The 56,180-nt window shown below is 68.5% G+C and carries 52 protein-coding genes, 1 tRNA gene and 2 pseudogenes (2 of these 55 running past the window's edge); 29 read left to right on the top strand and 26 right to left on the bottom strand.

Features of this window, described 5'->3' with window-relative positions; genetic code table 11:
* Positions 1 to 744: the 5' portion of an App1 family protein phosphatidate phosphatase gene (locus ACZYZE_RS05480; protein WP_463906675.1), read on the bottom strand. Its footprint begins 327 nt before the window's first position; only the first 744 of its 1,071 coding nucleotides appear in the window; the start codon lies at positions 742 to 744; its stop codon lies beyond the left edge, outside the window.
* 78 nt (positions 745 to 822) lie between these two features.
* Here ACZYZE_RS05480 and ACZYZE_RS05475 point away from each other — a divergent pair, with 78 nt between their 5' ends.
* A complete protein-coding gene (locus ACZYZE_RS05475) occupies positions 823 to 2,613 on the top strand; it encodes a glycoside hydrolase family 15 protein (RefSeq protein WP_463906673.1) in 1,791 nt (596 codons plus the stop codon).
* Positions 2,614 to 2,740: 127 nt separating this feature from the next.
* Positions 2,741 to 3,040 (top strand): DUF1508 domain-containing protein, encoded by a 300-nt coding sequence (locus ACZYZE_RS05470; protein ID WP_459317378.1) that lies wholly within the window; start codon positions 2,741 to 2,743, stop codon positions 3,038 to 3,040.
* Positions 3,041 to 3,208: 168 nt separating this feature from the next.
* Here ACZYZE_RS05470 and ACZYZE_RS05465 read toward each other — a convergent pair.
* Both ACZYZE_RS05465 and nboR read right to left on the bottom strand, forming a co-directional pair.
* Positions 3,209 to 3,487 (bottom strand): annotated as a pseudogene (locus tag ACZYZE_RS05465) (IS21 family transposase); the annotation flags it as partial.
* 565 nt (positions 3,488 to 4,052) lie between these two features.
* Positions 4,053 to 4,655, bottom strand: a complete 603-nt coding sequence (nboR, locus tag ACZYZE_RS05460; protein WP_463906671.1) for a nicotine blue oxidoreductase — start codon at positions 4,653 to 4,655, stop codon at positions 4,053 to 4,055.
* Positions 4,656 to 4,815: 160 nt separating this feature from the next.
* On the opposite strand from nboR, the gene ACZYZE_RS05455 reads away from it, so the two are divergent.
* Positions 4,816 to 5,577, top strand: coding sequence for an SDR family oxidoreductase (locus ACZYZE_RS05455; RefSeq protein ID WP_459317380.1), 762 nt, complete (start codon positions 4,816 to 4,818; stop codon positions 5,575 to 5,577).
* Between the two features lie 21 nt (positions 5,578 to 5,598).
* Here ACZYZE_RS05455 and ACZYZE_RS05450 read toward each other — a convergent pair whose 3' ends face one another.
* From ACZYZE_RS05450 to ACZYZE_RS05440, 3 genes are all read right to left on the bottom strand, one after another.
* A complete protein-coding gene (locus ACZYZE_RS05450) occupies positions 5,599 to 6,009 on the bottom strand; it encodes a sterol carrier family protein (RefSeq protein ID WP_463906667.1) in 411 nt (136 codons plus the stop codon).
* 222 nt (positions 6,010 to 6,231) lie between these two features.
* Positions 6,232 to 7,248: an asparaginase gene (locus ACZYZE_RS05445; RefSeq protein ID WP_463906664.1), complete on the bottom strand. Its 1,017-nt coding sequence runs from the start codon at positions 7,246 to 7,248 to the stop codon at positions 6,232 to 6,234.
* A gap of 36 nt (positions 7,249 to 7,284) precedes the next feature.
* On the bottom strand, positions 7,285 to 8,877 hold the full coding sequence (locus ACZYZE_RS05440; protein ID WP_463906662.1) for a molybdopterin-dependent oxidoreductase: 1,593 nt from the start codon (positions 8,875 to 8,877) through the stop codon (positions 7,285 to 7,287).
* A 288-nt stretch (positions 8,878 to 9,165) separates the two neighbouring features.
* Here ACZYZE_RS05440 and purD point away from each other — a divergent pair, with 288 nt between their 5' ends.
* Both purD and ACZYZE_RS05430 read left to right on the top strand, forming a co-directional pair.
* The gene (purD, locus tag ACZYZE_RS05435) at positions 9,166 to 10,476 is read left to right on the top strand and encodes a phosphoribosylamine--glycine ligase (protein ID WP_463906661.1); all 1,311 of its coding nucleotides are present in this window, start codon (positions 9,166 to 9,168) and stop codon (positions 10,474 to 10,476) included.
* Between the two features lie 2 nt (positions 10,477 to 10,478).
* Positions 10,479 to 11,426: a phosphoribosylaminoimidazolesuccinocarboxamide synthase gene (locus ACZYZE_RS05430; protein ID WP_459317385.1), complete on the top strand. Its 948-nt coding sequence runs from the start codon at positions 10,479 to 10,481 to the stop codon at positions 11,424 to 11,426.
* 38 nt (positions 11,427 to 11,464) lie between these two features.
* On the opposite strand, the gene ACZYZE_RS05425 is transcribed toward ACZYZE_RS05430, so the two are convergent.
* Entirely contained in the window at positions 11,465 to 12,745 is a 1,281-nt protein-coding gene (locus ACZYZE_RS05425; RefSeq protein ID WP_459317386.1) for a helix-turn-helix domain-containing protein, read from the bottom strand.
* Positions 12,746 to 12,886: 141 nt separating this feature from the next.
* Here ACZYZE_RS05425 and ACZYZE_RS05420 point away from each other — a divergent pair, with 141 nt between their 5' ends.
* Positions 12,887 to 13,129, top strand: coding sequence for a hypothetical protein (locus ACZYZE_RS05420; RefSeq protein WP_459317387.1), 243 nt, complete (start codon positions 12,887 to 12,889; stop codon positions 13,127 to 13,129).
* Between the two features lie 143 nt (positions 13,130 to 13,272).
* Here ACZYZE_RS05420 and ACZYZE_RS05415 read toward each other — a convergent pair.
* From ACZYZE_RS05415 to ACZYZE_RS05395, 5 genes are all read right to left on the bottom strand, one after another.
* A tRNA-Pro gene (locus ACZYZE_RS05415) sits at positions 13,273 to 13,349 on the bottom strand.
* Positions 13,350 to 13,454: 105 nt separating this feature from the next.
* Positions 13,455 to 15,284 carry an ABC transporter ATP-binding protein gene (locus ACZYZE_RS05410; protein ID WP_459317388.1) on the bottom strand — a complete coding sequence of 610 codons (1,830 nt, stop codon included), beginning with the start codon at positions 15,282 to 15,284 and terminating at the stop codon, positions 13,455 to 13,457.
* Positions 15,281 to 17,125, bottom strand: a complete 1,845-nt coding sequence (locus ACZYZE_RS05405; protein ID WP_459317389.1) for an ABC transporter ATP-binding protein — start codon at positions 17,123 to 17,125, stop codon at positions 15,281 to 15,283. Before ACZYZE_RS05405 ends, ACZYZE_RS05410 begins: the two co-directional genes overlap by 4 nt.
* 322 nt (positions 17,126 to 17,447) lie before the next feature.
* A complete protein-coding gene (locus ACZYZE_RS05400; protein ID WP_459317390.1) occupies positions 17,448 to 18,395 on the bottom strand; it encodes a metallophosphoesterase in 948 nt (315 codons plus the stop codon).
* Between the two features lie 3 nt (positions 18,396 to 18,398).
* The gene (locus ACZYZE_RS05395; protein WP_463906658.1) at positions 18,399 to 20,660 is read right to left on the bottom strand and encodes a transglycosylase domain-containing protein; all 2,262 of its coding nucleotides are present in this window, start codon (positions 20,658 to 20,660) and stop codon (positions 18,399 to 18,401) included.
* Positions 20,661 to 20,697: 37 nt separating this feature from the next.
* Between ACZYZE_RS05395 and sp36 the strand changes: the two genes are divergently transcribed.
* The 3 genes from sp36 to ACZYZE_RS05380 are packed head-to-tail and all read left to right on the top strand — an operon-like array spanning position 20,698 to position 22,354.
* Entirely contained in the window at positions 20,698 to 20,853 is a 156-nt protein-coding gene (gene sp36, locus ACZYZE_RS05390; protein WP_144671455.1) for a Sp36 family protein, read from the top strand.
* A 2-nt stretch (positions 20,854 to 20,855) separates the two neighbouring features.
* The gene (locus ACZYZE_RS05385; protein WP_459317392.1) at positions 20,856 to 21,425 is read left to right on the top strand and encodes a RidA family protein; all 570 of its coding nucleotides are present in this window, start codon (positions 20,856 to 20,858) and stop codon (positions 21,423 to 21,425) included.
* Positions 21,426 to 21,442: 17 nt separating this feature from the next.
* Positions 21,443 to 22,354, top strand: coding sequence for an NUDIX hydrolase (locus ACZYZE_RS05380; protein WP_463906655.1), 912 nt, complete (start codon positions 21,443 to 21,445; stop codon positions 22,352 to 22,354).
* Positions 22,355 to 22,638: 284 nt separating this feature from the next.
* Here the strand turns inward: ACZYZE_RS05380 and ACZYZE_RS05375 are convergent, their stop codons facing one another.
* Positions 22,639 to 23,316 (bottom strand): Crp/Fnr family transcriptional regulator, encoded by a 678-nt coding sequence (locus ACZYZE_RS05375; protein ID WP_011693220.1) that lies wholly within the window; start codon positions 23,314 to 23,316, stop codon positions 22,639 to 22,641.
* Between the two features lie 227 nt (positions 23,317 to 23,543).
* On the opposite strand from ACZYZE_RS05375, the gene ACZYZE_RS05370 reads away from it, so the two are divergent.
* The gene (locus ACZYZE_RS05370; RefSeq protein WP_463906653.1) at positions 23,544 to 24,728 is read left to right on the top strand and encodes a MarP family serine protease; all 1,185 of its coding nucleotides are present in this window, start codon (positions 23,544 to 23,546) and stop codon (positions 24,726 to 24,728) included.
* Positions 24,729 to 24,746: 18 nt separating this feature from the next.
* Here ACZYZE_RS05370 and ACZYZE_RS05365 read toward each other — a convergent pair whose 3' ends face one another.
* The 4 genes and pseudogenes from ACZYZE_RS05365 to ACZYZE_RS05350 form a co-directional block, all read right to left on the bottom strand.
* Complete coding sequence (locus ACZYZE_RS05365; protein ID WP_463906651.1) at positions 24,747 to 25,817, bottom strand: DUF2332 domain-containing protein; 1,071 nt, start codon at positions 25,815 to 25,817, stop codon at positions 24,747 to 24,749.
* Between the two features lie 2 nt (positions 25,818 to 25,819).
* A complete protein-coding gene (gene aroQ / locus ACZYZE_RS05360) occupies positions 25,820 to 26,293 on the bottom strand; it encodes a type II 3-dehydroquinate dehydratase (RefSeq protein WP_459317515.1) in 474 nt (157 codons plus the stop codon).
* A 180-nt stretch (positions 26,294 to 26,473) separates the two neighbouring features.
* A pseudogene (locus ACZYZE_RS05355) lies at positions 26,474 to 26,785 on the bottom strand (SRPBCC family protein); the annotation flags it as partial.
* A gap of 4 nt (positions 26,786 to 26,789) precedes the next feature.
* Positions 26,790 to 28,022: an NAD(P)/FAD-dependent oxidoreductase gene (locus tag ACZYZE_RS05350; RefSeq protein WP_463906649.1), complete on the bottom strand. Its 1,233-nt coding sequence runs from the start codon at positions 28,020 to 28,022 to the stop codon at positions 26,790 to 26,792.
* An 84-nt stretch (positions 28,023 to 28,106) separates the two neighbouring features.
* Between ACZYZE_RS05350 and ACZYZE_RS05345 the strand changes: the two genes are divergently transcribed.
* Positions 28,107 to 29,165, top strand: coding sequence for an SMP-30/gluconolactonase/LRE family protein (locus tag ACZYZE_RS05345; RefSeq protein ID WP_463906648.1), 1,059 nt, complete (start codon positions 28,107 to 28,109; stop codon positions 29,163 to 29,165).
* A 126-nt stretch (positions 29,166 to 29,291) separates the two neighbouring features.
* On the opposite strand, the gene acs is transcribed toward ACZYZE_RS05345, so the two are convergent.
* Positions 29,292 to 31,322: an acetate--CoA ligase gene (gene acs, locus ACZYZE_RS05340; RefSeq protein WP_459317516.1), complete on the bottom strand. Its 2,031-nt coding sequence runs from the start codon at positions 31,320 to 31,322 to the stop codon at positions 29,292 to 29,294.
* A 215-nt stretch (positions 31,323 to 31,537) separates the two neighbouring features.
* Positions 31,538 to 31,732: a hypothetical protein gene (locus ACZYZE_RS05335; protein WP_459317398.1), complete on the bottom strand. Its 195-nt coding sequence runs from the start codon at positions 31,730 to 31,732 to the stop codon at positions 31,538 to 31,540.
* A gap of 68 nt (positions 31,733 to 31,800) precedes the next feature.
* Here ACZYZE_RS05335 and ACZYZE_RS05330 point away from each other — a divergent pair, with 68 nt between their 5' ends.
* The 4 genes from ACZYZE_RS05330 to ACZYZE_RS05315 all read left to right on the top strand — a co-directional run bounded on the left by ACZYZE_RS05330 (position 31,801) and on the right by ACZYZE_RS05315 (position 35,033).
* Entirely contained in the window at positions 31,801 to 31,950 is a 150-nt protein-coding gene (locus tag ACZYZE_RS05330) for a hypothetical protein (RefSeq protein WP_463906647.1), read from the top strand.
* 167 nt (positions 31,951 to 32,117) lie between these two features.
* The gene (locus ACZYZE_RS05325; RefSeq protein WP_463906644.1) at positions 32,118 to 33,533 is read left to right on the top strand and encodes a hypothetical protein; all 1,416 of its coding nucleotides are present in this window, start codon (positions 32,118 to 32,120) and stop codon (positions 33,531 to 33,533) included.
* A 10-nt stretch (positions 33,534 to 33,543) separates the two neighbouring features.
* Entirely contained in the window at positions 33,544 to 34,338 is a 795-nt protein-coding gene (gene nth / locus ACZYZE_RS05320; protein ID WP_463906643.1) for an endonuclease III, read from the top strand.
* Positions 34,335 to 35,033, top strand: a complete 699-nt coding sequence (locus ACZYZE_RS05315) for an NUDIX hydrolase (RefSeq protein WP_463906642.1) — start codon at positions 34,335 to 34,337, stop codon at positions 35,031 to 35,033. Before nth ends, ACZYZE_RS05315 begins: the two co-directional genes overlap by 4 nt.
* Before the next feature lie 42 nt (positions 35,034 to 35,075).
* Here the strand turns inward: ACZYZE_RS05315 and ACZYZE_RS05310 are convergent, their stop codons facing one another.
* Both ACZYZE_RS05310 and ACZYZE_RS05305 read right to left on the bottom strand, forming a co-directional pair.
* Positions 35,076 to 35,369: a YegP family protein gene (locus ACZYZE_RS05310; RefSeq protein ID WP_463906641.1), complete on the bottom strand. Its 294-nt coding sequence runs from the start codon at positions 35,367 to 35,369 to the stop codon at positions 35,076 to 35,078.
* A gap of 74 nt (positions 35,370 to 35,443) precedes the next feature.
* Positions 35,444 to 37,159, bottom strand: coding sequence for a bifunctional 3'-5' exonuclease/DNA polymerase (locus ACZYZE_RS05305; RefSeq protein ID WP_463906640.1), 1,716 nt, complete (start codon positions 37,157 to 37,159; stop codon positions 35,444 to 35,446).
* A gap of 140 nt (positions 37,160 to 37,299) precedes the next feature.
* Between ACZYZE_RS05305 and ssd the strand changes: the two genes are divergently transcribed.
* The 7 genes from ssd to ACZYZE_RS05270 all read left to right on the top strand — a co-directional run bounded on the left by ssd (position 37,300) and on the right by ACZYZE_RS05270 (position 42,706).
* Positions 37,300 to 38,409 carry a septum site-determining protein Ssd gene (gene ssd / locus ACZYZE_RS05300; RefSeq protein WP_463906639.1) on the top strand — a complete coding sequence of 370 codons (1,110 nt, stop codon included), beginning with the start codon at positions 37,300 to 37,302 and terminating at the stop codon, positions 38,407 to 38,409.
* A gap of 125 nt (positions 38,410 to 38,534) precedes the next feature.
* A complete protein-coding gene (locus ACZYZE_RS05295; protein ID WP_459317517.1) occupies positions 38,535 to 39,758 on the top strand; it encodes a TadA family conjugal transfer-associated ATPase in 1,224 nt (407 codons plus the stop codon).
* Positions 39,755 to 40,594 carry a type II secretion system F family protein gene (locus tag ACZYZE_RS05290; protein ID WP_463906637.1) on the top strand — a complete coding sequence of 280 codons (840 nt, stop codon included), beginning with the start codon at positions 39,755 to 39,757 and terminating at the stop codon, positions 40,592 to 40,594. Before ACZYZE_RS05295 ends, ACZYZE_RS05290 begins: the two co-directional genes overlap by 4 nt.
* The gene (locus ACZYZE_RS05285) at positions 40,591 to 41,199 is read left to right on the top strand and encodes a type II secretion system F family protein (protein WP_463906636.1); all 609 of its coding nucleotides are present in this window, start codon (positions 40,591 to 40,593) and stop codon (positions 41,197 to 41,199) included. Before ACZYZE_RS05290 ends, ACZYZE_RS05285 begins: the two co-directional genes overlap by 4 nt.
* Before the next feature lie 180 nt (positions 41,200 to 41,379).
* Positions 41,380 to 41,694, top strand: coding sequence for a DUF4244 domain-containing protein (locus ACZYZE_RS05280; protein WP_463906710.1), 315 nt, complete (start codon positions 41,380 to 41,382; stop codon positions 41,692 to 41,694).
* A 245-nt stretch (positions 41,695 to 41,939) separates the two neighbouring features.
* On the top strand, positions 41,940 to 42,335 hold the full coding sequence (locus ACZYZE_RS05275; protein ID WP_463906634.1) for a TadE family type IV pilus minor pilin: 396 nt from the start codon (positions 41,940 to 41,942) through the stop codon (positions 42,333 to 42,335).
* On the top strand, positions 42,332 to 42,706 hold the full coding sequence (locus ACZYZE_RS05270) for an Rv3654c family TadE-like protein (RefSeq protein WP_463906633.1): 375 nt from the start codon (positions 42,332 to 42,334) through the stop codon (positions 42,704 to 42,706). The genes ACZYZE_RS05275 and ACZYZE_RS05270 overlap by 4 nt, the downstream gene beginning before the upstream one ends.
* Before the next feature lie 55 nt (positions 42,707 to 42,761).
* Here the strand turns inward: ACZYZE_RS05270 and ACZYZE_RS05265 are convergent, their stop codons facing one another.
* The gene (locus ACZYZE_RS05265; protein ID WP_459317410.1) at positions 42,762 to 45,161 is read right to left on the bottom strand and encodes a DEAD/DEAH box helicase; all 2,400 of its coding nucleotides are present in this window, start codon (positions 45,159 to 45,161) and stop codon (positions 42,762 to 42,764) included.
* A gap of 50 nt (positions 45,162 to 45,211) precedes the next feature.
* Entirely contained in the window at positions 45,212 to 45,904 is a 693-nt protein-coding gene (locus ACZYZE_RS05260) for a GNAT family N-acetyltransferase (protein ID WP_459317411.1), read from the bottom strand.
* A gap of 140 nt (positions 45,905 to 46,044) precedes the next feature.
* On the opposite strand from ACZYZE_RS05260, the gene trhO reads away from it, so the two are divergent.
* Positions 46,045 to 46,938 carry an oxygen-dependent tRNA uridine(34) hydroxylase TrhO gene (trhO, locus tag ACZYZE_RS05255; RefSeq protein ID WP_463906631.1) on the top strand — a complete coding sequence of 298 codons (894 nt, stop codon included), beginning with the start codon at positions 46,045 to 46,047 and terminating at the stop codon, positions 46,936 to 46,938.
* Between the two features lie 64 nt (positions 46,939 to 47,002).
* Here the strand turns inward: trhO and ACZYZE_RS05250 are convergent, their stop codons facing one another.
* Both ACZYZE_RS05250 and ACZYZE_RS05245 read right to left on the bottom strand, forming a co-directional pair.
* Positions 47,003 to 47,548 (bottom strand): DUF6023 family protein, encoded by a 546-nt coding sequence (locus tag ACZYZE_RS05250; protein WP_463906629.1) that lies wholly within the window; start codon positions 47,546 to 47,548, stop codon positions 47,003 to 47,005.
* 204 nt (positions 47,549 to 47,752) lie between these two features.
* On the bottom strand, positions 47,753 to 48,214 hold the full coding sequence (locus ACZYZE_RS05245; protein WP_463906627.1) for a DUF6023 family protein: 462 nt from the start codon (positions 48,212 to 48,214) through the stop codon (positions 47,753 to 47,755).
* A gap of 294 nt (positions 48,215 to 48,508) precedes the next feature.
* Between ACZYZE_RS05245 and ACZYZE_RS05240 the strand changes: the two genes are divergently transcribed.
* Positions 48,509 to 49,279 (top strand): MerR family transcriptional regulator, encoded by a 771-nt coding sequence (locus ACZYZE_RS05240; protein WP_463906626.1) that lies wholly within the window; start codon positions 48,509 to 48,511, stop codon positions 49,277 to 49,279.
* A 9-nt stretch (positions 49,280 to 49,288) separates the two neighbouring features.
* Positions 49,289 to 50,944, top strand: coding sequence for a DUF7059 domain-containing protein (locus ACZYZE_RS05235; protein WP_463906625.1), 1,656 nt, complete (start codon positions 49,289 to 49,291; stop codon positions 50,942 to 50,944).
* Between the two features lie 104 nt (positions 50,945 to 51,048).
* On the opposite strand, the gene ACZYZE_RS05230 is transcribed toward ACZYZE_RS05235, so the two are convergent.
* Entirely contained in the window at positions 51,049 to 51,519 is a 471-nt protein-coding gene (locus tag ACZYZE_RS05230) for an MFS transporter (RefSeq protein ID WP_463906622.1), read from the bottom strand.
* A 100-nt stretch (positions 51,520 to 51,619) separates the two neighbouring features.
* Here ACZYZE_RS05230 and ACZYZE_RS05225 point away from each other — a divergent pair, with 100 nt between their 5' ends.
* The 4 genes from ACZYZE_RS05225 to ACZYZE_RS05210 all read left to right on the top strand — a co-directional run.
* Positions 51,620 to 52,333, top strand: a complete 714-nt coding sequence (locus ACZYZE_RS05225) for an ArsR/SmtB family transcription factor (protein ID WP_459317417.1) — start codon at positions 51,620 to 51,622, stop codon at positions 52,331 to 52,333.
* A gap of 161 nt (positions 52,334 to 52,494) precedes the next feature.
* A complete protein-coding gene (gene topA, locus ACZYZE_RS05220) occupies positions 52,495 to 55,233 on the top strand; it encodes a type I DNA topoisomerase (protein WP_459317418.1) in 2,739 nt (912 codons plus the stop codon).
* A 172-nt stretch (positions 55,234 to 55,405) separates the two neighbouring features.
* Positions 55,406 to 55,858, top strand: a complete 453-nt coding sequence (locus tag ACZYZE_RS05215) for an SseB family protein (protein WP_459317419.1) — start codon at positions 55,406 to 55,408, stop codon at positions 55,856 to 55,858.
* A 40-nt stretch (positions 55,859 to 55,898) separates the two neighbouring features.
* Positions 55,899 to 56,180 carry the 5' end (the start) of a Ppx/GppA phosphatase family protein gene (locus ACZYZE_RS05210; RefSeq protein ID WP_459317420.1) on the top strand. The gene runs 786 nt beyond the window's last position, so 282 of the gene's 1,068 nt are visible here — the first part of the coding sequence; it begins with the start codon at positions 55,899 to 55,901; its stop codon lies beyond the right edge, outside the window.

The raw sequence follows: 56,180 nt of genomic DNA, 5'->3' as shown, positions 1-56,180 counted from the left end.
GTCTGTGAGCAGCAGGGAGCCGGAGGGGTACATGTTGCGGCTCAGGAAACGCGCCAGCGTCGGCGCCGCGTTCCAGGGTCCGGTGGACACATAGATCACCGGTGCCTCCGGGTATTCCACCGTGAGCCGGTCCATCAGAACGGCCATGCCGGGCGTCGCCATCCGGGCCCGTTCGTTCAGGACGAAGGTGTTCCACAGCGCCAGAAAGGGCCGCGGGACGGCAGTCACCATGATCGTGTCGTCGATGTCGGAGACTATGCCGAGCGTGGTCTCGGGGGAGATGACGTAGATCCTGGCTTCAACCGGCTCGGTGCCCTCCGCCCGCAGGACAGCGGTGTGCCAGCCCGGCGTGAGCGGCACCTGGACGACGGTGTCCACGATCCCGCCGCGGTCCGCGTGCACGCGGGCGGTAACCCCGCCGATCTCGATCTCCACCTCGGCGAACTGGATCGGCACACTCGTGAAGGCACGCCAGCCGCGGATGTTCTGGTTGCCGTTCCTGGCGGCATGTTCCGCCCGGCTCCCGGGGTCCAGCCGGGTGGTGAGGACCACGCGGCCGAGCACCCGGACCCAGTCTGTGGCGCCGTACCCCTGGTACGCGATAGTCTGCGGGACGAAGTCCCATCGGCGGGCTGCCTTCAGACGGAGGCCATTGACTGTGTCCGAGACCCGGTGGGCCAGTCGGAAGGCGCGGTTGCCGGACACCGGCTGCTGCTGGGGGGACTGTTGCGAGGCCAATTCCATGCCTCAACTCTCCCACAGCGGCCCGGCGGCCTACCCACTTCCTAGTCCGGGGCTAACACGTGTGGCACTGTATGTCCCATGGCCTGTATCGAGGATTACGCAATGGTTGGCGATACGCACACCGCCGCCCTGATCAGCACCGAAGGCTCCATCGACTGGCTGTGCCTGCCGCGGTTCGACTCGCCGGCCTGCTTCAACGCGCTGCTGGATACGCCCAAGGCCGGCCGCTGGCTGCTGGCGCCGGAAGGCGGCGGAGAATGCACACGGCGGCACTACCGCAAGGGCACGCTCATCCTGGAAACCGAATGGGAGACGCCCGCCGGAAAGGTCAGGATCATCGACTTCATGCCGCCCCGCGACGGCGTGGCGGACCTTGTGCGGATTGTGGTGGGGGTCCGCGGCTCGGTCCGGATGCGGGGCGAGCTGGCCCTGCGCTTCGACTACGGCCACATCGTCCCCTGGGTACGGCACGACGAGTACGGGATCCACGCTGTCGCAGGGCCGGACGCCGCCTACCTCGTGACGAAGGCGCCTTTGCGGGGCGAGCGCCTGCAGACGATCAGCGAATTCACCATCAAGGCCGGGGAGCGCGTCCCGTTCGTGCTGACCTGGACACAAAGCCACCTGTACCGCCCGCGTGCGGTGGACCCGGAAGAAGTCCTCACGGCCACCGAGAAGTTCTGGCAGCACTGGTCCGCCAAGTGCAAGATCACCGGTCCCTACCGCGAAGCGGTCCAGCGCTCGCTGATCACGTTGAAAGCGCTGACCTTCGCGCCGACGGGCGGGATCGTGGCGGCCATAACGACATCCCTGCCGGAGGAACTGGGCGGCACACGGAACTGGGACTACCGCTTCTGCTGGCTCCGTGACGCCACGCTGACGCTCCAGGCGCTGCTGGCCGCGGGCTACACCGAAGAGGCCGCGTCCTGGCGGGACTGGCTGCTGCGGGCGGTGGCGGGGGACCCTGCGGACCTACAGATCATGTACGGCCTCCACGGCGAGCGACGGCTCCCGGAGCTGGAACTGCCCTGGCTGCAGGGCTATGAGAAGTCCGCTCCGGTGCGGACCGGCAACGGGGCCGCGGGGCAGTTTCAACTGGATGTCTGGGGTGAAGTGCTGGACTGTCTGTCGCTGACCCGGAATTCGCTCCTGAAGAGCACAGATGAATCCTGGGACGTCCAAGTGGCGCTGATGGAGCATCTCGAGACAGTGTGGAGCCGGCCGGACAACGGGCTCTGGGAGATGCGCGGACCGCGGCGGCATTTCACCCACTCCAAGGTAATGGCGTGGGTGGCGGCCGACCGCATGGTCAAGGGTGTCAGGGACTTCGGCCTGACCGGCCCGGCGGACCGTTGGGAGGAACTGCGTGACACCATCCATGCCGAGGTCATGGCCAAAGGTTTCGACGCCGAACGGAACACCTTCGTGCAGTCCTACGGCAGGCCGGAGCTCGACGCCAGCCTGCTGCTGATCCCGCGGGTGGGCTTCCTTGCGCCGGATGATCCGCGGGTGATCGGCACCATCGAGGCCGTCCAGCGCGAGCTCACCCACGACGGCTTCCTGCTGCGCTACCGGCCGGCCGAAAGCCACGACGGGCTGCCCGGCGAGGAGGGAGTCTTCCTCGCCTGTTCGTTTTGGCTGGTGGAAGCGCTGCTGGGCGTGGGCCGGCACCACGAGGCTAGGGAACTGTTCGAACGGCTTCTGGCGTTGCGCAACGACGTCGGGCTCCTGAGCGAGGAATGGAGTGTCGAGGACGGGCGGCAGCTGGGCAACGTGCCGCAGGCGTTCAGCCACTTCGCGCTCGTCATGAGCGCCATGGAACTGCATGAGGACGGTTTCCACCGCAGCGACATCCCGATGGGGCGCTGAGCCGGCATTTCCCGCAACGCACAAAGGATGTTCTGGCAGCCATCCCGGACTGGGTCTTTCGTCAGGACTTTAGATAAGTATACTTACTAATATCCCAATGTGGGGTATTGGATGCAAGGAGTGTGCAATGGCTGGATATTTCGAGCTCGTGGACGCGCCCGACGGCGGCTACCGGATCCGAATGCTGGACGGAGCGGGCAGCCTTATGGCCGTCTCAGTCACGTTTCCCACCAAGAGGGCCGCCGCGGCCGGGGTTGCCCGGGCCCGAGAGATTGCCGGGACCGGCCTGATCCGGGATCACACGGGCGCTGCCTCCATGGTTCCGGCGCCTAGGCTCACCCGCAGAACTGCCGACGGCACCAGCCACGGTGCCACGGTGGCCGGCGGATCGCTGGCCGCAGGAAAGCGGGCGCGGTCACATCACTGAGACCGCTTCCAGGAGCCGCGACGCCGTGCTCTTCGACGTCGACGGCACCCTGGTCGGGTCCATATCAGCCGGAACAGGACTCGTTGGGGCGCTAGTTGCCGGCTGCGCAACCAGCACATTCACAGGTGTTCTTTCACACGTGCTGACAGATACTCAAACCCAGCAGGATAGCGTGAGTGGCGGATTGTGAGCACCGGGATGACGGTCCGGACCGGAACCGTCCGCCGTGATGCTTGAGGCGTGTCTGCGGGCTTCGACGGCGACGACGTCGGCGCTGACAGCACCGACTCCCAGTGCCGCGGTGATCCATGGCAGGACATCGGATGCGGCCATGGATCGGTGGAGCAACAGGACTTCGATAAGTTCACGGGTTCCGTCGGCTTCGCCGTTGACCCGGCGGGAGGCAGCCCAGAACGCCTCATGAGCGCTGGTGGCCGCTCCATCCGCCACTATGTCCCAAGCCGGAAACCCTACCCGGGGTGGGGCCAAAACAAGCGACTAACCAGGGGCCACATCAACGTGCTATTCCCACTCCCCGGGTCACGACGTTCCAGCCCAGTTGCTCGGTTCCGGAACCCCTTTCAGCCCCAGGGAATCGCGGGATTCCGCGGGTGCCGGCGGGTGCTGGCTGGCGGGCGTGGAAGCAACTGGGCGGGAGCGTCGTGCCGGAGTCCGGGGACCCCCAAAGCTGCCATCTTTGGCGAACCGCTGGAGTCCTCAACTGAAGTTACGTCAGATAACAACAGGAAGATCCATGCTTGTGGAGCAATTCCGCGTGGTAGCGGTTAGTGAGCTCCGCATCTGCCGTCGATAGCAATGACTTTTGGTTTGACCTGGCCCACGGCCCGGGTGCCGAAGGCGGCACAACGGGGGATGTTTTTGACCGGTTGGTGCGGACCGTTTCGGCTTGTTTGCCTAACGCCGACGCAGTCGCCGCAGGAGTTCCAGGTCCAGGGCCTCATGATCGTCGGCGCCGAGGCAATGACGGGCATCGCGATGAGCGACGGACCGCTCAGCCCAGCAGGTGCAGCTGTCCCGGAGTGTCAAGATCCTCGCCGCCGGAGTGGAACTCCACCAGATCGATCAGATCGGGGTGGGCCTGCAGGAAGAGCCGGGCCCCGGCGTCGCCCGTCGCAGCCTCGGCGGCCTTGGTGCGCAGCGTGGCGTCCAGCAGCAGGGGGTGCCCGCGCCTCGGCCCGCCTGCTGGCTCCGGGTATCCTGCTGCGGTGACCCGCCCCGGCCTGTGTGCAGCCAGCAGGATCCGTACCGTGGCCGCCGTCACTCCGGGCTGGTCCACGAGCGCCACCAGCACGTGGTCCCCGGGCCGGGCTGCTTCCACGCCGAGCCGGAACGAGCCGCCCATCCCGCTCTGCCATCCCGGGTTCAAGGCCACGGAGTGCCGGCCCAGGTCCGTGGTGCCCAGTAGCCGCTCGGCTTCCGCGCCGAGCACGATCACCACCTCGCGGCAGCCGCCGTCGCACAGGACGTCGGCGATCACTTCCACGAGGGTCCGGCCGCGAAACGGCAGCAGCGCCTTGGGCCCGCGCCCCAGCCGCGTGCCGGCACCGGCGGCGAGGAGCACCGCCGTAGTGCCTGGCTCCCGGGACTCCGTCATGGCCACACCCTAGCGCCGCCCTGTCGCATGGAGCCACCAGCCCGCGGCCATGTTGCCGGGAGTTTGTGCGGAACGCTGCCGTGGGCTGTCATCTCGGCATAGGCTGGCAGGGCACCCACCGTCCCGAACCAGATACCCGCCGGCACCACAGGAGACCGCCATGACACGACTGCACCAGCTCGGCCGAGTCGCCGTGGTCACCGGGGCCGGCTCCGGGATCGGCCGGGCGGTGGCCCGGCTCATGCTCGCCGAAGGCTACCGGGTGGCGCTGGCCGGCCGCCGGGAGGAACAGTTGCTCGCGACCGCCGCGGGTCATGCCCAGGCGCTCGCGGTTCCGTGCGACGTCACGGCGCCCGACGACGTCGAGCGGCTGTTTGCCGCCACGCTCCAACGCTGGGACAGGGTGGACGTGCTCTTCAACAACGCCGGTGTGTTCGGCCCCGCCGCCTCCGTGGACGAGATCAGCCTCGCAGACTGGGACGCGACCGTGGCCGTGAACCTGACCGGCTCCATGCTGTGTGCCGCGGCAGCGGTCCGGGCCATGAAGGCGCAGTCGCCGCAGGGCGGGAGGATCATCAATAACGGCTCGATTGCCGCGCACGCGCCCCGGCCCCGGACGGTCGCGTACACGGTGACGAAACACGCCATGACCGGGCTGACCAAGAGCATCGAGTTGGACGGCCGCGGCTTCGGCATTACCTGCGGGCAGATCGACATCGGCAACACGGCCACCGAACTCATGGACACCATCGGGGTCGGGGAAGGGGCGCTCCAGGCCGACGGCGGCCGCCGCGTGGAGCCGACGTTCCCGGTGGAGGACGCCGCCCGTGCCGTGCTGCTGATGGCCGGCATGCCAGCCTCCGCCAGCGTGGGATCCGTGGTGATCACGGCCTCCGGGATGCCGTTCATCGGTCGCGGCTAACCCGGCGCGGGAAGCTGCCGCTTAGAGCGGCAGCAGTCCGGATAGGTCGGCGCGCAGCCCCGAGGCGGCCACCCTGCCGGCGCCGACGGCGTCGGCCCAGCCCAGCTGCCCGCTGACCATCGCCAGCCAGGTGGCGGCGTCGCACTCGATGACGTTGGGGGGTGTGCCGCGGGTGTGGCGTGGGCCCTCCACACACTGCGTCACGCCGAAGGGCGGAACCCGGACCTCCACTGAATTGCCGGGCGCCCGGGCGGTGACCTCCTCCAGCGAGTAGCGCACCGCCGTCGCGAGCGTGGTGCGCGGCAGGGGCGCGGCGGCTTCAGAGACCGCGCCGGTTCCGATGGCGCCCGACGACGGGGTGTTGGCTTCCAGCCAGGCTCCCAGCGCCGCGCGGCCCTCGTCAAGATCTATTCGCCGTCTCTGAACAACCACTAATCTTCCTCCCGGCCGGGGCAACAATAGCCGCCGCCCGCGGCCTATGCCAGACTATGCCACCCCGGTCACCACGGCAGGGAAAAGCTGGGCGGGTCCGGAGGTTCCAGCCACGCCAGACCAAGGCCGGACCTATCCAGGCTGCCTGATCCGGCCCGCGATTCCGGCGCTGGCCGGTTCGGGGATCTCAACTGAGGAACTTGACGGGCCGCTGACGGGCCGCTAGTCCAGCAGCGCCGAGACGGCGCGGCCGAGGCGGATCTTGCCGACTGGCCGGCCGCCGCCCAGGACGGGGTCGACGACCTTTTCCAGCACGCTGGCCACCTCGGGGATCTCGACGGCGCCGGCGGCCGCGAGCAGGGTCAGCCCCACAAGCGTCGTTGCGCGGATGTTGCCGTCGAGGATCTTGATGGCGACCGATGCCCCCGTGGGGGTCGCCATCACGAGGACGCCCTCGGCGCCGATCTTGGCGAGGACGCCGAGGTCGTCCATGACGATCGTGTTGCAGCCGCCCCGGCCCTGCACGGCCCACGGGTAGTCCAGCATCGAGGTGGCGATGGTGGCGGCGCGCGCGTTGGAATTATTGTCCCCGGGGGCCTTGGCCAGCTTGGAGAAGGCCCGGGCCAGCCCTGTCAGCGAGACGGCGGCCACGGGGGCGCCGCAGCCGTCGATGCCAAGGTGCGCGATGCTTTCGCCGCAGTACTCTTCGATCACCGCGCGGATGCGCTGCTGCAGCGGGTGGTTGGGTTCGAGGTAGCTGTGCGTATCCCAGCCGTTTTCGGTGCAGGCCCACAGGAAGGCGGCGTGCTTGCCGGAGCAGTTAAAAGCGAGCTTGGATTTTCCGCGCTCGGAGCGGACCAGCCAGTTCCGGGCGGTCTCGTCCTCAGGCCAGGCCGCGGGGCACTGCAACTGCTCTTCCTTGACCCCGGCCGCTTTGAGCATGCCCTCGACAACGTCCATGTGGTCCAGCGAGCCGACGTGGCTGCCGCAGGCGATCGCCACCTGGGCGCCGCGCAGGGGGACGCCGGACTGCATGGAGGCGAGGGCCTGCAGCGGCTTGAGCGTGGACCGGGCGTAGATGGGGGTGGTGATGTCGCCCAGCTCGGTGACCACAGTGCCGTCGCCGGCCAGAACCACAGCGGAGCCGATGTGGCGGGATTCGACGAAACCGCTGCGTTCAACCACTGCCAGTTCGACGGCGGACTCGACGGTGAAGGTGGCATGCGAATTCAGGGGCATTGAGCAAGTCTATGGTGCGCTGCGGGGATACCCCGGCTATTCCACGGTCACCATGACGGACTGCCAGCCGGACGCTCCGTCGGGCACCGGATCCGCCCGCTTGTCCGTCTGTACCTCGCCGGTTCCGTCGGTGGCGCGGGCCTTGATGTAGTGCGGGCCGGGGGTGGCTTCCCAGTCGAAGGACCACTGACGCCAGGTGACGACGGAGACCTCGTCGGAGAGGGTGGCCTCGGTCCAGGGGCCGCTGTCGATCTGAACCTCGACCTTGGTGATGCCGCGGGTCTGGGCCCAGGCGGTGCCGCCGATCGCGACCCGCCCGGCCGGAACTTTGGCGAAGGACTTGGGTACTTCCACCCGGGCCATGGTCTTGATGGGGCCGCGCTCGGACCAGCCGCGCTGCGTCCAGTAGGCCTTGCTGTCCGCGAACCGTGTGACTTCCAGGTCCACCACCCATTTGGTGGCGGAGACGAAGCCGTACAGCCCCGGGACCACCATCCTGACGGGGTATCCGTGCTCGAGCGGCAGGGCCTCACCGTTCATGCCGATGGCCAGCATCGCGTCGCGGTCGTCCTGGAGGACCTCCAGCGGGGTCGAGGCGCTGAAGCCGTCGATCGAAGTGGAGAGCACCATGTCGGCGCCGTCCTTGGGGCGGGCCATCTTGAGCACCTCGCGGATGGGCATGCCCAGCCATTTGGCATTGCCGGCCAGGTTCCCGCCGACCGGGTTGGACACGCAGGTCAGGCTGACGTGGGATTCGATCAGCTTCGCGTCGAGCAGGTCCTGGAAGCTGAGCCGGACTTCCTGTTCCACGAGGCCGTGGATGCGCAGTTCCCACTCCTGTGCATTGATTTCGGGCACGCTCAGGGCGGTGTCGATCCGGTAGAAGTCCTTGTTGGGGGTGAGCCAGGGCGTGACCCCGGGCGCCTTGGACTGGACGCCGGCGGGCACCGCGGGGGCCGGTGTCCCAGGCGCGGGGAGCTGGAGGGATTCCCGCGCCTGGGACACGCCGCTGCGGGCTGCGCTGAGCAGGCGCCCGCCGGTCGCGGCGATCGCCGATGCCGCGGCGGTGACCCCGGTCGCGGCGAAGAAGGCGCGGCGGCTGGTGGCGGGGCGTTCGGGTTCCTTGGCGGCGAGACCCGAGGCCATGTCCGGCCACTGCCGCATCCGCCACAGCCGCGAGATCAGGAGCCGCAGCACGATCAGCCCGGCCACGGTGCCGATCAGCGAGGGAATTGCGTCCAGCGGCCTGACACTGGCGCGGGTCACGACGCTGGCAACGATAACGGCTCCCATCAGCAGCACACCCGCGACACCGAGCGCCCACTTGCGGTAGGCCACAATGCCCAGCACACAGGCGAGCAGCAGGATGGTCACCGCCATGCCGGCGAAGAGCGCGGCCTTGTCATTGGTGCCGAAGGTGGCAATGGCGAAGTCCTTCATCCACGGCGGCGTGAAGTCGATGAAGGTCGAGCCGAGGGCGATCAGCGGGGTCGCACGGGCCGTGAAGAAGGCGCCGATAAGTTCGGCAACGGAAAGTACGACGGCGGCCGCGGCCACGCCGGCCAGGGCGGCCAGAGCGGTTGGGCCGGCGAGCCGCTTCTGGGGCTTCTGCGTGCTGTGCTTCTTCATACAGTGTCTTCGTAGCCGACCGCCCCGCGGATTGTCCGCCCGCTCCGGGGGGACATGCCCTCCCCTCGCGCCCGGGGCTGGACATAGTGGCGTTATGTCCGGTGGCCGCGGCCAGGACTGGGCATGTCCGGCGGTGCGCCCGGTCCTGTTCGGGGGACATGCCCTCCCCTCGCGCCCGGGGCTGGACATAGTGGCGTTATGTCCGGTGGCCGCGGCCAGGAGTGGGCATATCCGGCGGCGGGTCACAGCTTAGGAGCCTGCCGGGTCCACAAAGTACCCTTGGAAACTGTGAAGGTACTTGTCATCGGCCCCGGCGGCCGCGAACACGCCATTGTCCGATCCTTGCTTGCCGACCCGAACGTTTCCGAGGTCCATGCGGCCCCGGGCAACGCGGGCATCAGCAAACTGGTCCCCACACATGCGATCGACGCGAGCGACCCCGACGCCGTCGCCGCCCTGGCCGCCCGGCTGACGGTGGACCTCGTGGTGGTCGGCCCGGAGGCCCCGCTCGCCGCCGGCGTGTCCGACGCAGTCCGCGCCGCGGGCATCGCGGTGTTCGGCCCCAGCAAGGCCGCGGCCCAGCTTGAAGCCTCCAAAGCCTTCGCCAAGGAAGTCATGGCCGAGGCCGACGTTCCCACCGCGATGGCCCGCGTGGCGTCCAACGCAGAGGAAGCCGCCGATGCCCTCGACACCTTCGGGGCCCCCTATGTCGTCAAGGATGACGGGCTCGCCGCGGGCAAGGGCGTGGTGGTCACCAACAACCGCGACGAAGCCCTGGCCCACGCCCAGAGCTGCTTCGACGCCGGCGGTACCGTGGTGATCGAAGAATTCCTCGACGGCCCCGAGGTCTCCCTGTTCGTCCTCTGCGACGGCCGCAACACCGTGGCGCTCGCCCCGGCCCAGGACTTCAAGCGGATCTTCGACAACGACGAGGGCCCCAACACCGGCGGCATGGGCGCCTACACCCCGCTGGAATGGGCCCCCGAGGGCCTCGTCCAGGAAGTGATCGACCGGGTGGCCCAGCCCACGGTCAAACAGATGGCCCTCCGCGGCACCCCGTTCGTCGGCGTGCTCTTCGTCGGCCTCGCCCTGACCTCCCGCGGCACCCGCGTCATCGAATTCAACGTCCGCTTCGGCGACCCGGAAACCCAGGCCGTTCTGGCCCGGCTCAAGACCCCCCTCGGCGGGCTGCTCATGGCCGCTGCCAAGGGCGAACTGGACAAGGTCCAGCCGCTGCGCTGGTCCAAGGAGTCGGCCGTCGCCGTCGTCGTCGCTGCCGAGAACTACCCGGACGCTCCCCGCACCGGGGACCGGATCCGCGGGCTCAAGAAGGCCGAGTCCCTCGAGGGCGTCCACGTGATCCATGCCGGCACCAGGCTCGACGACGAAGGCAAGGTGGTGTCCGCCGGCGGACGCGTCCTGGCCGTCGTGGCGCTGGGAACCGATCTGGTGGAGGCCCGGGAACGGGCGTACGACGGCGTCGAACTGGTCCAGCTGGACGGCGGCCAGTTCCGCACCGATATCGGCCGTAAGGCGGCCCGCGGCGAGATCCTGGTGAAGAGCCCCGGGACTCCGGCCGCCACGAAAGCGAAGGCCTGACCATGAGCGAAACCGAATCCTCAATGCCCAAAGGTGGCCTCGACACCGCAACGCTGGATCTGCCGGGCTGGAAGCACCTTTACTCCGGCAAGGTCCGTGACCTGTACGTGCCGGTGGACGGGTCCATCACCGAGCGCTTCAGCCAGGAGTGCGTCCTGGTAGTGGCCAGCGACCGCATCAGCGCCTACGACCACGTGCTGGCCAGCGAGATCCCGGATAAGGGCCGCATCCTGACCCAGCTGAGCCTGTGGTGGTTCGAGCATCTCGGCGTGGAGCACCACGTGCTCGCGTCCACGGTCGGGGGAGGCGTGCCGGCAGCGGTGGAAGGCCGCGCGATGATCTGCAAGAAACTGGACATGTTCCCGGTCGAATGCATTGCCCGCGGCTACCTCACCGGCTCGGGCCTGGCAGAGTACAACGAGTCCCGTACCGTGTGCAGCATTCCGCTTCCCGAAGGTCTGGTGGACGGCTCCCGCCTCACCGAGGCCATCTTTACCCCCTCCGCGAAGGCAGAGGTGGGTGAGCACGACGAGAACATCACCTACGACGCCGTCGTGGAGATCGTGGGCGAGGATATCGCGGCCCGGCTGCGCGAACTCACCCTCGAGATCTACACCAAGGCCGAGGAAATTGCCCGAGGCCGGGGCATCGTCCTTGCTGATACCAAGGTGGAGTTCGGCTTCGACGCCACCACCGGTGTCATCACCCTCGGCGACGAGGTTCTCACCCCGGACTCCTCGAGGTTCTGGGATGCCGCCATGTATGAGCCTGGCAGGGCCCAGCCTTCCTTCGACAAGCAGTATGTCCGTGACTGGCTGGCCTCGCCGGAGTCCGGCTGGGACAAGGCGTCCGATGTGCCGCCGCCGGCGCTGCCGGCCGACGTCGTGGACCACACCCGCAGCCGTTACGTCGAGGCCTACGAAAAGCTCACCGGCCGCGCGTTTAGCTAGGCACGCACTCCTGGTCGCGTTGGGCTAGGCGCGTTGGGCTAGGCGTTCGACTGGGTTCCTGACGCGGCGGCGGCTTCGGCGCGGCGCCGGGCAAGCCGGATTTCCAGCACGGCATCCATCGCCTGCTGGACCCGGTCCGCGGCCCCGGCCGCGCTGAATTCCTTCTGGGCTTCCTCAAGGTACACGAGGGCCTCGTCGGATTCTCCGGCGGCCTTCAGCGCCTTGCCGAGCAGGAGTGCCACCTCACCGGCGACGTGCCGGGCCAGCAAATCCTTTTCGGCGTGAATCTCCCGCAGCTTCTGAACGGCCGCGACGATGTCCCCGGTGAGGTAGAGCCAGCGGGCCCGGATGAATGCGACCTCGAGTTGGTCGGTCCTGTTGCCGCCCACGATCGAGAGGGCCAATTCGGCACGCTCGATGGAGGTCAGCGTCTCAGGCTCCACGATTCCGGAGGACAGGCGGACGGCGGCGGACGCCTTGTTGAACCGTGCCCAAAGGTCGATGTCGTTGGCGGGGGAGAGCAGCTTAGCGGCCCGCTCGTGGTACTTGATCCCCTCGGGGTAGTCGTGGCGCATAAAGGCCACGTTTCCGATGACCCAGGCGACCTCGCCGGCCAGTTGGGAGATGGACTGGTCGTCCATCTGCGCGTTCATGTCCTGGCAGTACCGCCAAGCCTCGTCGAGCCGGCCGCTTTCGGCCAGCGCGCCGATCAGCGCCCTCAGCGCGCCGATGATGAGAGTGGAGCCTTTGGGCAGCTCGGCACAGAGCCGCACCGCCTCCTGGGCATGCTCGACGGCGACTGCCAACTGTCCCTGGCCGTGGCACACCGCAGCCAGCATCTGTTGCGCGCGGACCCCCAGGCCGGCCGACTCGGCCGCCATCGGATGGTCCAGCAGGCGCTGCACGAGGTTCTGGCATTCCTTGAGCTCGCCCTGCTTCATGAGGCATTCCGCCTGCATGTAGGTCATGTTCCACCACGCGCTGGTGTTCTTGGCCTCCAATGCGATCTGGGCCGCCGCTGCGGCGTGGGTAGCCGCCAACGGATAGTCCCTCAGATCCCAGGCCTGGCGGGCGTACAGCCCGGCGAGCACATATTCGGCGTCGCTGACGGACACCGGCTGGTTCCAGGCCTCCAGCGCCTTGGGCGCGAGCTCAAGCCGCCGGGCAAGCTCCTCAATCACATCTGCGGTCGGTTCGCGGCGTCCGGTTTCGAGCAGCGAGATGTAGCTGGGCGAGTACAGGTCCCGGCCCAGCTCCGCCTGCGTCAGGCCCCGTTCGAGCCGTTCCGCGCGGAGCTTCTCCCCAAATCCGTTCCCCACGGATACCTCCTAATTCCGGACATTCTTTGTACTAAATGCTTGACAGTCTCTGTGGAAATAATTTTACAATGTGTGTCAACAAGGGTAATGCTGACTTGGTAAGGCCCCCGACTCTATCCCCGACTCATATTGAGGAACTCTATGTTGAAGAAGATCGCAGCCGGCGCCCTACTGGCGGGCGCCCTGGCGTTCACCGCCGCTGCCCCCGCAGTGCTGTCCATCAATGCCATCGGCAACTGGCCGGACCCCATGGGCGCCACCCTGGCGATCGGTAACTGGCCTGATCCCATGAGCTCAACCCAGGGCCGCCTCTCGGCAATCGGTAACTGGCCGGATCCCATGACCTACTCCACCAACATCGGCAACTGGCCGGACCCGATGTAACAAGCACCTCTTCGACAGCTCCGGGACATGCGCCAACCATGTCCCGGAGCTGTTTTTGCCGCTTGCCCCCGCCGGCGGGCACCCGCAAAACGTCCGGGCACACACAAAAGAGGGCCTTCCGGCTGGAAGACCCTCTTTTTGACTGGTCGGGATGACAGGATTTGAACCTGCGACCTCGTCGTCCCGAACGACGCGCGCTACCAAGCTGCGCCACATCCCGATCCGCTGCTACAAAAGCAACTTCACAAGAGTATCCGATTCGTGCCCCGGATGCGAAATCGGCGCCGGCTTGTTGCCGAAAGCGGTGAAACAGCCCCGGAAAGACTCAGACCAGGGAGTCTTTCCACGCCCCGTGCAGCTGCGCGAAGCGCCCGCCGCCGCCGATCAGATCCGCCGGCGATCCGTCTTCGACCACACACCCGTCGTGGACCACCAGCACCCGGTCCGCGCTCTCCACCGTGGACAGGCGGTGCGCGATGATGAGCGCGGTCCGTCCGGCGTCGGCGCCGATCCCCTGGAGCAGCCCGGCGAGGCCGTCCTGGACGAGGCGCTCGGAGGGGATATCCAGCGAGGACGTCGCCTCGTCCAGGATCAGCACCGCCGGCCGTGCCAGGAAGGCCCGGGCGAAGCTGATCAGCTGGCGCTGACCGGCCGAGACGCGGCCGCCGCGCTTGTTGACATCGGTGTCGTAACCCTCGGGAAGGGCCCGGATGAACCCGTCCGCGCCCACAGCCGCCGCTGCGGACTCAATCTCCTCCCGGGAGGCGTCCGGCCGGCCCAGGGCAATGTTGTCCGCCACAGAGCCGCTGAACAGGAAGGCCTCCTGGGTGACCATCACAACGTTCCGCCGCAGATCCGCCGTCGTGAGCTGCCGCAGATCCACACCGTCGAGCGTGAGCGAACCGGCAGAGACGTCGTAGAAGCGGGCGATCAGCTTGGCGAGGGTGGATTTTCCGGCGCCGGTCTGCCCCACCAGGGCAACGGTCTGCCCGGCGGGGATGTGCAGGTCCATCGGCGGAATGATCACCGGCCCGTCGCCGTAGCGGAACTCGACGCCCCTGAAGTCGATGGTGCCCCTGGCCTCGTGCAGGGCCACCGGGTTCCTGGGCGGCCGGACCGTGGGCACCTCCTCGAGCAGCCCGGACACCTTCTCGAGCGCCGCCTGGGCGCTCTGGAACGAGTTGTAGAACATCGCCATCTGGTCCACGGGCTGGAAGTAACGTTTGGTGGACAGGATCAGTGCCAGCAGCACACCGACGGCGAGTTCACCGCCGAGCACCCGGAAGCCGCCGAGCAGCAGTACGACGGCGACGCAGACGTTTCCGATCAGCACCAGGCCGGGCTGGAAGACGCCGTTGAGGTTGATCGATCGGACGGTGACCTTGCGGTAGTCCTCGGAGAGACCGGCGTAGCGTGCGGAGTTCTCGCGTTCCTTGCGGAAGGCCTTGACCGCGCGGATGCCCGTCATGGTTTCGACGAAGTGGACGATCAGCCGGGCCGAGACCACCCGGGATTCGCGGAAGGCGATCTGCGAGTGCTTCTGGTACCAGCGGGCCAGGAGGTACATCGGCACGCCGGCGGCCAGCACCAGGAGCCCGCTGCGCCAGTCGAGCGCGAACACCGTGACGGCCGTGAACACCATAAACACCATCCCGGAGGCGAGCGAGCTCACACCGGAGTCCAGGAGCTCCCGCAGCGCCTCAAGGTCCGAGGTCTGCCGGGCGATAATGCGGCCGGAGGTGTACTTCTCGTGGAACTCAAGGCTCAGGCGCTGGGTCTGCCGGAAGACCCGGACGCGGAGGTCCAGCAGCATCGACTGGCTGAGCTTCGCCGTCGAGTTGACGTACAGGGCGGTGAGGCCTCCCGCCACGACGGCGGCGGCGAGGTAGGCGGCGCCGGCGAGCAGAAGCGGGAGGTTGTCGCCGGCGCGCAGGGCCGGCAGGGCCCGGTCGATGCCGAAGGCGATCAGGGCAGGTCCGGCGACGCGGGCCGCCTGGGAGAGCACGACGGCGGCGATCGTGAGCCAGAACCGGCGGCGGACCGGGCGGATCAGGGAGCCCAAGAGGGCCAGCGAGCGGCGCCTCACGGCCTTGCTCTCGCTTGTGGACAGGTGCGCGTTGTCCTCGTTGGCGGTGCCGAAGGTTGCGCTGCTCATCGGGAAATCTCCTCGGCCTCGAAGGCAGACAGTTCGGAGTCCAGGTCCCGCGGTTCCGGGTCAAGGCTGGCGATCACGTGGCGGTAGTGGCTGTTCCCGGCGAGCAGTTCGGCGTGGGTGCCGACGGCGGTGATCCGGCCGCCTTCCAGCAGCGCAACCCGGTCCGCCAGGGCCACGGTGGACGGGCGGTGGGCGACGATCAGTGTTGTGGTGTCCGAGAGGACTTCCCGCAGCCGGGCCTCGACAAGTTCCTCGGTGTTGACGTCCAGGGCGGAGAGCGGGTCGTCGAGGACCAGCACTTTGGGCCGGGCGGCGATCGCGCGGGCCAGGGCGATGCGCTGCCGCTGGCCGCCGGACAGGCTCAGGCCTTCCTCGCCGATCAGGGTGTCCGGGCCCTCCGGCAGGGAGTACGCGAAGTGGGCCTGGGCGACGTCGAGCGCCTCTTCCAGGGCTTTCTCCCGGCTCTCCGCTGATGTGCCGGGCGCAGACGTGCCGGGGTCTGACATGCCGGGGGCGCCGAGCAGCACGTTGTCGCGGACCGAACTGGAGAATAAGGTGGTGTCCTCGAACGCGACGGCGACGACGGACCGCAATTCCTCGACGCTGAACTCGCGCAGGTCCACTCCGTCGATGGTGATGGAGCCCGCCGTGACGTCGTAGAGGCGGGGGACCAGCTGGAGCAGGGCACTTTTCCCGCTGCCCGTGATGCCGACCAGGGCCATGGTCTCGCCCGGTTTGATGTCCAGGCTGATGTCCTTGAGGATCGGCTTGTCCGGGGCGTCCTCGTAGGCAAACGTGGCGTTGTGGAAACGGAGGGCGCCCGTGAGCCGGGCGGGGCGGCGCGGGTGTTGCGGGCTGGTGATGGTGTTCACCGAGTCCATCACCTCGAAGTGCCGGTCCAGCACACTCTTGGCGGTCAGGGCCATCGCCAGCAGCATGCCGCAGAATTCGACGGGGGCGGCAATCACGGCCGCCGTGGCGAAGAATGCCACAAGCGCGCCGATGGAAAGTTCGCCGGCGGAGGCCAGCAGGATCCCGACGACCAGCCCGGCACCGAGGGCGAGTTCGGGCAGCAGCGTGACGACGAGGCTGAAGGTGGCCAGATGCTTGGCCTTGGCGATCTCGGTCTGGCGGAGTTCCTCGGCCTGTTCATTGAAGTTTTCCAGCGCCTCGCGGCTGCGGCCGAAGGCCTTGAGCACGCGGATACCGTGGACGGACTCCTCGACCGTGGTGGCGAGGTCCCCGGCCTGGTCCTGGCTGCGGCGGGCCACCTTGCTGAAGCGGGTGCGGAAACGGAAGCCGTAGATCATGATCGGCACGGCGGCGGCCGTGAAGATGAGCGCCAGCTGCCAGCTCATCGAAAACATCACGCCGACGCCGATCAGCACTGTCAGGGTGGTCACCACGAGCATAATGGCGCCGAAGGCCATCCAGCGGCGCAGGAAGTTCAGGTCGGTCATGGCGCGGGAGAGCAGCTGCCCGGAACCCCAGCGGTCATGAAAGGAGACCGTCAGATCCTGCAGATGGCCGTACAGGGACACCCGCATCCGGGTCTCCACCGTGGTCGCGGGATTGATGACGAAGGTGCGGCGCAGCGCGACGAGGCCGGCCTCGGCGATGCCCAGGCCCAGGATGGTCAGTGAGGCGACCCATACCGCGTCCGTGCTCCCGCCCGCGTGCAGGGATTCGTTGACGAGCACCCGGAGCACCTGGGGGATGGCCAGGGCCACCACGCTCGCCAGCAGGGCGCAGAGCAGGCCCATGACGAGCCGCGGCATAATCGGCAAGACGAGCGGATAGAGACGGCTGATTGACGCGAAAAACGGGGTTTGCTTGGCCATGCCTGCTTCTTAAAACGCGACTGCGAAATATCCAACACAACTGGATGTAGTTTCCTGTAGCAACTACCCTAGGCCATCGCGTGACCGGGTTCACATGAATGGCGGCAGCATCAGGATCTCGCCCAGTAATTACATTCCGCAATGGCGGCCCGGCGCCCCGCCTGCAGGGGACATGCCCAGCCCTGGCCACGGGGAACGGACATGTCCCATGGTCCGTGGGACATGCCCAGCCCTGGCCGTGTGGAGTGGGCACTAGCCCACTATGTCCAACCGTCCCGCCATGGGGAGGGCATGTCCCGTGGTGGCCGGGGAACGGGCGGGATCAGGAACGCTGGGTGAGCGTGAGCAGCACGGCCTCAGGCTTGCAGGCGATGCGGACCGGGGCGAAGCGTGAGGTGCCGATCCCGCCGGAGACGTTCACCGGCGTCGTGCGTCCCTTGCTTTCCCAGTTGTTCAGGCCCTTGGCGCGCCAGGTGGGGAGGTCGCAGTTGGCGAGGAGGGCGCCGTAGCCCGGCAGGCAGATCTGGCCGCCGTGGGTGTGCCCGGCGAGGAGAAGATCGGCACCGTCCTCGGTGAAGTGGTCCAGCACGCGCTGGTAGGGGGCATGGACGACGGCGACCCGCAGATGCGGTGTTGCGTCCTGGCCCCTGGTGCCGCGGGGCCAGCCGGCGTACCGCTCGAGGCCCAGGTGCGGATCGTCGACACCGGAGAAGTCAAAGCGCAGTCCCTTGAGCACCACGGACTGGCAGCGGTTGGTGAGGTCCACCCAGCCGGCCATGCCGAAGCCGGCACGCAGCCGCGGCCAGTCCAGCGTGACCGGGTCTTTTGGTTTCGAGGACGGCCCCAGGAAGTAGGAGGCCGGGTTCCTGAGCCGGGGGGCGAAATAGTCGTTGGAACCGGGCACAAAGACGCCGGGGAACTCCATCAGCGGGCGCAGCGCCGCCAGCACCGGGTCCACCGCCTTGGCGTGGCTGAGGTTGTCGCCCGTGTTCACCACCAGGTCAGGCTTCAGCTCCGCAAGGGATGCCAGCCATTCGGCCTTCTTATCCTGGCCCGGGACGAAGTGGATGTCGGACAGGTGCAGGACCCGGAAGGGGCCGAAGCCGGCCGGAAGGACCGGGAGGGTCTCTTCGCGCAGCACAAACTGGTTCTTCTCCCACAGGCCGTAGCCGGTGGCGGCGGCACCCGTCGCGGCGCCGACAGCGGCGGTTACGGCGAAGCCGCGCCCGATGCTTCGGGCGCGGCTTGCCAGATCATTCCCCCGGGTCACCGGTTACGGCTTCTTGCTGGGGTCGGGCGAGGGGGCGGGTGCCGGGCTGGACGGCGCCGGGCTGGACGGCGCCGGTGTCGCCGGCGTCGCCGGCCTGGGCGCCGGGGCGGGTCCCGTGACCAGGTTCGACGGCGGGGCCGGGAACGGGTTGGTGCCGTACGCCGGTGCCACCTGGGACATAAAGTTCGAGAACTGCGGGCCGGCGATCATGTAACCGTCGACCGCCTTGTAGAACTTGTCGTTGATGGTCAGGTTGCGTCCCGGCCGGTCCTGGCCGCCCAGCGCGTCGCCGAACCACGACGCCGTCGCCAGGCCGCTGGTGAAGCCCACCACCCAGGTGGAGTTGTTGGGGTCGTTGGTGCCGGTCTTGGCGGCGATCGGGAAGCTGGTCCGGGTGGAGATCCGCGGCTGGATCAGCGAGCCGGAGCCCCGGTTGAGGACTTCCTGCAGGGCATAGCTCACACCGCGGGCCACCTCCGGTTTCAGCGCGTCGCGGCAGCTCGTGGCCTGCGCGGGGAGCTGGGCACCGGTCTGGTCCGTCACCGAGGCGATGGCGACCGGCTCGCAGTACTTGCCGTCGTTCGCGAAGGTGGCGAACGCGCTGGCCATGGTCAGCGGCGAGGTCTGGGTGGCGCCGATCAGGTTGGACAGCGTTGTCATCGGGACGGGCTCGTTGGTCTGGCCGGCGTGGATGCCCACGGCATCGACGATCTTCTGGATGCCGCAGAGGTCCACCTGGGCCGCGGTGGCGAACGTCATGGTGTTGATCGAATTCGCGAGTCCGTCCACGACGGACATGTTCTTGTAGTAGCCCTCTTCCGCGTTCTGCAGGTCATCGGCCGCGCCCAGGCCCTTCTCTGCTGTGTTGTAGGCACCGTTGACGGGCGTGGGGCAGGTGTTCCTCCACCGGAAGTTCAGAGGATACCGCCGCACCGAACCGTTGAGGGTGGTGTTCATGGACTTGCCCTCATCGAGCCACTGCGCGAACGTGAACGGCTTCATCGTGGAACCGGGCTGGAAACCGCCCAGGCCGCCAAGGTCGCCGCCTCCCGGGTCCGTCTTGTCCACATTGAAGTTGATGACGTTGTTGAATTTGCCTTCGGCCTCGAGGAACTGGGTGTTCTGGGCCATCGAGATGACCTTGCCCGAGCCCGGCTGCACGGAGACCAGCGATGCGCCCCACTTGTCCGGGTTCGCTCCGGCGGATCCGTCCACCTGGGCCTGCGCCACGGCCTGGGCATTCGGGTCCAGCGTGGTCTTGATGGTCAGGCCCCCGCGGAACACCTTCCGCTCCCGTGCTTCGGCGTCGGCACCGTAGGCCGGGTTGTTCAGCAGCAGGTGCAGCACATAGTCGCAGAAGTACGGGGCCGTCGTCGAATACGCGCAGCCCTGGCGTGCCGGGGTGACCTTGGTTTCCACCGGGGTGGCGACGGCGGCGTCGTAGTCGGCCTGCGGAATCTTGCCCTGGGTCAGCATGGACTTGAGCACCAGGTCACGGCGGACCTTGGCGTTCTCCGGGTTGTTGATGGGGTCATAGAAGGACGGGCTGTTGACCACACCGGCCAGCAGCGCGGCCTGCGGCAGGGTCAGGTCCTTGGCGGTGGTGCTGAAGAAGAATTTGGAGGCGGCTTCGATGCCGTACGCATCCCGGTTGAAGAACACGATGTTGAGGTAGCCCTCAAGGATTTGCTCCTTGGTGAACTTCTTCTCCAGCGCGATGGCGAGCTTCATTTCGCGGAGCTTGTCCCCGACGCCCTTGTTGACACCGTTCAGCAGGACCTCGTCGCCTTTGCCCTCGGCCTCGAGGGAGGAGTTGATGACGTTGTTGACGTACTGCTGCGTGATGGTCGACGCGCCCTGCTTGTTGCCGCGGGCGGTGCTGACGAGGGCGCGCAGGATGCCGGTGGTGTCCACACCGCCGTGCTCGTAGAAGCGGCTGTCCTCAATGGCGATCACCGCGTCCTTGATGTACGGCGACATCTGGTCCAGGGATACCCGGGTGCGGTTCTCCGCGAATAGATTCGCGATCACGCTGCCGTCGGCCGCGAGGATCGTGGTCGACTGACTGGGCGGGTCCACCTGCAGCTCGGCCGGGAGGGTGTCAAAGAATTTGATCGATCCGCTGGCCGTGTTGCCGGAAACGGCCGCGGCCGGGACCAGCAGCCCCGCCACCAGGACGCCGCAAATGGCGCTCACGCCCAGGAAAAGAAGGATCTTTCCGAGAGTGGTGGCCGTGTCAAATAAAGGGTTCTTGCCTGTCGCCATGTTTTCCACTTTACCGGCAAGGACTAGGCTTTAGTTCATGACCAAATGGGAGTACGCCACGATTCCGCTCATTATCCACGCCACAAAGCAGATTTTGGACCAGTGGGGAGACGACGGCTGGGAGCTTGTCCAGGTTGTTCCTGGCCCCGAGGGAAACGGCCTGGTTGCCTACCTGAAGCGGGAGAAGCAGTAGCCATGAGCACCCCAGCATCGGCCGCGCCGGGTGCCGCCGGGACTGCGGGCACCGCGGGGAACAACACCGCCGCCGCGGGCGCGTCGTCCGCCGTCGAACAGCGCCTCGCGGAACTCGGCCTGACCCTCCCGGAGGTCGCCGCCCCCGTGGCCGCCTACGTCCCCGCCGTGATTTCGGGCAACCATGTCTACACCTCCGGCCAGTTGCCGTTCATTGACGGCAAGCTGGAGGCCACGGGCAAAGTGTCCGCCGGCACGGAGGGCGCCTCCGACGAGGCCACCGTCTCCCCGGAAGCGGCGAAGCGCTACGCCGCGATTTGCGCCGTCAACGCCCTGGCCGCGGTGAAGAGCGTGATCGGGGATCTGGACCGCATCACCCGGATCGTCAAGGTGGTCGGCTTCGTCTCCTCCGATCCGTCCTTCACCGGCCAGCCCGGCGTCATTAATGGCGCCTCTGAGCTGCTGGGCAGGGTCCTCGGCGACGCCGGCCAGCACGCACGGTCCGCCGTCGGCGTTGCCGTCCTGCCGCTCGACTCTCCGGTTGAAGTCGAACTGATCGCCGAATTCGCCTAGAGGGCCGGTCACTTCCTGTGCCTAAGTTAGCCCGACGCCTGTTTGTCCTTCCCCCGGATCTTGAGGGGTCCGCCCGCAGCTGGCTTGACCATGGCGAACGGACGCCGCGTGCGGCCCGCTTCGCCTCCTCGGTCGTACTCCTGCGGGATTCACCCACGGGTCTGGAGACCTGGCTGGGCTACCGTCCCGGCACCTCGCCGCTGGGGGTGCTCGCCTTTCCGGGCGGATCGCTGGAGGCGTCCGACGACGACGCGGTCGGCTGGCTGGGCCCCTCGCCGCAGCATTGGGCCGAGCAGATGGGGACGGCCGACGTCGGGCTGGCACGCCGCCACGTGGTGGGTGCCATCCGGGAACTGTTCGAGGAGACCGGCATCCTGCTGGCCGGCCCGGACCTCTCCAGCACCGTGGAGGCGACCTCGACGGCCGAGTGGATGCGCGCCAGGGTGGCCGTGGCGGAGCAGGAGAAGTCCTTCACCGAGGTGCTCGCCAAGCGCGGGCTCTCGGTGCGGACCGACCTGCTCAAGCCGCTGGTCAACTGGCTCAGTCCGGCCTTCGCGCACCGCCGCTTCAACACCCGCTACTTCGCAGCCACCCTGCCCATGAACCAGACACCCTCGCTGCTGGCCAGCAAGGGTGTCTGGGGCCGCTGGGTCTGCGTCCGCAAGGTGATCAACGAGCGGGAGACCACCGCGCTCGGCGACGAGGTGGGCCAGGAGAACACGGCCGGCCGGCCCCTCGGTGAGCTCCTGGTGCCGGGCTCTGAGATCATGCTGGAAAAGATGGCCGCGGCCAACGGATGCATCGCCTACCTCAGCTACAAGCGCAAGGCCCACGTGTACCAGGCCAAGCTCGTCGAGGAAGACGGCAGGCTCCTGCTCGAAGTCGAGGCGGCAACAACCGTCGCAGGCGAACCGCAGCGGGAACGCTAGCAGTACTGGCGCGGTTCCGTGCCATAACGTGGCCAGCCTGCGCCCTCATCCTGGTGCCGGCCCCGGGACATGTCCTTTCTTCGGCCCCACCGGTGGACATGCCCTCCGCTCAGCCCGCCCTGCAACTGGACATGCCCTCCGCTGGCCCGGGCCCGTGGACATGATGCCACTATGTCCACTCCTTGCAGCCAGGACTGGGCATGTCCCGCGGGTGGGTGCGGCATTCCAGACGCCGAAGGCCGGCTCCGTTTCCACGGGCCGGCCTTCGACGTCTGCTGAACGCTTTAGCGCGAGCGCTGGCGGAGCCGCTGCATGTCGAGGATGACGACGGCGCGGGCCTCCAGCCGGAGCCAGCCGCGCTGGACGAATTCGGCGAGGGCCTTGTTGACTGTCTCGCGGGATGCGCCGACCAGCTGGGCCAGTTCTTCCTGGGTGAGCTCGTGGGCCACCAGGACGCCGTCGGTCGCGGGACGGCCGAAGCGGTCCGCCAGATCCAGCAGCGCCTTGGCGACGCGGCCCGGAACGTCGGAGAAGACGAGGTCCGAGAGCGAATCGTTGGTGCGGCGCAGGCGTCGTGCCAGGGCCTGCAGCAGCTGGGCGGAGACCTCCGGGCGGGTGCGCAGCAGGGCGTTGAGGCTCTCGTTCTTCAGGCCGGCCAGCCGCGTTTCCGAGACGGCCGTTGCCGTGGCGGTACGCGGGCTCGGATCGAACAGTGCCATTTCGCCGAACAGCTCGCCCGGGCCGAGGATGGCGAGCAGCGACTCACGGCCATCCGGGGACGTGCGTCCGAGCTTCACCTTGCCGGAGACGATGAAGTACAGCTGGTCACCCTGGTCACCTTCCCGGAATACCGAGGCTCCGCGTGAGAGATCCACCTCGGTGAGCTCATCCGTCAACAAACGGAAGGCCTCGTCGTCGAGCGTGGCGAAAAGGGGTGCGCGGCGCAATACCTCGATGTCCATAAAATCTCCTGACTAACTGTGTCGGCTGGGGCGCTTCAGCCATTGTTTCAGAATTTTGGCGTCTCTGTGACGTACTTGGCACCGAAACGCCCCAGAGGACACCACGCAGGGCACACACGGAGCACCCACAGGGCACACCGGGGAGCCGGCCGGGCGCCGGCGGCAGCCCGGCAAACTGTCAGCCTGCGCCGGTAGAATCGGGGCTTACCTGTTTATAAGGAGCACCGGTGTTTGGCTTGACCATCTTGGACCTCGTGCTGTTACTGACGCTGCTGTCCTACCTGATCCATGGCCTGCGCAACGGCTTCCTGGTGACAGCCGGCGGCATCGCGGGCTTCGCCGCGGGGGCCGTGGCCGCGTTTGTATCCGTACCGATAGTCAGCGATCTGGTGGACGACAGCGGCTGGCGGCTCACCGCGATCATTGCTGCCGCCGTGCTGCTCATGTTCCTGGGCCGCAGCCTGGGTACCGCGATCGGGCGGAGGATCCGCAGTGTGGTCAGGATCAGCCCGCTCCGGACCGTGGACCGGGTGGCCGGCGGCGGCGTGAACATGGTGGTGTCCGCCCTGGTGATGTCGATGCTGGCGTTCAGTATCGGCGCGCTCGGCGTCCCCCTCGTCTCCCAGCAGCTCGCCGAGTCCAAGGTGATCCGGTTCATCGACGGCGTGACGCCCACCCCGCTCAAGACATCGATGGCGCAGCTGCGGTCCACCGTGATCGGCGAGGGCATTCCGACGCTGTTTGCGGGCATCGGCCAGGGCCAGCCCGTCGCCATCCCGGACGCCAGCACGGACACGCCCGCGCTGAACAAGGCAGCGGCGTCTGTGCTGAAGATCGCCGGAACCGCCTTCCAATGCGGGCAGAACCAGACCGGTACCGGCTTTGTGGTCTCGCCCGGCCGCGTCGTGACCAACGCCCACGTCGTTGCCGGCGTGCCGGAACCCGTGGTCGAGGTCCCGGGCGGGGGTGCGCTGCCCGGCCGCGTCGTGTACTTCGATAGCCAGCATGACCTCGCCGTCCTGGCCGTGGACGGGCTGCGTTCCGCCCCGCTGCCGCTCACTTCCGACCTGCCCGCCGGCAGCGCTGCCGCGTTCGCCGGCTACCCGCACGGCGGCCCGTTCCAGTCCAAGCCGGCCACTGTGCAGGACATCGCCACTGTGCTGGTCCCGGACATCTACGGCAACAACCCGGCACCGGAGGACGTCTACCGCCTCGCCGGCGACGTTCAGCCGGGCAACTCCGGTGGCCCCCTGCTGACCACTGAAGGCCAGGTGGCCGGCGTGATCTTCGCCAAGGCCACGAGCGAGTCCTCGCTCGGTTTCGCCATCACGATGGCCGATCTAGGCCCCGTCGCCGCCCAGTCACCCGGACTCGGCACCCCGGTCTCACCGGGCCAGTGCGTCAAGAAATAGCGTCAAGACATAGCGTCATCACGACGTAGCAGCCTGGAGCCACTCCAGGCTCTGGCCGTGCGGGCCCGCGATGGCCACAGGCTGCCCGTTGTGCGTCACCAGGAACCTGCCGCGGAGCCGCTCATCAGCCATTTCAGGCACAACACTGGAGCCGTCCGCCTGCAGGATCACGGTGTGGCCCTCGTTGGAGAGCCAATGGCACCCGCGGCCCGCCGTGAGCTCCGCGATGGTCCCGCGGAACCGCTCACGGGCCTCGGCATCGAGATAGGCCATAACCGCACTGTGGAACACCACAAGCGTGGCGTCCGACGGGGCCCGCCCGGCCAGGGACACGAGCTGCTCGTTGAGGTCCCCGGCCACCAGCAGCGGCGGATCGGCCCGGGCGACGGCGATGGCCTGCCTCAGCCGCTCCCGGCGGAAGTCCTGCTCCGGCCAAATCAGCGCCTCCAGCCAGGCGACGTCGTCGGGATTGCGGACGTCGAGGGGATTCAGGTCAATGCCCGCCCGCCACACCACCCGCGGGAGCTGTTCCGGCAACGGAACGGGGCCGGTGGTGGTGCAGCGAAGCACCGGGAACGTGCCCGGCTCTGCACCTGCCGGGTGCAGACGGGTCACCGCGGCGGTGCCGGCGTCGAACTCATAGCCGTAGCGGTCCGGGAACAGCGCGAGCCCGGCCGAGGCGCCCACTTCGATGAGCGCCAGCGGCCGGCCTTCGGAGGCCTCGATCCGGGCGAGGGATGGCAGCAGCGCCGCGCAGCGCCCGGCCTCGTTGGTCTGGGTGGCGCGGGCGAGCACGGTCCGCGAGATCTCGTCCCAATGCCCGTCCAGGTAGGCCCGGAACTCCCGGTAGGGGCTGATCTGCGCGCCCAGGAAGCGTGCCGCGGCGAGCAACAGCAGCGGCTGGCGCTTGTTGTACGGCCACTCGTCAATCCGCCGGATCAGCTCCGGATCCTCCGCGATGCCCACCGACCACTCGGCGTAGCACGGGGAGTTGCCGGGCGCGTCGACGGTGCCGAAGCGCCGGTACCACTGCGCGGTGGCCGATTCCCCGGCGGGATCCGGATTGGCGGCGGGATCGGCGGGGGACATGCTCAGTCCTGGCCGGCCTGCAGCCCGGCGAGGTATTCGATGCCGAAGCGGTAGCCCAGGATCCCGGCGCCGGCGATCACGGCCTTGCTGATATCTGAGAGGTACGAGTGGTGCCGGAACTCCTCCCGGGCGTGGACGTTCGTGATGTGGACCTCGACGGCGGGCAACTGCACCGCGGAGATGGCGTCACGGATCGCGACCGAGGTGTGCGTGTAGGCGCCGGCGTTGATGACGATGCCGATCGCCTTGCCCCGGGCCGCGTGGATTGCATCGACGAGGGCACCCTCGTGGTTGGACTGGAAGCACTCGACGTCCAGCCCGTGCGCCGCGCCGGCGTCTTTGGCGAGCTGTTCGACGTCGGCCAGCGTGGCGGTGCCGTATTTTTCGGGTTCGCGGGTGCCGAGCAGGTTCAGGTTGGGTCCGTTGAGGACCAGGATGGTGCCGCGGCCGGCACCGGCGGGGGTGGCTTCGCTCATGCCTGCCAATCTATCGCGTTGCGCCGGGCGGTGCGCTCTTCTCGACGCAGCCCCGGCCCTTTTTGGGACCGTGGCTGCCGCCGGCCGCGATCCCTGCCGCGTGGCGAGCCGCTCGATCCGGCGCAGCGCCAGGGCGCAGACCGGCAGGTAGGCCGGCGCCCACGAGGGGACGGTGAAGGTCACGAGGCAGCCGCCTTCCTGCGGAACAACCCGGTGGCCGGTGGCGGGGATTCCGGCAACGGACCACGCCCAGTACCGTCCGGCCTCGAACTCTGTCACGGTGTAGGGCAGTGCGGCACCCAGGATGGTACGTACCCTGCCCCGGCTGCCGCTTGCGAGCCCGCCGGCCGCGGGTCCGTTCCGGTGGCCCGCCGGGGCTGGATCGACGCCGGTGATCGACGGCCCCCAGTTGGGCCACTGATCGACGTCGGTAAGTAGCGCCCACACCTCTTCGGCGGGCGCGGCGACCCGGCGGGAAACAGAGAAGACCATCCGGCTAGCCGAGAATCGCCCGGGCGGCGCGGTGGCCGCTGACAAGGGCGCCTTGAAGGGAAGCCGTGGCCCGGTGGTCACCGCAAACGATCAGCCCGGAGGGGCTTTCCACCGGTTGCCGGGGCCGCAGCGGGGGAAGCTGCGCCGGCAGGGCGTGCGGGACCTCCTGCCGCGCCAGCAGTTCCCAGCCACTCGTGGGGGCGCCGAAGATCTCGCCGGCGTGGCTGCGGACCTCGTCGTCCGTCGGAACCGGCCGCCCCGCGCCGAACAACGCGGACGTCTGGATGAGGTGCCGTCCGGCAGGGGCGTAGCTGGGCGCCGCATTCGAGATGACCGCAGCGTTGACCAGCGGCCCGCCACTGCGGGCACGGCCGTCAACGAAGAGCATATCCGCCTCGCTGGGGGCTGCACCGGCCGCAAACCAGTGCGTGAGCACTCCCTTCATGGCCGGCACGGCGCTGCCCGTCAGCCTGCCGGCGGTTACCGGATCGGTGGCGACGACAACCTGGCGTGCCCGGAGCACGGAATCCGCCGCGGTGACCACCATCGCGTTTCCGTCCGGCCTGATCGACTCCACCCTGGTGGAGGTGCGGACCGGGGCGGACAGGGCGGCGGCCAGCTGCCGGGGGAGCGACTGCATGCCGTCGCGCGGCAGTCCCGGCACGCCGCTGGCGAACACCCGGACAAGCTGCAGTGCGAAGTCGTTGGAGGTAGTGCCACCGTCATCCAGCAGCACGCCGGCGAGGAACTGGTCCACCACCCGGCGGAGTTCGCCGGAGCACCCGGCGCTGTCCAGCGCCTCCCGCAGCGCACCGTCCGTGCCGCGGTGACTCCGGGGCCAGCCATAGGCCGGCGCAGCCCACCGCAGCAGCCCCGCGGCGTCCCGGGGCTTAAGGATGCCGCTGCGGAGGGTCTGCAGGATCAGGCGGGGCTCGCGCAGTGGGTGGGCGAGGACTGCCAAGGAGTCCTCCCTTCGGACCCGGACACCGGAACCGAAGGCCTGAAGTGCCAGGGCTTCGACGTCGACCCGCCGGCGCACCGCGGGGTACGCGGGATTCAGCACCTGAAAGCCGCGGTCCACCAGGAATCCGTCGATCCGGTCCGTCCGGATTCTGCCTCCGACGTCGTCGGACGCATCCCACACCAGCACCTCGCGGCCGGCAGCCTCCAGCTCCCGGGCGCACTGCAACCCCGCAAGGCCGGCACCAACCACCAGCACGTCACAGATCTCGGTCATGGCTCATCCTTTCACGGCGTCGTATTCCGGGTCCGGCGGGCTCTGGCCCGCCCGGGCCGCCCTGCCTAGACTGGAAGGATCATCATGCGGGGCTCCCGTACCGGGCAGCCCGCGGAAAGCCCGATCCGGGAGCACATCATGCGCAGCGTCCATGCAGGAAAAATCTATGCAGGAAAAGCAATCCGCCGGGCCGCCGTGGGCGTCCTGGCCCTGGCGGCGTTTCTCGTCCCGGCGCCTCTGGCCGCCGCCTCCGGGGCGGACCGGGACGACCGGGACGACCGGCCCTCGGTGATCAAACTCCCGGGCGCCACCGGGGCCGAAGGCATCGCCGCAGGGGAAGGCAACACGTTCTTCGCCGGCGACCGGCTCAACGGCAACATCTTCCGCGGGGACATCCGGGAGGGCAAGGCCCGACTCTTCATCACCGCCCCGGACGGCCGGGCAGCCCTGGGAATGAAGGTCGACCGGCACCACGAGCTCCTCTTCGTGGCGGGCGGCGCCACCGGCCAGGCCTACGTCTACGACCTGGAGTCGAAGAAGACCGTGGCGGTCTACCAGCTGGCCACGGCCAATGAAAGCTTCATCAACGACGTCACGCTGACCCGCGAAGGGGCATGGTTCACCAACTCAAGGGCGGGTGAACTGTACTTCGTCCCGGTCAGCAGTCACGGGGATCCGGGTGAAGTCCGGACGCTGGAGCTGCAGCCGGCCGCGGGAACCGTGGACCAAGGGTTCAACCTCAACGGCATCGCCGCTGTCAAAGGAGGCCACACGCTGATCGTGGCCCACACGGGCCGCGGCGCCCTGTACGCCGTGGATCCGGACGACGCGTCGAACAAGTTGATTGACGTCACTGACTCCGCCGGGGCCCCCGTTACCCTGACGAACGTTGACGGCATCGTCGTCCGGGGCAACACTCTCTGGGCCGTGCAGAACCTGCTCAACCAGGTCAGCCGGATCAAACTGGACGGATCGCTGGGCAAGGGCGAGGTGGTGGAGGTCATCACGAGCAAGAACTTCGACGTCCCGACGACGGCGGCGCTCTTCGGCAACACCCTGGCCCTGGTCAACGCGAAGTTCACAACGCCCGCTGCCACAAGTTTCGAGGCAGTCCTGGTCGACGCCCGCTTCCGCGACGACTGACAGTTCCCGGCCGGAGACCGGCAGGCGACAGCCCAGGCGGACGACGACGGCGCCCCCGCCAGGGCGGGAGGCGCCGTCGTCGAACCGTGCCGGATGTCAGCCCGGCGCTGAACCGGGGATCGCTGCCTACTTCCTCAGCGAGTGCGCGATCTGGGCCATCACGGTGTTGTCAGCCAGTGTGGTGGCGTCGCCGACTTCGCGTCCTTCGGCGACGTCCTTGAGCAGGCGGCGCATGATCTTGCCGGAGCGCGTTTTGGGCAGTTCGGGCACCACAAGGATGGTCTTGGGCTTGGCGATGGGCCCGATTTCCTTGCTCACGTGGTTGCGGAGTTCCTGCACGATCGCGTCTCCGGTGTCCACGGCGTCGCCACGCAGGATCACGAAGGCGACGACGGCCTGGCCGGTGGTCTCGTCGGCGGCGCCCACCACGGCGGCTTCGGCGACGGCGGGGTGGGAGACGAGGGCAGATTCGATTTCGGCGGTGGAGAGGCGGTGGCCGGAAATGTTCATCACGTCATCGACCCGGCCGAGCAGCCAGATGTCGCCGTCCTCGTCCTTTTTGGCGCCGTCGCCCGCGAAGTACATGGACTCGAAGCGGGACCAGTAGGTTTCCTTGAAGCGCTCCGGGTCCCCCCAGATGCCGCGCAGCATGGCAGGCCACGGTTCGCGGATCACGAGGTAGCCGCCGGAGCCGTTGGGCACGGATTCGCCGAGTTCGTCCACGACGTCCACGGCGATGCCGGGCAGCGGGACCTGGGCGGAGCCGGGCTTGGTGGCCGTCACACCGGGCAGCGGGGCGATCATCTGCGCCCCGGTTTCGGTCTGCCACCAGGTGTCCACGATCGGGGCCGGCGTTTCCTTGCGTTCGCCGTTCTTCCCGGCGTTGCCGCCGATGACCTCGCGGTACCACATCCACGCTTCGGGGTTGATCGGTTCGCCGACGGAGCCCAGGACGCGGATCGAGGAGAGGTCGGACTTCGCGGGGATCTCCTTGCCCCACTTCATGAACGTCCGGATGGCGGTGGGGGCGGTGTAGAGGATGGAGACCTTGTACTTCTCCACGATCTCCCACCAGCGGCCCTGGTGCGGGGAATCCGGGGTGCCTTCGTAGATGACCTGGGTGGCGCCATTGATGAGCGGGGCGTAGGCGACGTAGGAGTGGCCGGTGATCCAGCCGACGTCGGCCGTGCACCAATAGACGTCGGTCTCCGGGTGTAGGTCGAAGACGGCCTTGTGTGTGTAGGCGCCCTGGGCGAGGTAGCCGCCCGTGGTGTGCAGGATGCCCTTGGGCTTGCCGGTGGTTCCGGAGGTGTAGAGGATGAAGAGCGGGTGCTCGGAGTCGTGCCCGATGGCGGTGTGCTCGGCGGAGGCGGTCCCCACGGTGTCGGCCCACCAGTGGTCCCGGCCCGCGTGCCAGTCGACGTCCTGGCCGTTGCGCTTAACCACCACGACGTTCTGCACGGTGTGGCCGTCGTGGACCAGGGCCTCGTCGACGGCGGGCTTAAGCGAGCTGGGCTTGCCGCGGCGGTAGGTGCCGTCGGCGGTGACGACGAGCTTGGCCTCGGCGTCGTCGATCCGTGAGCGGAGCGCCTCGGCGGAGAAACCGCCGAAGACGACCGAGTGGATGGCGCCGATCCGGGCGCAGGCCAGCAGCGTGATGACGGCCTCGGGAATCATGGGCAGGTACACGGCGACGCGGTCACCCTTGGCGACGCCGAGGGACTCGAAGGCGTTCGCGGCCTTCTTGACCTCGTCGGTCAGCTGCGCGTAGGTGTACGTGCGGGTGTCGCCCGGTTCGCCCTCGAAGTAGATGGCCACACGGTCCCCGTGGCCGGCCTCCACATGGCGGTCCAGCGCGTTGTAGGCGGCGTTGATCTCGCCGCCGACGAACCACTTGGCGAACGGCGGCGTGGACCAGTCGAGGGTCTGGGTGAAGTCTTTGCTCCAGCTCAGCAGTTCGCGGGCCTGCTTCGCCCAGAAGGCGGGGCGGTCGGCGTCGGCCTCCGCGTAGTCGGCGGCGGTGACGACGGCGTTGGCCGCGAACTCGGCGGACGGGGCAAACTTGCGGTTCTCCTGGGACAGGTTTTCAAAGGCGTCGCCCTGGGGCTGGGTGCCGGGATCCTGCATGGTCGTGGAGCCTGGGATGTGCTGGGACATGGTGAACCTCATCATTCATCGATCCGTGCTGCGCGGGACCTCCGTTCCGCCGCCATGCCGGCCGTTTGTGCGGCGTCGGGCATCGGCTGGTCACGGAGGGACCGCAAAGAGCTGTTCCGAAATACACACTAACGCCTGGGCAGCCCCCAACGTGTGCCGCGTCACACGGTGAACCGTGAGCGGTGTTTGTTAAGCGACGAATGGTGGCCCGTCGGCTACTTGCGCACCATCCGGCGGCGCACGTGACGCTGAACCAGCACAGCCCATCCGGTGAGCAGCAGGGTGATGATGATCAGCACGATGGAGACGGCGGGCGTCCCCGGCAGGAGGATCCCAGCCACGACGGCGGCCACGGCGAAGAAGCAGACGGCCCGCCACAGAAAGACAGGGGTCGTGTTCAGTAGTTCCATTTCCACAGACTACGCCCGGCCCGGCTGGTGCTTATCCGGCAGGCGCTTGGAAGGGCGGTCTGGACACCGTGATCATCCTGCCGTATGCGGGATCCTTCGCCCGCCGCATCACGGCCCGGCATCTGGCCGTCTCGGCCGCCACCCGCAACAATCCGGTGAGCTACAGCAAAGCGCTGGCGACAACCGCCGGCCCCGGTGGCTCCGCAAACCGCCGCTGATCTTGCCGCGTCCGCCCACGGCTTGTCAGCTAGTGATCGGCCATGCACTTGGCTAGGCTGAGATGAAGTTGTGACATCCAATGGAGGCGATGGGACCGCGCGTGGTCCTGTATCTGCCTGCCGTTAGGCGGCACCGTCCAGGGTGGCGCCATGCTAAGGAGAACAGAATGAACGAGCAAACTAACGGGCAGCTCCAGACGCCTTCCCCAAGTCCAGACACGAGCCAGGGCAGCAGTCAGGATTCCAGCGGCCGGGGCGCGGGGCAGGGCTCCGGCGGCCGGGGCAAAGCGGACGGCTACGGGGAGCCGCCACGGTTCACGGTGGACAAGGCGAACGGCAAGGCGGCCGGCTACAAGAACGAGGCGGTCCTGGGGCCCTTCACCATCCGCGATCTCACCGTTTTCGGCTCAACGCTGATTCTCTTCATCGCATCGCTGATCCCGATGTTTGCCGTCCGCTACAACCTGTGGAACCTGGGGAGCCTCTTCTTCCTGGGCCTCGGCGTCTTACTTCCGGTGGTCGTTGCCGCCATGTTCGTGGCGCGCCGGGTCAGCCCCGGGACGAAGGTCCGGATCGGCTCCCTCTCGGTGGACCAGTTCGCCTCCGTGGTGGCATCATTCGCCGTCGCCTTCTTCTTCCTGGCCGTCGCGGGCGCGTTCGTGCCGAGCATGCTGCTGGCCCTCGTCGGTGCGCTGGGGCTCTTTGCCGCCACTGTGCTGGGCCGCCTGATCCCTTACCTCTGCGGTGATTTCCTGGGCCGCGAGGAAGTACCCGCCCACGTCGTGGCCCGCGAGACGGCAGAACCCGTCCGCAAGCCCCGGGCCCCGAAGGCGCCGAAGGAAGCCAAGGAACCGAAAGCCCCCAAGGAAGCCGGAACCGGCCCGGTGGCCGGCTGGGCCAGGCGCCTGACCTCCGGCGGTCAGTCAGCCGCCCCGGGCGCCGCCCCGCGCGGCTATGAGTCCCAGGGTGCAGCGTCCGGCGTTGCAGCCGGTCCCGCCGCCGGCCCTGCAGGCGCGACGCCGTCAGCGGCCCCGGCCGCGCCGGCCCCCGCTGCCGCACCCACCCCGGTCTTCAGCTCGCCGGAAACCCAGATCACCGGCATCGTGCCCGCCGCGTCCGCGCCGTCTGCCGGAGAGCAGACCCGGGCCGCCGGCGTCGTGCCGTCCGCCCCCGAAGCAGCCTTGGTCCCGGAGACCACGGCCGGCCGGCCGGCCCCGGACGCCCAGAACCGGGCGGCGGCAGCCGCCGAGGAAACCCGGGCGGCTGAGGTTCCCGCCGGCGCAGGAAACAGCGCCCCCACCACCGTAAACCCGCAGGTGCGCTCGCAGGAGCCGATCGGCGCCACGGTGGATCCGGCGAGCCGCCCCGAGGAACACCAGGACCAGCCCGCCCACGAGGCGTTCTGGTTCGCCGTAGCCCAGCCCCGAACGGCCGTGGACGAGCGCACCGGTACTCCCGCGTTCGTGATTGAGCCCGGCGGCTGGGTCCTCGCCCTGGAGGACCGGGGCCACGAATTCCTGGTCCAGCACACCGACGGCCGCGCCGGTGTGCTGCGCGACCTCAGCAACATCGAACGCGGTTAGCCAGACCCCGGTGGCCACGGAACCCGGCGAATCGCTGCTAGGCCTGAAGCGCCGTGCCCGCAGGATCAACCGGGCGCTCGCCGAGCTGTACCCGTACGCGCACGCGGAGCTCGATTTCCGCAGCCCGTTCGAGCTGGTGGTGGCCACCGTGCTCTCCGCCCAGACCACCGACGTGCTGGTCAACCAGATTACGCTGCTGCTCTTCGCCCGGTACCCGGACGCGCGGAGCATGGCCGAGGCGGACCCGGCCGAGCTGGAAGCCATCATCAAGCCCACCGGGTTCTTCCGCGCCAAAGCCAGGAACCTGATGGCGCTGTGCACCCGCCTCGTGGACGAGTACGACGGCGAGGTGCCGGGACGGCTCGAAGACCTGGTGACGCTCGCCGGCGTCGGGCGGAAGACCGCCAACGTCGTCCTGGGCAACGCCTTCGGCATCCCCGGAATCACGGTGGACACACACTTCGGCCGGCTGGCGCGGCGCTTCGGCTGGACAGCATCCGAGGATCCGGTGCGGATCGAGTCCGACGTCGCCGAACTGTTCGAGCCCAAGGACTGGACCATGCTCTCGCACCGGGTGGTGTTCCACGGCCGGCGGGTCTGCCATTCCCGCAAGCCGGCCTGCGGGGCCTGCACGGTGGCCAACTGGTGTCCCAGCTACGGGATGGGCGAGACCGACCCCGAAAAGGCCACGAAGCTGCTGAAGTACGAGCTGGCCCCCGGCCAGGAAGAGCTGCTGGAGAAACTTCTCGCCGACACCCACCGGGCCGCCGAAATCCGGATGGAATCGCAGAGGAAGCCCGGGTGACCGCGCGCCAGGACCTCGTCGACCTCGTGGCCGCGGTGGAGGCCGGCACCGCGCCGGCCGCGGATCCGCGCTGGCGGGAACTCGCCGTCGAGCCCGGCGAACGGATCCGCCGGGCCGCCGTGCTGATGCTCCTCGGCTCGCTTGACGACGTCCCGGCGACGTCGGTCAAGCTGCTGGCCCCGGCCGATCTGGACGTCCTGCTCCTGCAGCGCGCCCAGACCCTGGATGACCACCCCGGACAGGTCGCCTTCCCCGGCGGCGGCATCGACCCGGGCGAATCGGTGATCGACGCCGCGCTGCGCGAAGCCGAAGAAGAAACGGGGCTGGACCCGGCCGGCGTCGAGGTGCTTGGCATCATGCCGGAACTGGCACTCCCGCGGGGGAACTTCCTGGTGACGCCCGTCCTCGGCTGGTGGGCCTCGCAATCGCCCGTGCGTGTGGTGGACTACGGCGAGTCCTCCCAGGTCTTCCGGGTTCCGGTGCGGGATCTGCTGGATCCGGACAACCGGGTCATGGCGACCGTCACCCGTGCCGGGCAGACATTCGAAAGCCCCGCCTTCACCGTAAACGGGGTGGTGGTGTGGGGCTTTACCGGGATGATCCTCAACCAGCTCTTTGAGCAGCTGGGCTGGGCGGTTTCCTGGGACCGCACCCGGCTGCAGAGCGTCGACACCTGGAGCAGGCTCGACGGCTGAGCCTGTTTGGGCGCGGTCGGCCGGCCAGAGCCGGGCGGGATGCTAGCCCGTTGCCAGGCGACCGCTTTGCAACGGCCTCCTTCTGGAGCGGGACTTATCCACGATCAGCCCCGTCGCGGCGTTCTCCCGGACGGCGGTGATGCCCGCTGCCGCGCCCTTGATGGTGTTGAACAACGGCGACACGGCGACCACCGTTCCGTCCGGTGCCGTCAGCTTGAAGAAGTAGGATTTCTCTCCAGCTTCGGTAATCTCAAAAATGCCAGCCAATCTGCTGCCTCCCCAATTCCTTGCGTCGTTGCAATGGCCGGCGGAAGTGTCATTTAGATTGCCGACCATTTTGAGGGTAACTGGCGGCACAGACAGTGCACAACGCTACCGACGGGTACGTTACGGCGGCCGGCACCGGGCGCCTATTTGGCGTTGTCGTAGGAGTCCACGACAGCCACGCTGACGGGGAATTCCACCGGGATCCTGCCGAACAGCAGTTCCTTGGCGGCGGCCGCGGACTCCTCGATGGCCCGGATGCAGTCCTCGACGGCGTCTTCCGGGCAGTGAACCATGACTTCGTCGTGGAGGAAGAAGACGAGTTCCCCGGCGGGGGTTCCGGCCGAGCGCATGGCACGCAGCCGTCGTCGTAGTTCCGCCAGCCAGCAGGCCGCCCAGTCCGCTGCGGAGCCCTGCACCACGAAGTTGCGGGTGAACCTGCCCCGCGAGCGGGCACTCGAATCGGCCCGGCGCTGTTCCTCGGCGGTGGTTGACTGCTGGCTCTGCAGCCAGCGCTCCGAGGGCGGCGGGCTGCTGCGGCCCAGCCGCGAGGTGACCGTTCTGCCCGCCTCGCCCTCGCGCGCCGCCTGTTCCACGAAGCCGACGGCGCGGGGATAGGTGCGGGTCAGCTGGGGCATCAGGCGCCCGGATTCTCCGGTGGTGGCTCCGTAGATTGCGCCGAGCAGCGCTATTTTTGCCTTGGCCCGGTCGCCGCCGAAACCCTGCGCGGCGATGCCGGCGTACAGGTCCTTGTCCCGCGCCGCCTCCGCCATTTTGGTATCCTGGGCCAGCGCGACGAGCACCCGGGGTTCCAGCTGTGAGGCGTCGGCGACGATCAGCTTGTGGCCTTGATCGGCATGCACGGCGCCGCGGATCTGGCGCGGAATCTGCAGTGCCCCGCCCCCGCGGGAAGCCCAGCGGCCCGAGACCACTCCGCCCACCACATACTCGGGCTGGAACCGGCCGTCCTTGACCCAGGCGTCCAGCCAGGCCCAGCCGTTTGCCGCGTGCAGGCGGGAGAGCTTCTTGAACGCCAGGAGTGGTTCGATTGCCGGGTGGCCGGACTCCTTCAGTTCCCACTGCCGTGTGGTCTTGACCTCGATACCGTTCCGATGCAGGGCGCGCATAAGATCTTGCGGCGAGTCCGGGTTCAGCGAGGGTGACAGCAGCAGCCGCCGAAGCTCGGCGGTGAGGGCCTCGAGCTTGGCCGGGCGGTGGCCTTGGGGCGGGCGCGGACCGAGGTAGTCTGCGAGGATCTGCTCGTGGAGTTCCTCCCGCCACGGCACGCCGGTGTGCTGCATTTCGGCGGCGATCATGGCGCCCGCGGATTCGGCGGCGAGCAGGAGCTGGAGGCGCTGCCTGCGGTTGTCGGCAGGGCGTTCGACGCCGGCCCCTCCAGCTTGGCTGAGCGCCTCCTGCTGGGCGGCGTATTCGGCGCGGAGCTCTGCGGGGGTGTGGCGGGGCGCGCGACGCGGCCCGGGATCCTCAAACAGGGCGCCCTGCTCGGCGGGCGGGGGCGGCGGCTGCAGCGCCCGGGGCGGCTCATCGTCCTGGGTGAGCTTCTCCGCGTTTTGTGCGTAGGCGGTGTGCGCGGTGAACTCCGAATGTGCCAGGATCGCGCCGCACAAGGTGAGGTCGTAGCAGCGTTCCAGCTCCACCCCGGCGGCCAGCAGCGCCGGGTACCAGTCCTGGGTGCGGTGCCAGATCCAGCGCGGACGCCGCTCCTCGAGTTCCCGCACGACGCCGGCCAGCTCTGCGGCGGTGACGACACGGGGTTCAGGGGCGGCCGGGTGCGGGGCGCCGTCGGCGGTGAGTTCCTGGAGAGCTGCGCCATCAGCGTGGGCGGCGAGCAACAGGTACATAGGGTCAATTCTGCCCTGAGGCGCGGCGCCACTTGTCCACCCGCAGTGTCCGTGGCTTATCCGTGGCTTGTCCACCCGGATTGTCCACATAGCGCGGGCATCGGTTACGGCGATGGCCCGGGTGGCTGCACAGTGGCGGTATGAGCAAGCACCAGCTACCGAATGCCGTCCCGGGCCTGCCGCGGGATGTGGGGCGGTGGCTGCCGGGCGGGTCATCCGAGACGCTGCTGGTCACAGGCTTCGAGGTGCTGCGCGATGAGGTGGAACGCATCGTGGCAGCGGCCGGCGGCCACTTGACGACGGTGCCGGATGCCAGAGAAGCTGCGCCCTTCTGGGACACGGCCGCCGCGGTACTGGTCGGCAGCGACATCCGCGATTTGCCTCCGCGCCGCCGGGCCCCGGCCGTGCTCGTTGGCCTGAACGGGGACGGGGACAGCCTGTGGCACCGGGCGGTAGCCATCGGAGCCGAACGGGTGGCGGTGCTGCCCGAGGCCTCCGTCTGGCTGGCCGAGTATCTGAGCCGCTCCCGCTCGCCCGAAGCCGGCGGACGCGTACTCGGCATCACCGGCGGATGCGGCGGGGCCGGCGCCACCACGGCGGCCATCTGGATGGCCCAGTCGGCCGCCCGGAACGGAACACGGGTGCTGCTGGTAGATGGCGATCCGTGGGGCGGGGGACTGGAACTGGCGCTTGCCGCCGAGGAGACCTCCGGCCTTCGATGGCCTGACCTTGCACAGGCCAGCGGGAGCATTGATCCGCGCCAGCTCGCGGATTCCTTGCCCGTGGCCGGCGGATTCTCGTTCCTGTCCTGGCCAGGCAGCAGGGAGCGGTATGCCGGAGTGGATGCCGGAACCGTGGCCGGTGTCCTTGATGCGGCCCGGCGCGGCTTTGAACTTGTGCTCGTGGACCTCGGCCGGGGACGCGAGGCGTTGCGGGCCTTCGCCTGGGAGTGCGACCGGATTGTTGTCGTTGCACCCGCCCAGTTGCGCGCGGCCGTGGCAACGGCGCGGCTTCTGCAGGAACTTCCCCCGGTGGACACCGCCTTGGTGGTCCGGGGGAAACCAGGGGCCGCGCTGGACGGAGCCCTGATTGCCGAGTCTGTCGGTCTGCCCCTGTGCGGGATCATGCCCGAAGTCAGGGGCGCCGCCGCCGCGACCGAACTTGGACGCCTGCTGGATACCGGGCGCCGGCGCAGGGTCCGGCGGTTCGCCGAATTGGTGCTCGACCTTGGCGGAGGAGATGAAGGATGAACGCCCGTTCGGGGCCGCGGCCGCCCGATTGGGCGCATGAGCCCAACACCGGCGTCCCGCAGCTCGGCGTGCGAGCCCGCAACCCCGTGGATGCGCGGCTGCTGGAATCGGTCCGCGAATCCGTGATGTCCGACGCCGGGCCCGTCACCGCGTCCCGCGTTGCCGCCGCCGTGCAGTCGAGTGGAAGACTCCTCGGAACAGCCGGCGCGCTGGCCGCGGTCGAGAGCATCAGCGCCGAACTGAACGGCCTGGGCCCGCTGCAGGTCCTCGCCCGGGACCCCGCCGTGACCGACATCTTCGTGAACGGCCCGGATGCCGTCTGGCTAGATCGCGGAAACGGCCTGGAAAAGGCACCCGTTGTCTTTACCGGGGAAGCGCAGATCCGCGCCCTCGCGGCGCGGCTGGTTGCCGCCGCCGGGCGCCGGCTCGACGACGGCTCTCCGTGCGTGGATGTCAGGCTCGTGGGCGGCTACCGGATTCACGCCGTGCTCCCGCCGATCTCCACAGCGGGAACTCTCCTCAGCATCAGGATCCGGCGAGAAAAGGTGTTCTCGATGGACGAGCTGCGGACGCTTGGCATGTTCGGCCGCCCCATCCGGCAGGTACTCGAACGCCTGGTCGAGCGACATCTGAGCTTCCTGATCAGCGGCGCCACCGGTTCGGGCAAAACGACCCTGCTCGCCACGCTGCTTGGTCTGTGTCATCCGGGCGAACGACTGGTCCTGATCGAAGACGCGTCCGAGCTGAATCCGGTCCACCCCCATGTCGTCTCGCTGGAGTCCCGGCACGGGAACCTCGAGGGCGGCGGCGTGGTGGATCTGGGCGAGCTCGTCCGGCAGGCCTTGCGCATGCGTCCCGATCGGCTGATTGTGGGGGAGTGCCGGGGCGCGGAAGTCCGGGAACTGCTGACGGCCATGAACACCGGTCACTCCGGCGGAGGCGGGACAATCCATGCCAACACCGCGTCCGACGTCCCCGCCCGGCTGACCGCCCTCGGGGCGCTCGCCGGCATGGCCCCGGATGCCGTGCGCCTTCAGGCGGCCAGCGCCCTCGACGCCGTAATCCACGTGGAACGGGCCGGAAACCGGCGGCAGGTGGCAGCCATAGGAGTGTTGGAGGAAAACGGCGCAGGGCTGGCCGTCAGCGCAGCGTTGGACGTAGTGGCCGGCGGCCTCCGTTTCGGGCCGGCCTGGCCCCAACTGGCGGACCGGCTGGGGCTGGACCCCTCCGCCGCAGCGAACGCCGGCTTGCTTGACGAAGTCGCTTCCCCTGACGAAGTCGCTTCGCCGGACGACGCAGTATGGCCGACGGGGCCTCGCCGCGGCCGCCGCTCCGGGAGACCGGGATGACGGCCGCCCTGGTCGGGGTCCTGGCTGCCGCCATGTTCCTGGCGCTCTCACCGCCAGCAAATTCAGGCAGCCGGATCCGGGCGGCGCTTGCCCGCCCGTCCGGCCCGTCGCCGGTGACGGCGGATTCCCGGCACCACCGGTGGTTCCCAGGCAGGGCTCTGCCCGGGTGGCCGCGCCGGGCGGCGCCACGCGTGCCGATGACGGTGGTCGTCCAGCAATTGGCCGCGCTGCTCAAGGGCGGCCGCACCCCGTGGATGCTGTGGGATGAATTGTGGACACTCTATGGCGGGGATTCTTCGCCGGACCTACGGACGGACCACCGCCCCGGCCGCGGAGCCGAACTGGCCCCTGCCTCCCTTTCCCTGCTGGCCGCCGCCCGCTCGGCGGCAATGCGCGGGGCTCCGGTGGGCGAAGCGATCCGCACCGCGGGTGCAGGGCCCGGCGGAGCGGGAACGGTGAAAGGCGGTCGGGGCGGCCCCTTGGGAAACGATCGCAGGGTCTGGGCCGAACTCGCCGCATGCTTCGACATTGCCGAGGCCAGCGGCTGCCCGCTGGCGGAGGTGCTGACGCGTTTCGCCGCTCAACTCGACGCCGAGGACGACGCCGAGGCTGCCCGACAGACGGCTCTCGCCGGGCCCAGGGCCACGGTCCGACTGCTGACCTGGCTGCCGTTCCTGGGACTGGGGCTGGGCATGCTGCTGGGCGTGGATCCCCTCGGGAGCCTGCTGGGCACCCCGCTCGGGACGGCGGCGCTCGCCGCAGGCATTGCCCTCACCGCTGCGGGGCGGATCTGGTCCGCCAAGCTGGTCCGGTCGGCGGCAGGCACGCCGCGGTGACTGCCGACGTCGGCGGTCTCGCACTGATTGCGGTTCTGGCGGCCGCAGCCATGACGGCGTTCTACGGCCGCCGCCAGGTTGGCCGGAGACTCAGCCGCCAGCTTGAGGATCGTGCGGGCGCCTCAGACTCCCGGGTCTTCGGCGAGGGGTCCACGGCCCGGCACATCGGCGACGCCGGCCTGCGCGACACCGCCATGATGCTGGAACTGATCGGCGCCATGCTGGATGCGGGAGCGGGCATCGGCCGTTCCCTGGAACTGGTGGCTGCGCTGGCCGCACCTGAAATCGCTACCCCGCTGAGGCCGGTCGTGTCGGCGCTCGCAATTGGCGCCGGCTGGGACACGGCCTGGCGTAGTTCGAGCGTCCGCTCAGGCGAACTTCTTGCCCTGCGCGATGCTGTGGGCTTCGCCGCGCTCACCGGTGCGCCGTCCTCGGCCATCCTGTACGCCCAGGCCGCCCGACTACGCCGCGAACAGTTCAGGGCTGCCGAGAAACAGGCGGCAGCCCTCGGCGTGAAGCTGGTGGTCCCGCTCGGTCTTTGTTCCTTGCCGGCCTTCGTGTGCCTCGGCGTCGTGCCCGTGCTGCTGGCGATGCTGCCGTCATGAGCCGGAACAGGGGTCGGAGCCAGAGACGGCGCCCGATCCCGCCCAGCCGCCGGCACCTGGACTCGCTCGCGCCATGCCGGCCGCTCCTCCACGACCACGCCGCGGAGGCAGTTATCCACTTGGCACGGATCGGCCCTTACCGGCCCTGGCCCGAGCCGGAAGAGTCGAAGCAACCGGCGTATCCGCCGGAGATCCGTGAAAGGAAAGCACATGCCGATCAACCAAGATGGCTCCGCCCGCACCCTCGCCGCCACCGCCGAAACAGGAGCCGCCGAGGTGCGCGAGATCTATCCGGGCGCCTGCGCCGCCGGGCCGGTCCGGCCCTGCAGACCCGGAAAGCTCTTTGGTTCCGAGGCCGGGATGGCAACGGCCGAATACGCCATCGCCACCCTGGCCGCCGTGGGCTTCGCGGGGATCCTCGTGTTCATCATGCGCAGTGACGAGGTCCGCGGTTTCCTGTTGAATCTCATCCGCACGGCGCTCGCCTTGCCATGAGCTGCGGGCGGCGGGACCGGGAGGAAGCATCGGCCGGCGATTCCCAGCCCCCGCGGCTCCGCGGATGTGCGGCCGCCGCAGGGTTCTGGGCGTGTGCCCGCCAATCCGGGCGCCTGGCCCCGGGGAGACAGGCGCCGCCCCGAAGGACCCCGGGGCGGCAGGGACGCCCCGGGGCAGCAGCGACGCCTCCGGCCGACCGCGCCTTGTGGCGGCCGTGCGCGGGGGGCGGCACGTGCCGCGGTGCGGTGACGGCCGAATTCGCCGTCGCCCTGCCGGCCGTGCTGCTCCTGCTCGCCTTGCTGCTGGCTGGCTCAGCCGCAGGAGTGACACAGCTGCGGCTGGAGGAAGCGGCGCGGGCGGGCGCGCGTGCACTGGCCCGCGGTGAAGATACCTCCGCCGTGGACGCAATCGTCCGCCGCCTCGCCGGAGATTCCGCAGCGTCGGCCGTGGCGTCCGAGGGTGAATGGCTCAGCGTTACGGTTTCCGGCCGCGTTTTCGGAGCTGTCGGTTCACTACTTCCGTGGACCCTCTCAGCCCGGGCCTGGGCCCGGGGCGAACCGTCCGAGCCCTTCGCCGCAGCCCCGGTTCACGACACCTTCCACGACACCGCGCACGACCAGCCTCGGAGGCGGGCTGCGTGAACCGGTCGAAACGTACGAGCACATCGCGCGAGCACCCTCAGCGCGGCTCTGGGACGGTATTGGCGCTCGGATTGGGGCTGGTGGTCATCATGGCGTCAGCCCTGATCGTGCTGCTGGCGCAGTCGGCGGCGATGGCATCCCGGGCCGCGGCGGCCGCCGATCTGGCGGCGCTGGCGGCGGCGGATGCCGCACGCGGACTCGCGCCGGGCGAGCCCTGCGCCGTCGCCGAAGAGGTCGCGCGCCGGAACAACGCCGCGGTCCTTAGCTGTGTGGAAGGTGCCGGGGGAACGGTCCAGGTCCGCACCGAACTCGGTGCCAGGACGTTCCTGGGCGCGGCCACCGGACAAGCCCGGGCCGGGCCGCCGCCGTAGTCTGCGTCGATCCGGATCCGGCCTCGTTGCACACCGGTGACGGGGAGCGGCCCGCTCAGCGGGGCTGGCCCGCTGGTTGAACCGCAGCAGGCTGGTCCGGCTGCCCGGCTCGCATCTGGTCCGTCGCGTCCTTCAGAAGCACCTCGATCAACGTGACGGCGGCGTCCTTGTCCAGCGGGTTGTTCTTGTTCCCGCATTTGGGCGACTGCACGCAGGAGGGGCAGCCGGACTCGCATTCGCAGGCCTTGATCGCATCGCGTGTGGCGGACAGCCACACCCGGGCCTTGTCGTAGCCGCGCTCGGCGAAGCCGGCACCGCCAGGGTGGCCGTCGTACACGAAAATGGTCGGCACGCCGGTGTCGGCGTGGATGGCCGTTGATACCCCGCCAATGTCCCAGCGGTCGCTGGAGGCAACCAGCGGAAGGAGCCCGATAGCCGCGTGCTCGGCGGCGTGCAGGGCGCCGGGGAACTGTGCCTCGATCAGCCCGGCGCCGGTCAGCGAGCGGTTGTCCATGACGAACCACACGGCCTTGGTGAACAGGTCCCTGGCTCCCAGCTGCAGGGGCTCTTCACCGAGGATCTCGTTCGAGATCAGTGCCTTGCGCTGGAAGGAAACCACCTGTGTCGTCACTTTCACGTCCCCGAAATGCACGGCCACGTCGCCCCACTGGGTGGTGCGCTGTGTTTCGAGCACCTCGATCTGGGTCACGTCCCGCGCGGTGGTGTAGTAGTCCGGGTTCGCCCGGCGCACGATCACGCAATGGTCATCCTCGTTCAGCTCCTCCACCACATAGCTCTCGCCCTGGTGGACGTAGATGGCGCCGGTGTGGGCCTGGTAGTGCGTCTGCGGGGAATCCATCGTCCCGAGCAGGGAACCGGTATCGGTGTCGACAATGCTCACCGGACCGCCGCCGTCGGCCCTCAGATTCACCATGGCTGCGGCGCTCTGCGGATGCGTCCAGAACCATCCGGCGGGGCGCCGGCGCAGGTACCCTTGGGCCACCAGCTGGTCAAGGAGCCTCTCGGCTGTCCCTCCGAAGATGTCCAGCTCGGCATACCCCAGCGGCAGCTCGGCGGCGGCGGCGCACAGGTGCGGCCCCAGCACATAGGGATTGGAGGGATCGAAGACCGTTGCCTCGACCGAGACATCAAAGATCGCCTCGGGGTGGTTCACCAGATAGGTGTCCAGCGGGTCATCGCTAGCCACGAACGCCGCGATGGCGTCCTGCCCGGCGCGGCCCGCCCGGCCGATCTGCTGGAACAACGACGCGCGCGTCCCCGGCCATCCGGCGACCAGCACCGCGTCGAGTCCGGAGATGTCGATGCCGAGTTCCAGGGCTGAGGTACTGGAGACGCCCAGCAGCTCGCCGGAGCGTAGGGATTTCTCCAGGGCCCGCCGTTCCTCCGGCAGGTAGCCCGAGCGGTAGGCCGCGACCCTCTGAGGCAGGCTTGGATCCACCTCGTCCAGGAGTCGTTTGGTGATCGACGCGATGGTCTCGGCGCCGCGCCGGGACTTGATGAAGGCAATGGTCCGGACCCGGGAGGACACCAGGTTGGCCAGCAGATCCGCGGTTTCAGCCACAGCGGTGCGGCGTTCCTTCGCGCCGTTCTCGCCGCGGAGTTCGGTCAGGGCCGGCTCCCAGAACGCCACGGTTGTTGAGCCGTGCGGCGAGGAATCCTCGGACACGGCCCGCACCGGCGCGCCGATAAGCCGGCCGAAGGAGATCCCGGGCTCGGAGGCCGTGGCGGAGGCAGCGATGAACACCGGCCCGGACCCGCCGGGGCTGTAGTAGGCGCAGATGCGGCGCAGCCGGCGCATCAGGTTGGCCACGTGCGATCCGAAAACGCCACGGTAGCTGTGAGCTTCGTCGACGATCACATAGCGAAGCCGGCGGAAGAACCGCGCCCACCAGGCATGGTTCGGGAGAATTCCGAAGTGCAGCATGTCCGGATTGGCCAGAATGAAGTTCGCGTGGTCCCTGATCCATCGCCGGGAGGCGGGATCAGTATCGCCGTCGTAGGTCTCGGCCCGGACGGTCGGGAGCCTTAGCGCGCGGAGGGCGGCCAGCTGGTCGGCGGCGAGGGCCTTCGTCGGGGACAGGTAGAGGGTGACGGCGCCGTCGTCGTGGATCTTGCCGGGATCGGCGAGGACCCGCAGCTCGGACCGGTGGATCGCGTCCAGCGCCGGCAGCTGGTAGGCGAGGGATTTTCCGGAGGCGGTGCCGGTGGCGATGACCACGTGCTCGCCGGCGTGGGCCAGCTCGGCGGCCTGGATCTGGTGGCGGTACGGCTCGTGGATCCCCAGGGATCCATAGGCGTTGACCAGATCAGGGTGGGCCCACGCGGGCCAGGCCGCATGGACGGCCTCGCGGGCGGGGATGGTGCGCACATGACGGAGCTGTTCCGGGTCCGGGCCGCGGCCCAGCAACGGAATCAGCGACTCATGTGGGTTCACTCATACATTCTTTCACCCCGGCTGAAATCGCCCGGGCGACGTGCAGAACCTCAGCCGACCGACAGGTCCGAGCCCTCATCCGAGGCGGAGAGCATCAGGACATGGCAGACCGTGCGCCAGCCGAGGTGCGAATACAGCTGCTGGCCGTCGAGCGAGGCCAGCAGCAACCCGGTTTCGACGTCGTGCTCGAACGCCTGGGCGGCGAGGGCCCGCATGATGAAGCTGCCGAGCCCGCGGCGCTGGTAGCCGGGCCCGGTGACGATCTTGTCGAAGATCGCCGTGTGGTCCACCACCAGGACGCGTCCGCTCGCGGCCACCTCCTCGCCGGCGTAGACCACGGCATGGTGCACGCCGTCCGCTTTTGACGGCACCCATGTCAGGTCGTCATCCGGGAGCCAGGGGTCCTCGGAATCCTGGGTCTCCATGTCCACGATCATCATCGTCTGGGAGGCCGAGGTGACATTGAGCCCGTGTTCCTGCGCCAGGACGGTATATCGCGCCGCATCGTTGGTGAGGATTGTCAGGATCCGGGCCGGAACTTCAGCCGTCGCGGCGGCCAGCGCCGCGAACTCCGCGGCGGAGGGGTCATGGGCGAAGAATTCCCACTCACGGGTCGTGTCCGCACGCAGGGCCGCGGGGAAACGGCCCTCCCTGCGGGTCTCATACCCCCGGCAACCGGCCCAGCCGATAACCCAGATTTCCAGCAGGTGGGTAGTGTCTTCAACCATGGCGTCCAGACTCATGTGATGAGCGTATTCCAGCCCCGGCACAAGCAACAGGGGCCGGGTCGGGGAACCGTGCTTGCTTACGAAATTGTGACTGTGGCGGCTGCCCCGGATCGACGCGGGTTTCCGGTTTTTGGCCAGCCGGTACCCTTAAATACGTGGCTTTGAACCGAATTGTGCTCTTTTACGGCTTTACCCCTCTGCCGGACCCGGACGCCGTCCGGCTCTGGCAGCGCGCCCTGTGCGAGAAGCTCGGACTGACCGGGCGCATCATCATCTCCAGGGACGGGATCAACGCGACCGTCGGCGGCGAGCTGAACGCGGTCAAGCAGTATGTGAAGACCACCCGCGACTACAAAGGGTTCCACGGCATCGACGTGAAGTGGTCCGACGGCGGCGCCGGGGACTTCCCTCGGCTGAGCGTGAAGGTGCGGGACGAGATCGTGTCATTCGGTGCCCCGGGCGAGCTCAAGGTCGATGACAACGGCGTGGTCGGCGGCGGCACGCGCCTCTTGCCAGGCGAACTGCACGAGCTCGTGGCAGCCAAGAAGGAATCCGGCGACGAGGTGGTGTTCTTTGACGGGCGCAACGGCTTTGAGGCCCGGATCGGCAAGTTCAAGGACGCGATCGTCCCGGACGTCGCCACCACCCATGACTTCATCCAGGAACTCGACTCGGGCAAATACGATGCCCTCAAGGACAAGCCGATCGTCACCTACTGCACCGGCGGCATCCGTTGCGAGGTGCTTTCCAGCCTGATGGTGAACCGCGGCTTCAAAGAGGTGTACCAGCTCGACGGCGGCATCGTCCGCTACGGTGAGGCCTTCAAGGACCAGGGCCTCTGGGAAGGCTCCCTGTACGTGTTCGACAAGCGCATGCACCTCGAATTCAGCGAGGACGCCACGACCATTGGCGAGTGCGTCCGCTGCTCTGCGCCCACGAGTAAGTTCGAGAACTGCTCCAACCAGGCCTGCCGGACCCTCACGCTGTACTGCACCGAGTGTGCCGCCAGCCCCGAGACCCTGCGTTGCCCGGAAGGCTGTGCGGCCTGATTTCCCGCGGACCCTGGGCCCGCGCACAGGCTCCGTTCAGTCCATAGTTCCGGCGGGACCGGAGTCAGATCCGGCTCACGCGGTAGGCGAAGTTCGCCGCCGCATCCGCATCGATTTGGACGGTGAGGACGGCGTCGGCGGACAGATAGACCACGTTGACCCGTGAGGTGCCGCACCGCAGGCTCAGGTCCACCAGATCGTCGTCACCGTTGCCGACGCTGAACGACACACGCTTCGTGCTGCGGCAGGCCAGGGTCAGTGCGTAGCTGCCTTTGGGTAGTTGGGTGGTGCTTTCCCGGCGATCCTCGTCGGCCTTCAGGGAGCCGTAGCCGGTTTGGAAGACCTGGCCCTTGGCATCGGGCAACACCTGCGCAATCCAGGCGTCCAGCTCCGCCCCGGTGACAGGCTGGTTCAGTCCGGGATCCCGTGGAAGGGCCGCATCCGTGAATGCCGTTGCCGACGGTAAGGGAGAACCGTCCTTCGAGAGGCCTTCGTCGAATTCATACGCGCAACCGGTCAGCCCTGTGCCGATGGCCAGCACAGAACAGACTACGACGGCGGTTGCCGCGATGCGCGTCCGCGGTCCTCGCGTTGCCGAGGCAAGGGGCATACGCTGACTTTAGGCCCGGCGGGGCGAGAAAAGCCAGAGTCTAACGGCCCTGCCCGGCCAGTCCGGCAGCGCCGGTGGCCAACGCCAGCGGCAGCACCGTATGGCGCCTCCAACACGGACCCCCGGTAGCAGACATGCCCCGATCCTAGCGGCAGAGGCCGCGGGTGCAAGTCACACCGCTGCGGCCCGTGCCGAAGCCGGCTGCTACGCCGCGGGCGCCAAGTGGTAGCCGTAAATGAGCGGCGCGTCCACGCTCGTCGTGCTGATCGCTACCGTGCCTGCGGCGGGCACCTTGATACGGGCTATCTCGCGGCTTCCGTTGCAGGCCGCGCCCGCCTCCATCAGCGTGGCGCCGTCGAGGGAGACGCTGAAGAAGGCCTTGCCGCCGCCGTCGCAGCTCATGGTCAGCGTGTAGCTGCCCGCCTGCACGTCCGGGGCGGCCTTCACGATCGGATCGCGGTTGAGGATCTTGCCCGCGTCCTCCAGCACGATCCCGCCGGCCGAGGGCAGGGCGGTGGCTTTCCATGACGGAACATCGGCGGATTCGATGGAACCGGCCTGGGAGCACGCCGACCCGGCCAGAACGACGGCGGCGCAGGCGACCGCGCCGGCGAACCGCCGCCGAAGCGCCGGTGAGCCCAAGGGGCGAAGGGAACGGAAAACCATTCCTCCAACTTACCGCGTGGGAACGTCGCCCCATGCCCGGTCGCCGGGTGCCTGCCTGGCGCCGGAGTCGGCTCCCTGCGCGCCGCCGCCTGCCGCGCTCCACCAGTTTGCCGGTGCAACGCGGCATACGCCGTGCCCCGCCGCCGGGTGGTTTCCTCGTCCGTCAGCGGCCGCCCCGGCGCCGCGGATCCGGTCCGGCACCGCGGATTGCTCGGGGCCTTGACTTTGACGCAACGTCAAGCTTTAGAGTCGGAGGACAGGTCCTTAGAACACGAGATCCGGGAGGAGCGCGGCATGGAATGGTCTGTGCAGCAGATCGCGAAACTCGCCGGCACTACCAGCCGGACCCTGCGCCACTACGACGACATCGGGCTGCTCAAGCCCAGCCGCACCGGCGATAACGGCTACCGGTACTACGGCCGGGCCGCGCTGGTGCGGCTGCAGCGCATTCTGCTCCTGCGCAGGCTCGGGCTTGGACTGCCCGCGGTTGCCGAAGTACTCGGCCATGAGCCGGACGCGGCGAAGGCACTGGGCCGTCATCTGGAATGGCTGCGCCAGGAACAGGACCGGCTGGCCCGGCAAATCGCCTCGGTCGAGCAAACCATTGAAGCAGTGAAAGAAGGAGGACAGATCATGGCGGAGAAGATGTTCGACGGCTTTGACCATACCCAGTACCAGAAGGAGGTGGAGGAGCGCTGGGGCAAGGACGCGTATGCCACTTCGGATGCCTGGTGGCGCGGAATGGGGACGGCCCAGAAGGAGGACTGGAAGCAGCGGTCCCGGCAACTGGGCAGCGACTGGATCGCGGCGGCGCAATCGGGCCTCGCTCCGGACAGCGAGGCCGCCCAGGACCTTGCCCGCCGCCAGGTCGAATGGCTCACCGGCATTCCCGGCACGCCTGCGGCGGGGTCCGCCGCAGGCGGCAACGGGGATGTGAAGGGCTACGTGACAGGACTCGGCGAGGTGTATGTCGCCGATCCCCGCTTCGCCGCGAACTACGGCGGTGAAGCCGGGGCGGCCTTCGTCCGGGACGCGCTGCGGGTCTACGCGGGGAAGCACCTCTAAACTTGACCGGTGACTCCCTCGACGCATTTCACGGCCGGCAACACCCCTGACGCACCCCGCAGCGACCTCCACGGGACGCTCGCATCGCTTGCCGCGGACTTGCGGACCATCGGCTACACCGTCGACGGCGTGGCGGAACTGCTCGGCGAGGCCGCGCACGCCGCCCTGGGCCGGGACCAGCTCATCCCCGCGCTGATCGCCACCGAGCGCGCCGGCGACGGCGGGCCGACGACGGCGGCGCTCGCCGCCGTCGTCCGCCTGTGGCTGCTGGCCGAGCCGCAACGGGCCGCAACGCTCGACGCCGCCCTGCCCGGCATCCGTACGGCCGGTCTGCTGGAACTGGGCATCGTGGAACCGTCCCCGGCAGGCCTGATCCAGGCGAAGGTGGACCTCCGGCCTTACGGCTGGGACCCGGTGGTCGGGTACGACGCGGACGACGGGGACGACGGGGCCGGCAGCGGCGGGGCGGATCTCTGGGTGGCCAGCGACCTCGCCGCGCACCAGCGCCCCGGAGTGCTCCGCCACGACCACGTGCTGGGGATCGGGCAGGCATCCACCACCCTGGTGCAGGTCACCGCCCGCCGGCATGTGGCCCGCGCCCTGGACCTCGGTACGGGCTGCGGGATCCAGACCTTCCACCTGCTGCACCACGCGGACCATGTGACCGCCACCGACATCTCCGAACGTGCCCTGGCGTTCACCCGCTTCAACCTGGCTCTCAACGCCGCGGCACTGCACCTGGACCCGGCGAACTTGGAGAACCGCGTCAGCCTGCGGCTGGGCTCCCTGCTCGAACCTGTCGCGGGCGAGGAATTCGAGCTCGTGGTCTCCAACCCGCCGTTCGTGATCACGCCCCGCAGTCCCGGGGAGGCCGTGGCGGACCAGTTCACCTACCGCGACGGGGGCCTGCCGGGGGACGACATCGTCGCTTCGCTTGTCCGGGGGCTGCCCTCGGTGCTCGCACCGGCCGGAACAGCCCAGCTTCTGGGCAACTGGGAGATTCCGGCGGGGCAACCCTGGGCCGAAAGGCCGCAAAGCTGGGCCAGTCCGGGCATGGACGTGTGGTTCATCCAGCGCGAGCAGGTGGGACCGGAACAATATGCCGAGACCTGGCTGCAGGACGCCTCCGAGTCCCGCGACCGGCGGCTCTACCAGGACTCCTACGCCGCGTACCTGGATGACTTTGCCTCGCGGAATGTGGCGTCGATCGGCTTCGGCATGATCTGGCTGCGGCGTCCGGCGGGAGGCTCCAAGCCGGTGATCTCCCGCTTTGAGGAGATCGCCTACCCAATCGAGCAGCCCGTGGGGCCGCACCTTGGTGCCGCCGTCGAGCGCGCCGACTGGCTGGCCGCCCGCGAATTGGCCGCCGCGCACCTGCTGGTCGCCGAGGATGTCACCGAGGAACGGCACCAGCGGCCCGGGGCCGAACACCCGGGTGTCATCCTGCTGCGCCAGGGTGCCGGCCTGCGCCGGACCAACCTCCTGAGCACCGAGCTGGCCGGCTTCGTCTCAGCGTGCGACGGCGACCTGTCCGTGGGGCAGATCATCGGCGCCCTCGAGGCTTTGCTGGGTGGGTACGACGGCTACGACGCCGAGGCTTTCCGCGGCGGGCTGCTCACCGAGGTGGGGAACCTGCTCCGCGACGGCTTCCTGCTGCCCGCCTGACACGTCTTGGGCGGTAGGGCCCTGAGGGACGGGAGGCGCGTCTGCCTCCGCGGCCGCTGAAACGCCCGCGCCCTCCTTGCCGAAGCGCGGCAGGACGTAGGCCGCTACGGCCAGGGCCACGCCCGCGGTGTAAGGCCCTCGCCCACGATCCGGGGCAGCAGGGCCTGCCAGGTGGGTCCGGCCACAGCCTGGGCAGCATCCAGCAGGAAGGTCATGGCGAACAGCACCGGCAGGTAGTTGTCCAGATATTGCATGCCGTACCCCATGCCGGCGACGGCGGCCGCACTCACCACGGATGAGGCGGTCGCGAGCGTCCGGGAGTCCCGGGTGTCTGCGAGCCTGCCGGCCCACGGGGCCAGCAGCACCAGCGGCAAGGCCGAGCAGAGCAGATAGCTTGCCACCAGCCACGGGCCGGCAACGCTGGGTTCGCCCGCGGCCGCCAGGTTCTGATGGTGAAGCATGACGCTGACGACGACGGCTCCCATGCCGGCGGTGGCGACGAATCGGGCGCTGCTGGCCAGGAGGAAGTCGTGGTTGCGCCAGAGGGGCTGCGCAGCCCGGGATTTGCACGGCAATGTATGAAGTATCTGTTTCATAAGCAGCAAGGTGCTCCCTCGTCGAAGAAAGTGTCAAGCATTTCTTTCAGAGTTTGACGACGCTCGGTAGACTGATGGGGTGAATGCAGAAACCCCAACGGCCGAGTCCCCGGCGCCCCCGGCCGCCAAACGCCGGCAGCGCCCGGAAAAGAAAGTGGAAATCGCCGACCCGAAGGCGATCCGGGCTTTGGCCCATGCCGCCCGGCTGGAAGTCATTTCCGAACTGTACGCAACCCAGGTGAGCCGGACGGCCACCGAACTCGCGGCGCAGACGGGCCTCACCCCAAGCGCCATGAGCTATCACCTGCGCGCACTGCAGAAATGGGGCATCGTGGTGCCGGCCGCCACCGCCGGCGACGCCCGTGAACGCCGCTGGCAGGCCGCCGGTACGGACTTCACCATCAAGTCGGGCGGGGGAGTGGCGAGCCCGGAGTTCGCCGTGCTGGACCTGGAGCTTGACGCCTTCCGCCGCCGCGTCAACGCCTACGCCAAGACCCGGGACGAGCGCCGCCAGCGCGGCGAACCCGTGGACGGCCCCTCCTCCGTGGTGCTGGCCAGCAACCTGCTGTACCTGACACCGGCCCAGCGGGCCGAGCTGAATGAGAGGCTCTTCGACCTCCTGAAGGACTATGAGCTGGAGGAGCCGGACCACATTCCGGAAGGTACGCAGCGGATGGCGACCATGTGGTCGATGATTCCGGATGACCGCGGCCCGGCCGCCGCAAAGGCGGCTGCAACGTCGCCGGCAGAGGCGGCCGCGGGCCCCGCCGGAAAGGCTGCCGGTCCCGCCTGAGGCTGATCCTCGCGGTGCCGGGACGGGTCGCTTCATTACGTCCGGAAATCGGGGCCGGAGACCTGAGTTTTCCACCTGAATGCGCGGGAACCCGCAATAATATGGTGAACTAGGCGGGTATGGGCGCATCTGCCCGAGCAACCTTTTTCTGTAGGAGCACCGTGCCAAGCAAGGCCAAAACCGGCAAGAAACTCGTGATCGTGGAGTCTCCCGCCAAGAGCAAGACCATCGCCAAGTACCTCGGCGAGGGTTTCATCGTTGAGGCCTCCATTGGTCACATCCGCGACCTCCCGCAGCCTTCGGAGCTCCCCGCGGATTTGAAGAAGACGTCGGTGGGTAAGTTCGCCGTCGACATCGAAAATGACTTCAAGCCCTACTACGTGGTGTCTCCGGACAAGAAGAAAAAGGTCGCCGAACTCAAGGCCCAGCTCAAAGACGCTGACGCTCTCTACCTCGCAACCGATGGGGACCGCGAGGGCGAGGCCATCGCGTGGCACCTGCTGGAGGTCCTCAAGCCCAAGGTTCCGGTCTACCGGATGACCTTCGGTGAAATTACCAAGGAAGCCATCCACCGCGCCATGGACAACCTGCGCGATGTGGACCAGGACCTGGTCGATGCGCAGGAAACCCGCCGCGTATTGGACCGCCTCTACGGCTACGAGATCTCCCCGGTGCTGTGGCGCAAGGTGGCGCGCGGACTGTCCGCGGGGCGTGTGCAGTCCGTCGTGACCCGCATGGTGGTGGACCGCGAGCGGGAGCGGATGGCGTTCCGGGCCGCCTCGTACTGGGACCTGACAGGCCAGTTCGGCGCCGGTTCCGGCTCCTTCAAGGCAAAACTGGCCATGGTCGACGGCGCCAAGGTGGCCAGCGGCCGCGACTTCAACGACACCGGCGAGCTCACCTCGCGCAACGTCGTGCACCTCAACGAGGAACTCGCCACGTCGCTGTCGGCGGGCCTGCAGGACGCCGATTTCCGCGTCCGCTCCGTCGACACCAAGCCGTACACCCGCCGTCCGACCGCTCCCTTCACCACCTCCACGCTGCAGCAGGAGGCCGGCCGCAAGCTCCGCTTCTCCTCGAAGAGCACCATGCAGGTGGCCCAGCGCCTCTACGAAAACGGCTACATCACCTATATGCGTACGGACTCCTCCGCGCTGAGCAACGAGGCCATCACGGCCGCGCGGCGCCAGGCGTCCGAGCTGTACGGCCCGGAGTACGTCCCGGCGTCGCCGCGCGTCTACAGCGGCAAGGCGGCCAATGCGCAGGAGGCCCACGAGGCCATCCGCCCCGCCGGTGACTCCTTCCGCACCCCCGCCCAGGTGGCCAAGCAGCTCTCGGGCGACGAATTCCGGCTCTACGAGCTCATCTGGAAGCGCACCGTCGCCTCGCAGATGGCCGATGCCAAGGGCTCCACCGCCACGATCCGGCTCGGCGCTGTGACTATCGGCGGAGCGGGCGATCGCAGGGACGCCGAATTCTCAGCCTCCGGCACCGTCATTACCTTCCCCGGCTTCCTTGCCGCCTACGAAGAAGGGAAGGACGAAAGCCGTGGCGACGACGACTCCGAGGAAGCACGCCGGCTGCCGAACGTGGCGAAGGACGATGCCCTCACCGCCTCGGAGATTGTCGCCGTCGGCCACGAGACCTCGCCGCCGCCGCGGTTCACGGAAGCGTCGCTGACCGCAGAGCTGGAAAAGAAGGGCATCGGACGCCCGTCCACCTATGCCTCCACCATCTCCACGATCCAGGACCGCGGCTACGTCCGGAAGCAGGGTTCCGCGCTGGTTCCCAGCTGGATCGCGTTCTCCGTGGTCCGGTTGCTCGAACAGCACTTCCACGACTACGTGGATTACGAGTTCACGGCCGACATGGAGGCGGACCTGGACAAGATCGCCAACGGCCAGGCCACCGGCACCACCTGGCTCAAGCACTTCTACTTTGGTGAAGATTCCGAACCCGGCCTGCTGAGCATCGTCAACAACCTCGGTGAGATCGACGCCCGCGATATCAACTCCATTCCGATCACCGACGGCATCACCTTGCGCGTGGGCAAGTTCGGCCCGTATCTGGAAAGCTCCGTCCCGACGGTGGATCCGAAGACCGGCGAAGTCGTCGAGGCTGCCCGCGCCAACGTCCCCGAGGACCTGGCCCCGGACGAACTCACGGCCGCCAAGGCGATTGAGCTGATGGAAACCGCGGCCCCCGAGGAGCGGGTGCTTGGCGCGGACCCGCACACGGGGCACACCGTCGTCGCCAAGAACGGGCGTTACGGCGCCTACGTCACCGAGGTCATCCCCGAGATGACAGAGGAGCAGATCGCCAACCAGCCGGTGGAGTACTACAAAAACGGCAAGCCGAAACCGCCGAAGAAGCCCGTCAAGGCCAAGCCGCGCACCGGCTCCCTGTTCGCCTCCATGGGCGTGGACACCGTCACCCTGGACGAGGCCCTGCAGCTCATGAGCCTGCCCCGGGTGCTCGGCCAGGACGCCGAAGGCAACCCGATCACCGTCCAGAACGGCCGCTTCGGTCCGTACCTGAAGAAGGGCACGGACTCGCGGTCCATCGGCTCGGAAGAGGAAATCTTCACGATCACGCTGGAACAGGCGCAGGAGATCTACTCCCAGCCCAAGCAGCGCGGGGCCCGCGCCGCCGTGCCGCCGCTGGCCGAGTTCGGGCCCGACCCGGTCTCGGAGAAGAACATCGTGGTGAAGGAAGGCCGCTTCGGCCCGTACATCACCGACGGCATCACCAATATCACCGTCCCGCGCACCACCGCGCTGGAGGAGCTGACCCGGGAACGCGCCGTCGAACTCCTCGCAGAGAAGCGCGCCAAGGGACCGGTCAAGCGCACGACGACGGCCCGCAAGGCGCCCGCCCGCAAGGCCGCCGCGAAGAAGTAGGCCGCCGCACCGGGTCAGCCCTCGGCCGCCGCCCCGAGGTCGCCGGTAACGTGCGGGTTCGCCGGAAGTTTCCAGCGAACCGGCAGGTTTCCGGCGACCTCGTGTTGCGGACCCGCAGCTGACCGGCGACTTCGCGTTTGCGGTGCCGGGCGCAACGTGATCGAGTAGGAACATGACTGAACAGCCCGATCACTTGGACCTCCAGCCGCTGAACGACCTCGAAGAGAAGCTCGCCCGGGGGGAGCAGCCGGACGCCAACCCGGTTGACGTCATCCTCGCCTTCCTCAACAACGAGGTCTACATCGTCAGTTCCGATGCGCTTGAGGGCCCCGATGCCCAGGTCGAGCCTCTCGTGCTCGCAAACTCATCCGGGAAGCCTGTCCTGGCCGTCTTCTCCCACCCGAGCCGCGTCGCCGAGCAGTACCTGGCCGCCGCCCCCAACGTGCTGGGCACCCAGGGCGCCGCGGTCCTCGGCAACCTCGGGGAAGAACTCGGCATGGTCATCAACCCTGGTGCCGCCTTCGGCTTCGAAATCGATCCGGAGGGCGTGGCTAACATCCGCCGCGACTTCAAGCCGAGCGAAGATCCGGCTGACGCTCCCGAGGATGACGTCGACCGGGCCTAGCAGTTAGGCCAGCCGCTGCCGCGAGGGGAATAATGGCAGCATGCGTTTAGGCGTCCTCGACATCGGCTCCAACACTGTCCACCTTCTGCTGGTGGACGCCCACCCCGGCGCGCGCCCGGTGCCCTTCGCGTCGCACAAGCGCCCGCTGTCCCTCGTGCAGTTCCTCGAGGGCGACGGCAGCATCAACGACGCCGGCCAGCATGAGCTGATCGAATTTGTCCTTGAGGCCTGGGAATTCGCGGCGAAACACAAGGCCGATGACCTGCTGGCATTCTGTACCTCGGCCATCCGCGAGGCCACCAACGGGCCCGCGGTACTGGCC

Source organism: Pseudarthrobacter woesei, assembly GCF_055412745.1.
The sequence above is the reverse complement of the archived record's forward strand: the minus strand, read 5'-3'. Positions and strand labels throughout refer to the sequence as shown.

Excerpts from the sequence above, each read along its gene's own strand:
- ACZYZE_RS05405 (WP_459317389.1), bottom strand. The coding sequence starts at position 17,125 with ATGGCCAAGCAAACCCCGTTTTTCGCGTCAATCAGCCGTCTCTATCCG.
- ACZYZE_RS05350 (WP_463906649.1), bottom strand. The coding sequence starts at position 28,022 with ATGACCGAGATCTGTGACGTGCTGGTGGTTGGTGCCGGCCTTGCGGGG.
- sp36 (WP_144671455.1), top strand. The coding sequence starts at position 20,698 with ATGACCAAATGGGAGTACGCCACGATTCCGCTCATTATCCACGCCACA.
- ACZYZE_RS05260 (WP_459317411.1), bottom strand. The coding sequence starts at position 45,904 with ATGAGTCTGGACGCCATGGTTGAAGACACTACCCACCTGCTGGAAATC.
- ACZYZE_RS05430 (WP_459317385.1), top strand. The coding sequence starts at position 10,479 with ATGAGCGAAACCGAATCCTCAATGCCCAAAGGTGGCCTCGACACCGCA.
- ACZYZE_RS05475 (WP_463906673.1), top strand. The coding sequence starts at position 823 with ATGGCCTGTATCGAGGATTACGCAATGGTTGGCGATACGCACACCGCC.
- ACZYZE_RS05440 (WP_463906662.1), bottom strand. The coding sequence starts at position 8,877 with ATGAAGAAGCACAGCACGCAGAAGCCCCAGAAGCGGCTCGCCGGCCCA.
- aroQ (WP_459317515.1), bottom strand. The coding sequence starts at position 26,293 with ATGAGCGAAGCCACCCCCGCCGGTGCCGGCCGCGGCACCATCCTGGTC.
- ACZYZE_RS05395 (WP_463906658.1), bottom strand. The coding sequence starts at position 20,660 with ATGGCGACAGGCAAGAACCCTTTATTTGACACGGCCACCACTCTCGGA.
- ACZYZE_RS05445 (WP_463906664.1), bottom strand. The coding sequence starts at position 7,248 with ATGCCCCTGAATTCGCATGCCACCTTCACCGTCGAGTCCGCCGTCGAA.
- acs (WP_459317516.1), bottom strand. The coding sequence starts at position 31,322 with ATGTCCCAGCACATCCCAGGCTCCACGACCATGCAGGATCCCGGCACC.
- ACZYZE_RS05310 (WP_463906641.1), bottom strand. The coding sequence starts at position 35,369 with ATGGTCGGCAATCTAAATGACACTTCCGCCGGCCATTGCAACGACGCA.
- ssd (WP_463906639.1), top strand. The coding sequence starts at position 37,300 with ATGAGCAAGCACCAGCTACCGAATGCCGTCCCGGGCCTGCCGCGGGAT.
- ACZYZE_RS05365 (WP_463906651.1), bottom strand. The coding sequence starts at position 25,817 with ATGTCCCCCGCCGATCCCGCCGCCAATCCGGATCCCGCCGGGGAATCG.
- ACZYZE_RS05215 (WP_459317419.1), top strand. The coding sequence starts at position 55,406 with ATGACTGAACAGCCCGATCACTTGGACCTCCAGCCGCTGAACGACCTC.
- ACZYZE_RS05410 (WP_459317388.1), bottom strand. The coding sequence starts at position 15,284 with ATGAGCAGCGCAACCTTCGGCACCGCCAACGAGGACAACGCGCACCTG.
- ACZYZE_RS05375 (WP_011693220.1), bottom strand. The coding sequence starts at position 23,316 with ATGGACATCGAGGTATTGCGCCGCGCACCCCTTTTCGCCACGCTCGAC.
- ACZYZE_RS05470 (WP_459317378.1), top strand. The coding sequence starts at position 2,741 with ATGGCTGGATATTTCGAGCTCGTGGACGCGCCCGACGGCGGCTACCGG.
- ACZYZE_RS05305 (WP_463906640.1), bottom strand. The coding sequence starts at position 37,159 with ATGTACCTGTTGCTCGCCGCCCACGCTGATGGCGCAGCTCTCCAGGAA.
- nboR (WP_463906671.1), bottom strand. The coding sequence starts at position 4,655 with ATGACGGAGTCCCGGGAGCCAGGCACTACGGCGGTGCTCCTCGCCGCC.
- ACZYZE_RS05335 (WP_459317398.1), bottom strand. The coding sequence starts at position 31,732 with ATGGAACTACTGAACACGACCCCTGTCTTTCTGTGGCGGGCCGTCTGC.
- ACZYZE_RS05250 (WP_463906629.1), bottom strand. The coding sequence starts at position 47,548 with ATGCCCCTTGCCTCGGCAACGCGAGGACCGCGGACGCGCATCGCGGCA.
- ACZYZE_RS05455 (WP_459317380.1), top strand. The coding sequence starts at position 4,816 with ATGACACGACTGCACCAGCTCGGCCGAGTCGCCGTGGTCACCGGGGCC.
- ACZYZE_RS05295 (WP_459317517.1), top strand. The coding sequence starts at position 38,535 with ATGTCCGACGCCGGGCCCGTCACCGCGTCCCGCGTTGCCGCCGCCGTG.
- ACZYZE_RS05325 (WP_463906644.1), top strand. The coding sequence starts at position 32,118 with ATGAACGAGCAAACTAACGGGCAGCTCCAGACGCCTTCCCCAAGTCCA.
- ACZYZE_RS05290 (WP_463906637.1), top strand. The coding sequence starts at position 39,755 with ATGACGGCCGCCCTGGTCGGGGTCCTGGCTGCCGCCATGTTCCTGGCG.
- ACZYZE_RS05240 (WP_463906626.1), top strand. The coding sequence starts at position 48,509 with ATGGAATGGTCTGTGCAGCAGATCGCGAAACTCGCCGGCACTACCAGC.
- ACZYZE_RS05385 (WP_459317392.1), top strand. The coding sequence starts at position 20,856 with ATGAGCACCCCAGCATCGGCCGCGCCGGGTGCCGCCGGGACTGCGGGC.
- ACZYZE_RS05420 (WP_459317387.1), top strand. The coding sequence starts at position 12,887 with ATGTTGAAGAAGATCGCAGCCGGCGCCCTACTGGCGGGCGCCCTGGCG.
- ACZYZE_RS05345 (WP_463906648.1), top strand. The coding sequence starts at position 28,107 with ATGCGGGGCTCCCGTACCGGGCAGCCCGCGGAAAGCCCGATCCGGGAG.
- ACZYZE_RS05245 (WP_463906627.1), bottom strand. The coding sequence starts at position 48,214 with ATGGTTTTCCGTTCCCTTCGCCCCTTGGGCTCACCGGCGCTTCGGCGG.